The organism is Streptomyces sp. NBC_00075 (genome assembly GCF_045041225.1).
GTDB classification, from domain to species: domain Bacteria; phylum Actinomycetota; class Actinomycetes; order Streptomycetales; family Streptomycetaceae; genus Streptomyces; species Streptomyces adonidis.
In genome coordinates, this window is sequence record NZ_CP108243.1 from 9702818 (window position 1) to 9760488 (window position 57671).

The window sequence follows — 57671 nt, forward strand, 5'->3', positions numbered from 1 at the left end:
AAGGACTTCGACGGCGAAGGACTTCCACCACGAAGAGGAGAGGTGCGCCGGATGACCATCTCGGGACGCATATCGCAGTCAGCGTTCGACGGCTCCAGGCTGCGGGTGATCCTGCTGCTCGACCTGTACGAAGGAGCCCAGCAGCAGTTCCTGGACGCGTACGAACACATGCGCAACCAGGTCGCCTCCGTCCCCGGTCACCTCAGTGACCAGCTCTGCCAGTCGATCGAGAACCCCTCGCAGTGGCTCATCACCAGCGAGTGGGAGAGCGCCCCGCCCTTCCTCGCCTGGGTGAACAGCGAGGAGCACGTCGAGACCGTACGGCCGATGCACAGCTGCGTCCGGGACACCCGGTCGATGCGCTACAGCATCCTCCGCGAGACGACCCCCAACGCCCCGCTCACCCCGGAACAGGCGTCCGCGGCGATGCAGGTGACGGCTCGCGTCGGCGACGGTGTCGCACGCCACGCCCTCACCTTCACCGTCAAGCCGGGCTCCGAGTCCAAGGTCGCCGAGATCCTGGCCGGCTACACCTCGCCCGAGGCGCAGGTCGACGACACCACGCGGCTGCGCCGCACCTCCCTCTTCATGCACGGCAACCGGGTCGTGCGGGCCGTCGAGGTGGAGGGCGACCTCCTCGCCGCCCTGCGGCACGTCGCCCGCCAGCCCGAGGTGCGGGCGGTCGAGGAGGCCATCAACCCGTACCTGGAGCAGGACCGGGACCTGTCCGACCCCGACTCCGCGCGGGTCTTCTTCACCCGGGCGGCGCTCCCCGCCGTCCACCACGTGGTCTCCGGCGACAAGGCACCCGCCGGACTGCGCCGGCACGCGCTGTACTACCCGGCGAAGGAAGGCCGGGGCATGGACCTGGCCCGGCTGCTCGCCCACCAGGACGAGGCAGCGGCCGACGACCCGGCGAGCCCGGTGTACGGCAGCACCGTCTTCCAGCGCGATGACATCGTTGTCCGACTCGTCGACCTCACCGGTGAACTCGACGCCGACCCCATCGCCTCCCTCGGCCTCAAGGGGCCCGGAAAAGCGGCGGAACTGGAGCGTCTCCTCGACGGTCCCGCGATCGGCGTCGAGGGCTCCCTGGAGACGGACCGCAACATCAACCGCCTCCTGTCGCACGCCGACATGATGCCCGTCACCGACCGCAGCTCCGCGCGGTCCTGACGGACCGCTTCCTCCCCGCCCGGACGACGACGTCCCTGCCCCACCCGGAGGTGTCAACCATGAACAAGCAGCACCCATGCATCGTGGACCTGAGCGAGACGGAACCCAACCGCAGACGCGGCGGCGACCTGCGGGCCATGCTCACGCCCGCCACGGTGGGTTCCACCAGCGGCTTCATGGGCCTGGCGATCGTCCAGCCCGGCGAGCGCATCGGCGAGCACTACCACCCGTACTCCGAGGAGTTCGTGTACGTCGTCGCCGGTGCCCTCGAAGTCGACCTGGACGGCGAGACGCACGCCCTCCGGCCCGACCAGGGGCTCCTGATCCCGATCGACGTCCGCCACCGCTTCCGCAACGTCGGTGACGTGGAGGCCCGCATGGTCTTCCACCTCGGTCCGCTCGCCCCGCGTCCCAGCCTCGGTCACGTCGACACGGAGGTGACCGAAACCGCCTCGCCCGGCACGGAGTTCGCCGTCGGCGGGCCGGACCGGCTCGCTCCGGACCACGGACAGCGGTCCGAGCGGAGCGGGGCCATACGGTGACCCGGCGGGTGGCTGTCACCGGTATCGGTGTGGTCGCTCCCGGCGGTACCGGGACGACGGCGTTCTGGGACCTCCTCTCCGGCGGCCGTACCGCGACCCGCGGCATCACGCTGTTCGACCCGGCGGGCCTGCGTTCGCGCATCGCCGCCGAGTGCGACTTCGACCCCTTCGCACACGGACTGGACCCGGCACTGAGCCAACACGCCGACCGCTACATCCAGTTCGCGATGGTCGCCGCCGACGAGGCCGTACGCGACTCCGGATTCGCCACCGGCGCCCAGGACCCCTGGCGCGTCGCGGTCTCCCTGGGCAGCGCCGTCGGCGGCACCACCCGCCTGGAACACGACTACGTCCAGGTCAGCTCGGGCGGACAGCGGTGGGACGTGGACCACCGCGGCGCCGACCCGGAACTCCACCGGGCCTTCTCGCCGAGCACCCTCGCCTCGGTCGTCGCCGAGCAGTTCGGCGCCCAGGGCCCGGTGCAGACCGTCTCCACGGGCTGCACCTCCGGGATCGACGCGGTCGGCTACGCCTTCCACACGATCGAGGAGGGCCGGGCCGACATCTGCATCGCCGGGGCGTCGGACTCGCCGATCTCGCCGATCACGATGGCGTGCTTCGACGCCATCAAGGCGACCTCGGACAACAACGACGACCCCGAACACGCCTCCAAGCCCTTCGACGCCCACCGCAACGGCTTCGTGATGGGCGAGGGCGCGGCGGTGCTCGTCCTGGAGGACTACGAACACGCCCGGGCCCGTGGCGCGCACATCTACTGCGAGATCGGCGGCTACGCCACCTACGGCAACGCCTACCACATGACCGGTCTGACCTGCGACGGACTGGAGATGGCCCGGGCGATCGACTCCACGCTCGACCAGGCCCGTCTCGACCCGACACAGATCGACTACGTCAACGCGCACGGCTCGGGCACCAAACAGAACGACCGGCACGAGACCGCCGCCGTGAAGCGGTCCCTGGGCGCGCACGCCTACGACATCCCGATGAGTTCCATCAAGTCCATGGTGGGCCACTCGCTCGGCGCGATCGGCGCGATCGAGGTCGTCGCCTGCGTCCTCGCCCTGAAGCACCAGGTCGTGCCACCGACGGCGAACTACGAGACACCCGACCCCGAGTGCGACCTGGACTACGTACCGCGCACCGCGCGTGAACGGAAGCTCAGGAACGTGCTTTCCGTCGGCAGCGGATTCGGCGGCTTCCAGTCGGCCGTACTGCTGACGGGGCCGGGCGGGAGGAACCGATGAAGAGTCAGTCCATCAAGGGCACTCGGCGCACTCAGCGCGCGGCCATCACCGGGATCGGGGTGATCGCGCCCAACGGTCTGCGGGCCGACTCGTACTGGAAGGCCGTCGGCGAGGGCCTCTTCGTCCTGGACGGGATCACCCGCGAGGGCTGCGGGCATCTGCCGCTGCGGGTCGCGGGCGAGGTCCGGGGCTTCGACGCGGCCGGTCTCATCGAGGAGCGGTTCCTCGTCCAGACCGACCGGTTCAGCCACTTCGCCATGGCCGCCGCCGCACTCGCCCTCGACGACGCCGGCATCGGCCGGGGCGAACCGGAGGACCCGTACGACATCGGTGTCGTCACGGCCGCCGGGTCGGGCGGTGGCGAGTTCGGGCAGCGGGAGCTCCAGAAGCTGTGGGGCCAGGGCTCGCGGTACGTGGGCCCGTACCAGTCCATCGCCTGGTTCTACGCCGCCAGCACCGGCCAGATCTCCATCCGCAGCGGCTTCAAGGGGCCCTGCGGAGTCGTCGCCAGCGACGAGGCGGGCGGTCTGGACGCCGTCGCGCACGCCGCACGGGCCGTACGGCGTGGCACCGGCGCGGTCGTCGTCGGCGGCGCGGAGGCGCCGCTGGCTCCGTACTCGATGGTCTGCCAGCTCGGTTACGGCGAACTGAGCACCGTCGAGGACCCGTCCCGCGCCTACCGCCCCTTCACCGAGGCCGCCTGCGGCTTCGTGCCCGCGGAGGGCGGCGCGATGCTCGTCGTCGAGGACGAGAACCGCGCCCGTGACCGGGGGGCGCCCGTCCGGGCCGTCGTCGCCGGCCACGCCGCCACCTTCACCGGTGCCTCCCGCTGGGACCGGTCCAGGGACGGGCTCGCCCAGGCGATCAGGGGCGCCCTCGACGAGGCCGGGTGCGCTCCCGAGGAGATCGACGTCGTGTTCGCCGACGCGATGGGCGTACCGGAGGCCGACCGCGCCGAGGCCGGGGCCATCGCCGACGCCCTCGGGGAGTACGGCACCAAGGTCCCCGTCACGGCGCCCAAGACCGGCATCGGGCGCGCCTACTGCGGGGCGCCCGTGCTGGACATCGCGGCGGCGGTGCTCGCCATGGAGCACCGGCTGATCCCGCCCACCCCCAACGTGTTCGACATCTGCCACGACCTCGACCTGGTGATGTCCCGCGCTCGCCCCGCCGAGCCGCGCACGGCCCTGGTCCTCAGCCGGGGACTGATGGGTTCCAACGCGGCGCTGGTAGTGCGCCGTGGAGACGACTCCGCCCGATAGCACGGGCGGGAAAGAGAGCACCCGCATGATCACCACCGAAGTGACCTACGACGAGCTGGCCGCCCTCATGAAGAGGGGAGCCGGAGTCACCGTCGACCCCCGCGAACTGGAGCGCGCCTCGGACACCCCCTTCGGGATCCTCGGCCTCGACTCGCTCGGCCTGCTCGGCATCGTCGGCGAGCTGGAGAACCAGTACGGCAAGTCCCTTCCCCCCGACTCCGAGCGGTGCAGGACGCCCCAGGAGTTCCTCGACCTCGTCAACAGCACCCTCAAGGCTGGAGCCTGACCGTGGCCGGACACACCGAGAACAGCATCACCGTCGACGCCCCTCTCGACCTGGTCTGGGACATGACCAACGACATCGAGAACTGGCCGAACCTCTTCACCGAGTACTCGTCGCTCGAAGTGCTCGCCCGCGAGGGCGCCACGACGACCTTCCGGCTGACCATGTTCCCGGACGACAACGGCAAGGTCTGGAGCTGGGTCTCGGAACGGACCGTGGACCGCGCCTCGCGGACCGTCCGGGCCCGCCGCGTCGAGACGGGCCCCTTCGCCCACATGAACATCCTGTGGGAGTACAGCGAGCTGCCGGGCGGCACCCAGATGCGCTGGACGCAGGACTTCGCGATGAAGCCCGACGCCCCGGTCGACGACGACTGGATGACGGACAACATCAACCGCAACTCCCGTACGCAGATGGCGCTCATCCGGGACAAGATCGAGCAGGCCGCCCGCGAACGCCAGAACGCGCCCCTGCCCCGCTGAGCCATCCGCCCAGGAAGGACGACACCCGATGCATCACGCCCTGATCGTCGCCCGTATGGCACCCGGTTCGGCGCCGGCGATCGCCGACCTGTTCGCCACCTCCGACAGTGGTGAACTCCCGCACCTCGTCGGGGTCACCCGCCGCAGCCTCTTCCAGTACGGCGACGTGTACCTGCACTTCATCGAGGCCGACCAGGACCCGGCGCCGGCCATCGCGAAGGTGGCCGGGCACCCCGAGTTCCGGGGCATCAGCGACAAGCTGTCGGCGTACGTCTCCGCGTACGACCCGCAGACCTGGCGCAGCCCGAAGGACGCCATGGCGCACTGCTTCTACCAGTGGGAGCGCGACGCAGCCCGCTCCTGAGCAGCGAAAACCCCGAGGCCGGTACCGCGACATTCGCGGTACCGGCCTCGGGGTTTCTGCCGGGGCGGGTCAGCCAGGGATCGTGCACTCGAAGGCGTGCAGATACGCGTTGACCGGGCGGATCTCACCGATGACCAGACCCGCTTCCGTGAGCCGGTCGACCATGCTCTGCCGGGTGTGCTTCGCACCGCCGACGTTGAGGAGGAGGAGCAGGTCCATGGCCGTCGTGAACTTCATCGACGGGGTGTCGTCCACGAGGTTCTCGATCACGACGACCCGCGCGCCGGGCCGCGCCGCCTTGCGGACGTTCGCCAGCGCCCTGCGGGTGCTGTCGTCGTCCCACTCCAGGATGTTCTTGATGATGTACACATCCGCCTGTACGGGGATGTCCTCACGGCAGTCCCCGGCCACGATGCTCACCCGCGCGGCCAGGGAACCCCCGTCGCGCAGGCGGGGGTCGGCGTTGCCCACGACTCCGGGCAGGTCGAGGAGCGTGCCGTGCATCCCGGGGTGCTTCTCCAGGAGGCTCGCCACGACCTGGCCCTGGCCTCCGCCGATGTCCGCTACCGAGGACACTCCGCTCAGGTCCAGCAGGTTCGCGACGTCCCGCGCCGACTGCTCGCTGGACGTCGTCATCGCGCGGTTGAACACGTACGCCGACTCGGGGGCCTCCTCGTTGAGGTACGAGAAGAACTCCCGGTCGTACATGTCCTCGAAGACGTTCCGGCCGGTGCGCACCGCCTCGTCCAGCTGGGGCCAGACGTTCCACGTCCACGGTTCGGTGCACCACAGCGCGATGTAGCGGAGGCTGTTCGGGTCGTCCTCGCGCAGCAGCCGGGACATCTCCGTGTGGACGAAGGTGCCGTCGGGGCGCTCCTCGAAGACGCCCTGGCAGGACAGCGCGCGCAGCAGCCGGCGCAGGGTCCGGGGCTGGGTCTTCACGGCCGCCGCGAGGTCCTCGACGGTCGTGGGCGTGTCCTGGAGTGCGTCGGCGACGCCCAGCCGGGCGGCGGCGCGTACGGCGGCGGCGCAGGCCGCGCCGAAGACGAGTTCCCGCAGCCGCATGGGCGGTGGGGGAGCGTGGGGAGCTGGGGAGGAAGCCGGCGGAGCCGGATCAACGGTCGTCATGTCTTGCCTCGCCTCTGTCGTTGTGCCGTGCGGGGGAGTCGGGGAGCGGGTCGGTCAGCACATTCCGGCGGGTTCGGAGACCCCGCAGGTGTTGTCGCGGAAGGTGTTGTTCTTGCCGGTGTCCCGGTCGGCGAGATCGGCCGTGCTGTTGCGCAGCACCACGTTGTCGCGGATCTCGTTGCTCTCGTTGGGGGCGCCCACGAAGCTCTTGAACAGCACGATGCCGCCCGACAGCGGGGAGGCGCCCACGTTGTCCTCGACCCGGTTCTTCGTCACCAGCGTCTTCTCGGTGCCGGTGAGGACGATGCCCGAGCCCTGGAGGAAGGGCAGCCGGGGGGTCTTCGGACACAGTTTGTTGTTGGCGTGGATGTGGTTGCGGCTCACGGTCATCGCCCCGGCGCGCGGGGTGCCCTCGTCGCCGACGACGAACACGGCGGCGCAGTTGCCGGTCGCCTCGTTGCGTTCGACGGTGAGGTTCCGCAGCCGCCGTACCGTGACGCCGATCCGGTTGCCGACCAGCCGGTTGCGGCTGATCACGGCGCCCTTGGAGTCCTGGGCGCCGTCCTCCCGGTCGACGGTGTTGGCGACGAAGAGCCCGGCGTCGCCGTTGTTCCTGGCGAGGTTGCGGCTGAACACACCGCGTACGGACCTCTCCTGGGCGATGCCCCACTGGCCGTTCTTCTCGGCGGTCACGTTCTGGACCTTCAGCCGGTCGGTCCACTGCGCCCACAGCCCGTTCTTGGCGAAGCCCCGGATCGTCAGCGAGCGCAGGGTGACCCCCTTGACGGGGGCGGCCTTGGTGCCGGTCACACAGATGCCGTTGCCCGCTGTGGCACAGGTGCTGTCGGCGGCGGGGCCGGGCACGATGACGGCCGGCCCGGCGATGGATCCCCGGAGGGTCAGGTCCGGCACGGTGATGCGGACGCTCTCGCGGTAGGTGCCGGGGGAGAGGACAACGGTGTCCCCCGGCCGCGCGGCGTCCACGGCCTTCTGGATCGATTCGCCGGGTTGTACCCGGTGTATGCGGAGTACCTGATGCACCGTGCGGTGGTCCGCCGGTGCGGCGGCACCCAGCCCCGAGGTCACGACTGCTGCGGTGCACACGAGGTGGGTGATCTGTCGTCTGGTCATATGCCGAAGCTAGGAGCGGGTGTTCCGGGCCGCCACCGCTGATCACCCAGGTGGGCTTGTGGCAGGCCCTAGGGGTCAGACGAGGTGGGCGAAGACGACCAGGTTCTCGGTGTAGTCCTTCGCCTTGTGGTCGTAGTCGCCGGCGCAGGTGATCAGCCGGACCTGGGCCTGCGGGGTGTCGGCGTACACGCGCCGGTCGGGGAAGTCGTCCTTCTCGAACGTCTCGGCGCTGTCGACCAGGAAGACGGCCCTACGCCCGTCGGAGCGCTCGACGGCGAACCGGTCGCCCCTGTCCAGCTCGCTCAGCTCGGCGAACACGGCCGGAGCGGTCGCCGTGTCGACATGCCCGGCGATGATCGCGGTGCCCCGCTCACCGGGGGACACACCGTCGGCCTGCCAGCCGACCAGGTTCACGTCGTCGGCGGGCGGCGCCTCGAGCTGGCCCGACTTGGTGATGTCGAGGCCGACGAAGGGGGCGTCCACATCGATGGCCGGGATGAGCAGCCGCGTCGGCCGGGCCCGCGGCAGATGCTTCCCGGTGGCCCGAGGCGCGGTCGAGGCCTTCGGCGAGGCGGACGAGGACGGCGAACTCGACGCGGACGGTGCGTGCGCCGCCGTGGCGCGGGGTGCGCGGTCGTCGTCGGACGATTCGTCGTTTCCGGAGAAGAGGATCAGCACCGGGAGCAGGAGTACGACGGACCACGCGCTCAGACGCACAAGGAAGCGCCGCTTGGACGACAGGGACGCGGCTTCGAGAAAGGAGGGCAACCGGGTTGCCATCGGGAACCACCTAACTGGAACACGGGCACAAGTACGTGGGGGGACCGAACGGGCCGGGCCGCCGCAGTGCGCACAGGCGGATGTGCGCACGCGACGGCCCCGGCTGCTATGTCAGGCATCGGTCAGGACGCCTGGTCGGCCGCGTTCCTGCGGCGCATCGTGTACGCACCCGCGCCGACGACCGCCAGGGCCGCCAGCCCGCCGGCCGTGACACCCGGGTTCGCGAGGGCGCCGCCACCGGTGTGCATGCCACCGCTGGGCTTCTCGTGCTTGGAGCCCCAGTCGCCCTTGCCGCTCTCCTCTTCCTTGTCGCTGGAGTCCCAGGAGCTGGAGTCCTTGGCGGTCTCGTCACTGGCGGCCGCGTCCTCCTTGTCGGCCTCCCAGTCCTTCTTGGTGTCGTCGGCGGCGGTGTCGTCGCCCTTGCTCCAGTCGCCCTCGTTCACCGCGGTGAGCGCGCCGCCACCCGTGTGCATTCCACCGTTCGGCTTGTCGTGCTTGCTGTCCTTGTCGTGCTCCTTGCTGTAGGAAGAGTCACCGTTGTCCCAGTCGCCGTCGGCGGCGAGGGCGCCGGGGGCCGCGATCGCGAGAGCGGCCGTGGCCGTCGCGGTAGCGAGGAGCAGGCGGGCAGAGCGCATGGTCGAAGTCCTTCCGCCGCTGCCGGGACGCTGACGTGATGTCAGCTGATGGAACCCGGCCTCGACGTGATCCACCGTCAGCCAGTCTCGGCCGCCGCACCACTCGGGACGCCCACCCGACTGACCCGCACGGCGGCACCCGACCCACCGTCAGGTCATGCCTCCAGATCCGACGACACACCCCTGACCAGGCATTTGATCGTCTGATCGGCAGTCACTTCCCGGCCTGCGCGCCGCCGTACGCACAACCCGATCGGCGGAGACACGACTGCCGCATCCCCGGTCGGTTCACTCCGCCCGGAGCGCCTCGATCACCTGCCCGAACGGCTCCATGTTCGGCTCCAGGACGGTGAAGTAGGTGAACCCGTACCGCTCCCGAGCCGCCCGCACCTGCCCGACGATCTCCTCCAGGGAGCCGGCCAGGACGAGCGGCAGCTCAAGGGCCTGATCCACGGTCAGCTGCGGCTGACGGGTCAGCAGGGGCTGGAGTGCGGCAGCGGGGTCGTCGGTGATGGCGACCACCTGAACGAGCAGGTTCAGCTCGGCGGGCCCGGGCCGCCCGGCGGCCAGCCGGTGATAGGCCGCCACCCGCTCGTCCAGTTCCTCCGGCGTCAGCGGCTCCAGCGTTCCCGTCGTACTGCCCGGCACCGGCCGCGCCCCCGTGAACGCCGCGATGTCGGCGTGCTCGGCGGTGAGCCGCAGCATCCGGTCACCGTTGGCACCGATCAGCAGCGGCACCCGAGGCCCATCGGCGAGCAGTCGGCTCAACTCCTCGACGGTGCGCAGCAGATGGTCCACGCGTTCACGCGGCGAACCGTAGGGCAGGCCCGCCGTGTCGTGCTCCGCCTGTACGTATCCGGTGCCCAGGCCGAGTTCGAGGCGCCCGCCGGTCAGGGCGTCCGTGGTGGCGACCTCACGGGCCAGCAGAGCGGGATTCCAGAAACCGGCGTTGAGCACGAACGTGCCCAGACGGGGCCGCTCGGTCGCCCCGGCCGCCGCGACCAGCGCCGGAAAGGGCGCGACCATACCGAGATGATCGGGCACCAGAATCACGTCGTACCCGAGCTCCTCGGCCCGACGACACTTGGCCCGCCACTCCTCGGCAGGCCCGGCCACCAACAGATTGACCCCAAAACGAAAGGGCAACGCCATGAACTCTCCTCAGGGGAAGGGTGGATTGGGGGGAGGGGGGAAGTGGCCGCAGGCCCTTCCCCCCTCAGGGGCGCGGGGAACTGCGCGACCAGCCACAGCGAACCCGCACGGGCAACACCACCTGAGCCACCCCCGAGCGCCCGAGCCCCCCAAGGTCCCGCCGCGCGCTACTCGTGCGCGATCGCCGCCAACACGTTCATCCGAGACGCCCGCAGCGCAGGCAGCAGCGCCGCCACGATCCCGACGACCGCCGAGCCGACCACCACCGCGACGATCGTGCCCCACGGAATCGCCAGCGCCTCCATGCCCTGCAAGGCCAGCACCCGCTGGATGCACACACCCCACACCAGCCCCAGCCCGAGTCCGAGCACCGCGCCGAACACGGCGATCACCACCGACTCCAGCCGGATCATCCGGCGCAGCTGCCGCCGGGACAGTCCGATGGCCCGCAGCAGCCCGATCTCACGCGTCCGCTCCACGACCGACAGGGCGAGGGTGTTGACCACGCCGAGCACCGCGATGACGATCGCCAGCCCGAGGAGCGCGTACACGAGGTAGAGCAGGACCGCGATCTGGTTGCGGATCAGTTCCTTGTAGTCGGCCTGGTCACGCACCTTGACCTGCGGATACGGTTCGAGGGTCCGCTCCAGCGCCGGGCGCAGCTCGTCCGCGCTCGTGCCGTTCACGGCGTTGACGTACAGCGCGGACTCCTGGCCGCCGGGCACGTACTTCTCGGCGACGGCGATCCCGAAGTAGATCCCGCCCTGGGTGCCGAAGCCCTCGGCGTTCTCCTGGTCGGTGAGGGCGGCGACCTTCAGTTCGGTCCGTTCGCCGTCCGGGAACTCCACCGGCAGGACGGTGCCGAGGCTGACGTCGTGGTCCTTGGCGTAGTCGGCGGACATCGCCAGGTTGCCGTCCGCGAGCGCGGCGGCCGTGTCGCCCTGCACGTACGTGACCTTGGCGACGTCGTCCAGCTGTGCGTCGTACCCGGCGGCCGTGGTTTCCAGGCGCTTGCCGTCCGGCGTCCGTACCGCGACCGGCACGAACCGCTGCCGCACGACGAGTCCGACACCGTCCGTGGCCCGCACCTTGTCGGCGACCTCCTGCGGGAACGGCACGAAGTTGTCGTTCTGCACGACGAAGTCGGCACCCAGCGTCTTGTCGATCTGCTGGTCGAAGGACTTGGTCATCGAGGCGCTGGCCACCGACATCCCGCCGACCAGGGCGAGGCCCACCATCAGCGCGGCGGCCGTGGCCCCCGTACGGCGGGGATTGCGCAGGGCGTTGCGCTGGCTCATCCGGCCGACCGGGCCGTAGATCACCGGGAACGCCCCGCCGAGCACCCGGATGACCGGCCGGACCAGCAGCGGGCCCGCGATGACCGTGGCGATGAGGGTGAGGACGACTCCAAGTCCCAGCAGGGAAGCCGATGTTGAAGTCTCCTCGGCCGTGGCGCAGCCAACGAGTGCGGCTGCCCCGAGGGCGCCGACGATCGCGCCGACCACCGCCCGTACCCGCAACGGCCGCCCCACGCCCGCGATTTCGGCATCCGAGAGGGCTGCCATGGGGGAGACGACGGCTGCTCGCCGGGCCGGCAGATACGCCGCGACGAAGGTGACCCCGAGTCCTACGGCGTACGCCGACACCGGAGTTGCCCAACTCACCACCATGTCGGCCGACTTGAGGTTCATGCCGAAGGCGCTCATCAGCCTGATCAGCCCCGCCGCGAGGCCGATCCCGGCGGCGAGGCCCAGTGTCGAGCCGATCAGGCCGAGCAGGACCGCCTCCGTCAGCACGGACCGGCGCACCTGCCGTCGGTCGGCGCCGAGCGCCCGCAACAGGCCCAGTTCGCGGGTGCGTTGGGCGATCAGCATCGAGAAGGTGTTGACGATCAGGAAGACCCCGACGAGCACGGCGATCCCGGCAAATCCCAACATCACGTACTTGATCACGTCGAGGAATCCGCCGAGTTGCTCCGCGGCGGACTCGGCCTGCTCGGCGGCCGTCTCCAACTCGTAGTCGGTGGTACCGATCTGCTTCGCGATACGGGCCTTCAGCTCCGCGTCGCTCACCCCGCTAGCGGCGGTCACCGAGATGCTCGTGGCCCGGTCCGGCGAGCCGAGCAGCATGGTCGGCGCGGTCCTGCTGTCCAGGAAGATCAGCGCCGCGCCCGGGTTGGTGGTGGTGAAGGTGGCGATGCCGACGATCTTCACCTTGAACGACCCGGGCTGCGCCTGGACGGTGAGCGTGTCGCCGATGCCCACGTCCTTGCTGTCGGCGGTGTCCGCGTCCAGCAGGGCCTCGCCGTCGCCCTCGGGGGCGTGGCCTGAGGTGAGTTCGACGGGGCTGCGGTCGGTGAGGTGCCAGTCGGTGGCGATGGTGGGGGCGCCCGAGGTCGGGGAGACGGACTCGTTGCGGTCGTCGACGACGGTGATGTTCTCGACGGACGCGTCCGCGTGGGCGTCCTCGACCCCGGCTACGCCCGCGACCCGCTGGGCCAGCGAGGCGGGCACGGTCAGGGCCTCGCCGGACGGCACCTGTGACGAGAAGTCCTCGCGCGGGTTCACCGTGACATCGGCGGAGGTGGAGGCGAAGAGCCGGTCGAAGGTACGGGTGACCGTGTCGGAGAAGATCAGGCTGCCCGCGACGAACGCCACGGACAGGACGATGGCCAGCGCGGAGAGCAGCAGTCTGCCCTTGTGCGCGAGGAAACTCCTGAGCGTTGCCTTCAGCACGGGGTGTCAGTCCTCGTCGGTGGGCTTGGTGAGGGACGTCTCGCCGGGTGCCGGTTCCTGGGCCTGGCCGCCGGAGAACAGGCGCATGCGCTCCAGAACCGCCTCCGCCGTGGGCTGGGCCATCTCGTCCACGATCCGCCCGTCCGCGAGGAAGAGCACCAGGTCGGAGTGGGCGGCGGCGCCCGGATCATGGGTCACCATGACGACCGTCTGGCCGAGGTCGTCGACGGCCTCGCGCAGAAAGCCGAGGACCTCCAGACCGGCGCGCGAGTCGAGGTTGCCGGTCGGCTCGTCCGCGAAGATCAGCTCGGGCCGGGAGGCGAGCGCCCGGGCGCAGGCCACGCGCTGCTGCTGCCCGCCGGACAGCTGGGCCGGCCGGTGTTTGAGCCGGTCCCGCAGCCCCAGCGTGTCGATGACCTGGTCCAGCCACTTCTGGTCGGGTTTCTGGCCCGCGATGTCCATCGGCAGGGTGATGTTCTCGACGGCGTTCAGCGTCGGGATCAGATTGAACGACTGGAACATGAACCCGATCCGGTCCCGCCGCAGCCGGGTCAGATCGCGCTCCTTCAGCCCGGTGATCTCCGTGTCGCCGAGCCAGACCTGCCCCGCCGAGACGGTGTCGAGCCCCGCCAGACAGTGCATCAACGTGGATTTTCCCGAACCTGACGGTCCCATGACGGCGGTGAAGCGCCCGCGCGCGATGTCCACGTCGACCGAGTCGAGGGCGAGCACGGTCGTCTCGCCCGAGCCGTACGCCTTGGTCAGGGCGCGGGCCCGGGCCGCGGTCCCGTCCGCCTCCGCGTGCTCGGGGGCGTGCTCCGCAGCAGGTGTGGACAAGGCTGCCTCCTTAGGTGGCTCTCCCGTGTTCCTTGTCCCCGCCGAGCGTAGTGTGACGAGGCGCACACCCGGTATCCCTTTTCACTCTTGGGCGGCCTTGCCGGTGCTAGCACTCTCGCGCTAGCTTCGAGGTATGGCGAAGACTCAGCTGAACGTCCGGGTCGACGAGGGCACCGCCCGGGCGGCACGCGAACAGGCCCTGGCCCGCGGGATGAGTGTCAACCGCTACATCGAGGAACTGGTCAAACAGGACACCGGCGAGGCAGGCCACACCTTCGTGGAGGCCGCCGCCGACTTCATGAAGCAGTACGAGTCGGTCTTCGCCGAGGAGTTCGGCACGGACCGCGAGGGCAAGCGCGAAGGTCGTCACTGAACTCTTGGAAAACTTCGGCAACCTCAGGATCGACCTCGCCTGGCTCCTCATGATCGCGGAACGGAAGACGCCCGGAGACCCCCAGGTCTCCGACTGGGGCGCTCTGGTCGCCGCCCTCGCCCGCCACGAGGCCCAGATATTCGACGTCCCCGTCTACGACAACCCGCACGCCCGGGCCGCCGCCCTCCTCCAACTGCTGCTGCATGTGCCCGCGTTGGAGCGCTCCAACGCGCTGTACGCCTCCGCGGTCGCCTACGCCTACCTCATCGCCAGCGGGGTCAAGGTCGTCACCTCGCCCGAGCAGGTGCGCGATCTGGCCCGCCTGGTGAAGAGCGGCAACGCCTCGGTGCACGACATCGCGCGCGAACTGCGCCAGTGGAGCCTATGAAGCCTTCGTCCCCGGCTGTGCCTCCTGCTGTACAGGACGCCAGGCGCTGCCCAGCACGCAGTACGAGGCGGGCAGCCGGGGCCCCTTCTCGGGCACCAACAGCTGCCGGTACGGGCCGAGTTCGAACCCGGCGTCCCGCAGCGCGGCCACCGGGTCCCGGGACACATGGCATCCGCCGGCGAGCGCGGGCCACACCGTGCGGTCCAGGGCGCGCTGGGCGAACCGCATCGCGGGCCCACCGCCGACGCCGTGCTCGAAGAACCGCACCTCGCCGCCGGGCCGCAGCACCCGCCGTACCTCACCGAGCGCCCGGGACACGTCCCGGACACCGCACAGCACCAGCGAGAGCACCACGGCGTCGAAGGCCTCGCCCTTCACCGGCAGCGCCTCCGCGACACCCGGTACGACATCCACGGGTACCTCGGAGCGCAGAGCGGCCTCCACGGCCAACTTCCGGAGCAGGCGTTCGGGTTCGATCGCGACGACCTCCGAGACGGTGCCCGGATAGTGCGCGAAGTTCAGCCCGTTGCCCGCGCCGATCTCGATCACCCGCCCGGACAGTCCGGCGAGCAGCCGCTCCCGTACACCGCCCAGGCCCATACGGGTCTCGGCGGTCACACTGAACCGGGCGTAGTAACGGGCGAACAGCGGATGGTGCACGGGATCCCGCGGCACCTTGCCGGAGCCGGAGATGGTGGACCGTAGCGGCATGGGGACCTCCCGGGGAGGACTGGCCTTACCGCGATTGTCCCCCTAACGGGACCCGCGCACCCCTGCTGTCGCCGTCGACCGGCGGGATCAGGCGATGAAGTCGCGCACCTGCCCGTAGACGCCGTAGTCGTTGTTCATCTCGTCGTGCGAGATGCAGCCGACCTCGACGTTCGTGGCGCCGCTCAGGATGGCGGTGGTGTCCGGGGTGAGCGCGTCGTCGCAGTTGGACCAGTAACTGGCGTAGGCCACGCTGCCCGGCGTCTCGTCGCCCGAGTTCAGCGCCGTCAGGAAAGAACTTCCGGTGTACATCTCGGAACACGAGGTGTACAGCCAGGCACACCACGAGGCGACCGTCGTCCCGTGGTTGACGCCGGCGGTGGAGACGAAGTCGTCGACGTACGCCGTTCCGCCGAGGTTCTTGAGGTAGTAGCGAGCGCTGAGCGCGCCCATCGAGTGGACGACCAGGTCGACCTTCGACGCACCCGTCGCGGCCAGAACTCTCTTGACCTCGGTGGCCAGTTGCTGGGCCGTCGTGACGTTCGACTGGGACCACGAGTACGACCAGGCGTCCAGCTCGGAGGCCGTGTAGCCGTCGGCCTTGAAGTCGGCGACCCAGTCGTTCCAACTGCTCGACGAACTGCTGAGACCGTGTACGAAAACGACCGGATTGTGGGTTGCGGCCTGGGCGGGCGTCGCGGTGAGCGAGAGGGACAGAAGCATCGAGGACACGACAGCCGAGACGGCTGCCGTGATGCGTCGCGTGCGGCGCTGCATGGTGCCTCCAGATTCGGGCGGGGTTGGCTGGAGTGTCGGGCCGGGTCTACGCGCGCCGCATCGGTGAAATCGCCGGTCTTTACGCACCTTGTAACTCGCCAGTAACGTGAGTTGTGTGGTGACCTCGGTGAATCCCCCGCCTCTGCCGCACATTTCGCCACCGCAGCTCACGGACGCGTGGCAGCAGCTCGGCCCCCCGCTCCCCGAAGGCGTCCGCGTGCGCGTCCTCTGTGCCGCGTACGGCGATCCGCGCGCCGCCGCCGAACTCGTACCGCTCCTCACCGAACGGCAGGCGGCCGGCCTCGACCCGCTGCCGGCGGAACCCGCCGCACTCGCCCCCGAACTCCTGCGGGCGCACCGCCGGGAGATCCGCGCCCTGCCCGACGACACCCGGCTGCTGCTCCTGCTCGCGGCGGCCGACCAGCACCCGGTGCAGACACACGCCTTCCTGCGCGCGATCGCCGCGGGCGGCCTCGACACCCGCGCCCTCGAAGCCGCCGAGACGGCCGGGATCGCGCACGCGGGGGTGAGCGGCGTCGTCTTCCGCGACGCGTGGACACGCATCGCGGCGTACGAGTCCGGGTCCTCGGCCGACCGACGGGACGCGCACCGACTGCTGGCCCGCGTCCTGCACGGCGCCGGTGAGACACCCCGCCGGTCCTGGCACCGGGGCGCCGGCGCCCTCGGCCCCAGCGGGCGCCTCGCCGCCGAACTCGGCGCCGCCGCAGGCGAGGCCCGTGAGCTGGGCGACCACGCCCTGGCCGGCGCCCTCGGCGAACGCGCCGCCGCCCTCTCGCCCGACCCACGCGAACGCTCCCGGCTGCTCTCCCGGGCCGCCGCCGACGCCTGGCACCGCGGCGCCGGCGACCGGGCCCGCGGTCTGGTGGCCGCCTCGGACGAGAGCGCCCTGAACGGCATGCTCGCCCTGCGCTCGGGCAACGCGACGGAGGCGTTCGACGCTCTGCTGACGGCTGCGGTCCGGCATGCGCGGGCCGCGCTGGAGCAGGGGAGCGGGAACGGGAACGTGCTGAATCGTTCCGCCGAGGAGCGCTGGGATCGCGGGGAGCATGGGGATCGCGGTGATCACGGGCCTCGTGGTGGCCTGCCGGAACGATTCGGGGCATCGGACGGCCCCTTCTCGTACCCGTACGCGCCCCAGGACTCACAGTCCTCGCACAGCGTCCCGAACCCCGACCTCGACATCGCCGTGCACCTGCTGGCACGTGCCACCGAGGCCGCCGTCTACACCGGCGACCTCCGCCGCTGCCGCGAGGCCGCCACCGTGGCCGCACGGCTCGGCATCATCCCGCCCGGCACCCTCGCGGGACTCGCCGCCGCCGTCGAGGGGCGGTACGAGGACGCCCGTAACCTCCTCAAGGCCGCCGCGGGCCGGTGCGGTCCCGGTGGCGACCCCACCCTGCTCATCCACTCCGGCATCGCCTCGCTGCTCCTCGGCGACCACTCCGGCGCCGAACGCGCCACCGTACGGGCCGCCGCCTCCGCCCGCGCCCGGGGCGAGACGGTCACCGTCCCGCAGGCCATGGAGTTCCGGGCCTACGCCGACTTCTGGACCGGACGCCCACGCGCCGCCGAGGCGGCAGCGGCCGACGCCCTCTGGCAGGCGTACGCCACCGGCCAGGACAACGGCGCCTGCCATCTCCAGGCCGCGCTCGCCATGTTCGCGGCGGTGACCGGCGACGGTGAGGTGTGCCGGGAGCGCGCCTCGGCGGCCCGTGGTCACGCCCGCGCCCACGGCCTGGGGCTGCCCGCCGCGCTCGCCCTGTGGGCGCTCGCCTTCCTCGACCTCTCCACCGGCCGCTTCGAGAGCGCCGCCGCCCGGCTGCGCGCCCTCGCCGGATTCGGCCCCGGGCACGGGCACCGGGCCATCCGGCACCTGGCCACCCCGCACTACGTCGAGGCCGCCGTCCGCACCGGTGACACGCGTGTCGCGCGGGCCGCTCATGCCGACTACGACCGGTGGGCTGTCGCTGTGCGCAGCGCGGACGACCTGGCGCTGAGCGCCAGATGCCGGGCGTTGCTGGCGCCGGGGGCGGAGGCGGTCGATCACTACCGGACGGCTCTTGATCTGCATGCTCATGGGACGCGGGACTTCGAACGGGCCCGTACGGAGCTGTTGTTCGGGAGTGCGTTGCGGCGGTTGCGGCAGCGGACCGAGGCGCGGGACCGGTTGCACAGCGCGTTGGAGGCGTTCGAGACGTTTGGGGCGCCGCACTGTGCGACGCAGGCGCGGGCGGAGTTGCGGGCGCTGGGGGCGCCGGTGACTGTTGCGGCGGGGGCGGTGGATTTCGCCGCGCGGCTTACGGCGCAGCAGTTGATGGTGGCGCGGATGGCCGCCGAGGGGGCGACCAATCGCGAGATTGCCGTGCGGCTGGCGTTGAGTCCGCGCACGATTGATCACCATCTGCGGGGTGTGTTCTCGCGGTTGGGGATTCGGTCGCGGATTGAGCTGGTGCGGTTGTTGGGGGAGGAAGGGTTGTGAGTTGGGTTTCCGTCGGTGGGGGCCGGTCGCGCAGTTCCCCGCGCCCCTAAAAGACCTGTGCCCGGAATTGCGACGCGTCCCAGGTTCCGCCCAGGGGTGGGGCCAGCCAACTTGCTGCCAGTGTGCGGAAGTTGGCCGGGGGGAGCGTGCCGATCCCCGCCGGTAGCGCCCCTAGCAGGGGCGCCCCGGCTACCACCGGCAGGTCCGCCAGGTTGCAACGGGACGCCAGGTCAGGGGAGTTGGGCCAGTTGCCGATCACGCAGCCCATGAGGTCCAGTCCCCTGTGGGAGAGTTCACGGGCCGTCAGTTCTGTTGTGTTGAGGGTGCCCAGGCCTGCCGAGGTGACCACCAGGACCGGTGCCGCCAGGAGTTGGGCCGCGTCCGCCAGCGTGCCGCCCTCCTCGTCGAAGCGGACGAGTAGGCCGCCCGCGCCCTCCACGAGGACCAGGTCGTACTCGGTGGCCAGTTTCGCGGCGGCCTCCGCCACTTCCGCCGGGCGTACCGGGGGGAGCGAGGCGCGGCGGGCTGCCGTCGCCGGGGCCAACGGGTCGGGGTAGCGGGCGAGTTCGAGGGTTCGTACGGCGCCTGCGAGGCGCGCCACCTCGTCGGCGTCGCCGCGCTCGTCCGGACGTACTCCCGTCTGCGCGGGCTTGAGGACGGCCACCGTGCGGCCCGCGGCCAGGGCTGTCGCGGCGACGGCGGCTGTCGTCACCGTCTTGCCCACCTCTGTGCCCGTTCCCGTGATCACCAGGATCGGCATGTTCATCCCTCCTGTGCCGCCGCGCACACCGCGCGCGTGATGCGGGCCAGGTCCTCGTCGCCGGTGACGTACGGCGGCATGGTGTAGACGAGGTCGCGGAACGGGCGCAGCCACACGCCCTCGCGTACTGCCGCCGCCGTGGCCGCCGCCATGTCCACCTCGTGGTCGAGCTGGACCACGCCGATCGCGCCGAGGACACGTACGTCCTGGACGCCGGGGAGTTCCGCGGCCCCCGCCAGGCCGTCCCGCAGGCCGGCCTCGATCCGTTTGACCTCCGCCCGCCAGTCCTGGTCGAGGAGCAGGCCGATCGAGGCGCAGGCCACGGCCGCCGCCAGGGGGTTGGCCATGAAGGTCGGGCCGTGGGCGAGTACCGGGACCTCGCCGCGCGAGATGCCCTCGGCCACCCGGGACGTGCACAGCGTCGCCGCCATCGTCAGATAGCCGCCGGTCAGCGCCTTGCCCACACACATCACGTCCGGCGTCACCGCCGCGTGCTCCGCCGCGAACAGCGCGCCCGTGCGCCCGAACCCGGTCGCGATCTCGTCGAACACGAGCAGGACGTCGTGCGCGTCGCACGCCTCACGCAGCACCCGCAGATAGGTGGGGGAGTGGAAGCGCATCCCGCCCGCGCCCTGCACCACCGGTTCGACGATCACGGCGGCCAGTTCGTCCGCGTGCCGTTCGATCGTCGAGCGGAGGTGGTCGGCGTACGACTCGTCGAAGTCCGTCGGTGGGGCGTCCGCGAAGACCTGGCGGGGCAGGATTCCCTGCCACAGCTCGTGCATGCCGCCCTCGGGGTCGCAGACGGACATCGGCTGCCAGGTGTCGCCGTGATAGCCGCCGCGCCAGGTGAGGAGGCGTTGCTTCGACGGGCGGCCGGTCGAGCGCCAGTACTGGAGGCACATCTTGACCGCGACCTCGACCGACACCGATCCCGAGTCGGCCAGGAAGACGTGCTCCAGGCCTTCCGGTGACAAGTCGACAAGGAGCTTCGCCAGGCGTACGGCGGGCTCGTGGGTGAGGCCGCCGAACATGACGTGGCTCATCCGTGAGAGCTGGTCGCTCGCCGCCTCGTTGAGTACCGGGTGGTTGTAGCCGTGGATCGCCGACCACCAGGACGACATCCCGTCGACCAGCTCGCCCGACCCGTCCGCCAGCCGCAGCCGCACCCCGCTCGCCGACTCCACGACGAGCGGCTCGACCCGGCCCGGCATCGGCCCGTACGGATGCCAGACATGCCGCCGGTCCAGGTCGAGCAGCTCGGACAGGGGCAGGTCAGGCATTGGGCGCGAGGTCCGTTCCGGCACCTCGGCGGCGTACGGCGACCAGGTCCGTACGGGGCTCGTTGACCGTCGGCGTGGCGGGGGCGGCCGTACCGCAGACACCGCCGCCGCCCTCGTGCGAGCCGCAGCCGCCGCCCGCGGATTCGTGGGACCCGCAGCCGCCGCCCACCGTCGCCCGGTGTTCCGGCAGCGTCACCTGGTCGGTGCCCTCGATCTCGAAACCGGCGTCGGCGATCATGTCGAGGTCGGCCTGGCCGGCCTGGCCCTCGGTGGTGAGGTAGTCGCCGAGGAAGATCGAGTTGGCCAGATGCAGCGCGAGCGGCTGCATCGTGCGCAGATGGACCTCACGGCCGCCCGCGATCCGCACCTCCACGTCCGGGCAGACGAACCGGACCATCGCCAGGATGCGCAGACAGCGCTGCGGGGTGAGGTTCCACTCCTTGGCCAGCGGGGTGCCCTCGACCGGGATGAGGAAGTTGACCGGAACCGAGTCCGGGTCCAGGTCGCGGAGCGAGAAGACGACGTCCACGAGGTCTTCGTCGGTCTCGCCCATGCCCGCGATCAGGCCCGAGCAGGCGGACAGCCCGGCCGCGTGCGCCTTCTGGACGGTATCGACCCGGTCCTCGTAGGTGTGGGTGGTGGTGATCTCGCCGTAGGTGGCCTCGGACGTGTTGAGGTTGTGGTTGTAGGCATCCGCCCCGGCCTCGCGGAGGCGCTCCGCCTGGCCGTCGGAGAGCAGGCCCAGGCAGGCGCACACCTCCACGCCCTCGTTCTGGTCCTTGATCGCCTTGATCGTGCCGGCGACCCGGTCCACGTCCCGGTCCGTCGGACCGCGCCCGGACGCCACCAGACAGACCCGCTTGGCGCCCCCGGCCAGCCCGGCCGCCGCCGCCTTCGAGGCCTCGTCCGGCTTGAGCCAGGTGTACTTCAGGATGCCGGTGGTGGAGCCGAGGCGCTGGGAGCAGTACGAGCAGTCCTCGGGGCACAGGCCCGACTTCAGGTTGACCAGGTAGTTCAGCTTCACACGCCGGCCGAACCAGTGCCGGCGCACCTTCCCGGCCGCGGTCACCACATCGAGCAGATCGTCGTCGGAGGTGGCCAGCACGGCCAGCGCCTCTTCGCGGGTCGGCAACTCGCGCCGCAGCCCCTTGTCCACCAGCGTCGTCAGCAGGTCCATGGAAGCCGATCCTGACGTATTCGACGGTCTGAGGGAAAGGAGAGTTCGTACAAGAGAGGTGCTTCGACGTGTGGGGTATGTAACACGACCACCCGAGTGCGTAGGGTCCACAGAGAGCATGGAAGACCAGGTCAGAGGCCCAAAGTCCGCATCCCGCCGCCGATTTGGTGAGAGACATGAGTGAGACGCAAGGGCCAGTGGATCAGTATGGAGGGTTCCTACAACACCCCCGAAGGGGCTGTTCCCTCAAGCGCCGTGCGTAACTTGGTGCGGGCTGTTCTGGAAGCTCTCGACATCCCCCACCCAGCGGCCGGGGGCCGCGAGGCGCACGACCGGATCTTGAGCGAACGGGCCATGCACGCGGCAATCGCGCTCCGCAACACGCTGGACGGGTGGACCAAGACAGCCGAAGAGATCCTCGACTCACTCGCCCGCTTCTGCCGACGGATCTCTGGCGCATCACACTAGAGGGCGTCTGAAAAGCCTGTCAGCGGGCTGGTCTTGCGAGGCGGCGCACGAGGAGCATGGCCATGGAGAGGTAGATGGCGTTCTCCGAGCAGACGCGCAGATATTCGTAGTCCTTCGACAGGCGACGGCATCGTCCCAGCCAGGCAAAGGTCCGCTCCACCACCCAACGCCGAGGGACCACCGCGAACTCGGGCACGGCCGGTGGCGGTGCCCCCACCCGAGCCCAGGTTGAGCGGAATCCACCGTCACGGCGCTGCACGACCTCCACAGTGATACCGGTGGATTCCAGGGCCCAAGCGTGGAAGTCGGCACCGCGGTAGCCCTGGTCCGCCCACACGTGCCGCAGACGGGGAAAGGCATCGGCAGCGCGGGAGAACAGCACCACAGCACCATCGCGGTCGCCGACGTTGGCCGGGCTCACGCAGGTGACCAAGACGGTGCCGCGGGTGTCGACGAGCAGGTGGCGCTTGATGCCACTGACCTTCTTGCCGCCGTCGTAACCGTGCAGGCCACCGCGCTCACTGGCCCGAACACTCTGGCTGTCCACAATGGCGGCACTGGGAGTGGGATCACGGCCGAGCTGCACCCGCTCGCGTTCGCGCAGTGCCGTCAACATCCGCTCCCACACGCCGTCCTTCTGCCAGCGCCGCCAGTAATGGTAGACCGTCTGCCACGGCGGTAAATCATGCGGCAAGAGTCTCCAGGCGCAGCCGACCCGCAGCCAGTAGACCAGCGCGTTGAGGATCTCCCACTCTGCATCAGAAAGATCCGTCGAGTAACGGGTACGCAGCCCGCACACCCCAGCCCCCGAAAGTGCGTCACCGCCCCGCTACCAGGCAACTTGCCCGCTGACAGGCTTTTCAGACGCCCTCTAGCCCGTGAGGCTTGCCCGAGCCGTGTGCGGTGATAAGTCGCTTGCACGGTTCCGAGGGGGTGGGGACGTAGTAATACGTTCCCGCTACCCGACCGGGAGGTGAGATCCGAGGTCAGTGCCGGAAGCGGACGGGATGCCCGATCTCGGCAAGGAGACGCTCAACGATCAGAACCATCTGCATCGATGTATGAGCGATGTCCAGGGGATGGGCCCGCGGGACATCGTTTTTCGCGACCGAACGACTATAGCTCGGCGTCGGTCCAGCGGCGGCCGGAGCCACTGACGCTGCGACGCACCGCGCCCGAAAGTATCGACGCCGGGTGCGCGGGGGTCACGTCTTCTGCGGCGCCGGAGCCCGCGCGGTCGTCGTGGCCCTGGGACGGCTCCGCGCGGAGCGGCTCTCGCTCCACGAGACCCTCTCGAGCGGGCTGCGAGGAGTCGCACGGAAGTATGGGCGTACTGATCGTTCCCGAGCCGAAGGTGCCGAATTGGCCTCCGCCGAAAACATCGACAAGACCGCTGTCCTCGGAATTCTCCGACCGGGTTTCGGATGTGCCCCGGCCGCTTTCGCTCTCGTCGGGAAAGACGTCGTCACATAGCAGCGATCCGCGTGATCGCCATGTTCCCCGGCAGCACCGTCAGGGGAAACCGACGACCAAATCCGAGCGCGGCAGACCATTCGCGACGCCTCCAGGAACCGTTTTCGTCCGTAGCGACATCTGAGGGAACTCCATGATTCGGGATATGCGGGAAGGCCCCATCGCGGTCATCGGCCTGGCATGCCGGTTGCCGGGCGCACCGGGACCGGAGCAGTTCTGGCGGCTGCTCAGCGAAGGCCGCGACGCCATCTCCATGGCCCCACCCGAACGCTTCGCCCCGCCGCACGACGAAGGGGTGCCCACTCATGGTGGGTTCCTCGACCAGGTGGAGTACTTCGACGCCGAGTTCTTCGGCATCTCGCCGCGCGAGGCAGCCGTGATGGACCCGCAGCAGCGCCTGGTTCTCGAACTGGCCTGGGAAGCACTGGAGGATGCCGGCATCGTGCCGGACACCCTGCGCGGCTCCCGCACGGCTGTGTTCGTCGGCGCGCAACGCGACGACTACGCCAACCTGCTCTACCGACAGGGCACCGAGGCGATCACCCAGCACACCATGACCGGCCTGAACCGCGGGATCATCGCCAACCGGCTCTCGTACTTCCTCGACCTGCGCGGTCCGAGCCTCACTGTCGACACCGCCCAGTCCTCGTCCCTGGTGGCCGTGCACCTCGCCTGCGAGAGCCTGCGCACCGGGGAGTCCGACACGGCGATCGCGGCCGGCGTCAACCTCAACGTGCTGGCCGAGCACACCGTCACCGAGGACCGGTTCGGGGCACTCTCGCCGGACGGGGCGAGCTACGCCTTCGACGCCCGCGCCAACGGCTTCGTGCCCGGCGAGGGCGGCGGCGTGGTGGTCCTCAAGCCCCTGGAACTCGCTCTGGCCGACGGCGACCGCGTCCACGGCGTCATCCTCGGCAGCGCGGTCAACAACGACGGCGCCACCCCGGGCCTGAGCGTGCCGAGCGGAGCCGCCCAGGAGCGGGTGATCCGCCAGGCCTACGAGCGTGCCGGTGTGGACCCGCGCACGGTGCAGTACGTGGAGGCCCACGGGACCGGCACACCGGTCGGTGACCCGATCGAGGCGGGGGCGCTCGGCGCGGTACTCGGCGCCGGACGCGACAGCGACGACCCGCTGCGGATCGGCTCGGCCAAGACCAACGTGGGGCATCTGGAGGGCGCGGCCGGCCTGACGGGACTGCTGAAGGTGCTGCTCGGACTGGAACGGCGCCTGCTGCCGCCCAGCCGCAACTTCACCACCCCCAACCCCGGCATCCCGTTCGCCGAACTGGGCCTCGCGGTCCAGACCGAGCTGAGCCCGTGGCCCCACTCCGACCGGCCGCTGATCTCGGGCGTCAGTTCCTTCGGCATGGGCGGCACGAACTGCCACATCGTGGTCACCGAGGCACCCCGGACCGTTCCCGCCGCCCGGGCATCCGAGACCAGGACGTCCCCCGCCGTGCTGCCGTGGGTGGTCTCGGGGCGCGGCGGGAACGCCCTCCGCGCACAGGCCGAACGGCTGCACGACTTCGCGGCCGGCGAGAGCGCGCCGAGGTCCGTGGACATCGGGTGGACGCTCGCCTCGACCCGGACGGCCTTCGCCGACCGGGCGATCGTCTCGGCGGAGAACCGGGCGGGGCTGCTGCTGGGCCTGCGCGCGCTGGCCGACGGGCGGCCGTCCCCGTACGTGGTCTCGGGCACCGCGCGTTCGGGCCGCCTCGGCATCGTCTTCGCCGGGCAGGGCAGTCAGCGCGTCGGCATGGGGAGCGAGCTGTACGCGGCGTTCCCGAGGTTCGCGGACGCGTTCGACGAGGTGTGCGCCCAGCTCGATCCGCTGCTGCCACGCCCGCTCCGCGAGGTGATCGCCTCCGGCGAGGGACTGGACGAGACCCGCTTCGCCCAGCCCGCCCTGTTCTCCGTCGAGGTCGCTCTGTACCGGCTGACCGAGTCGTGGGGGCTTCGGCCCGACCGCCTCGCCGGGCATTCCGTCGGGGAGATTGCGGCCGCGCACGTGGCCGGAGTGCTGTCGCTGGCCGACGCCGCACGGCTGGTCGCGGTGCGCGGCCGGCTGATGCAGGCCCTGCCCGCGGGCGGCGCGATGGTCGCTGTGGAAGCCACCGAGGAGGAGGTCGCCCTGCTGCTGGCCGGGCGCGAGGCGGAGGTCGGCCTCGCCGCCGTCAACGGCCCCACCGCCCTGGTGCTCTCCGGCACCGGGCGAGCCGTCACGGACCTCGCCGCCGAACTGGCCGCCCGGGGACGCAGGACCAAGCGGCTGAAGGTCTCGCACGCCTTCCACTCCCCGCTGATGGCACCGATGCTGGCGCGCTTCCGTGAGGAGACGCGGACGCTGGAGTTCCACGAGCCGTCCATCCCGGTCGTCTCCACCGTGACGGGCCGGACCACGACGGCCGGTGAACTGTGCTCCCCCGACCACTGGGTGGACCAGGTGAGCAGCCCGGTGCGCTTCCTGGACGCCGTCCGCACCCTGGAGGCCGAGGGCGTCACCACGTACCTCGAACTCGGCCCCGACGGCACCTGCTCGGCGATGGTGGACGCGGCGGTCCGCGACCCCGAGGCGGCCGTGTCGGTACCGTCCCTCAGGGCAGGACGCCCCGAACCGCAGAGCCTGACGACCGCGCTCGCCACGACATTCGTACACGGCGGCCGGGTGGACCTGGCGAGCGTGTACGAGGGCACCGGCGCCCGCCGCACCGACCTGCCCACGTACGCGTTCCAGCGCAGGCGGTACTGGATCGACGGGGGCACCAGGGCCGCGGTACCACCGAAGGACTCCTTCGCCACCGACGGACTCGCTGAGCGGCCGGTCGCCCTGTCCGAGGCCGAGCGTCGCCGGACCCTGACCGACCTGGTCCACGCGCACATCGCCGCCGTCCTCGGCCACGAGGCGGACCAAAGGATCGCACCGGACACCACGTTCAGGGACCTGGGCTTCGACTCGCTCATGGCGGTCGAACTCCGGGACGCCCTGGCCGGGGCCACCGGACTCCGGCTGCCCAGCGGCCTGCTCTTCCAGTGGCCCACCCCCGGCGCCCTCGTCGACCACCTGCTGGCAAGACTGCTGGGCACCGGTGAGGACGCGACGGACACCGTCGCCCCCGGGACCGACGACGGTGAGCCGATCGCGATCATCGGCATGGCCTGCCGCTACCCCGGCGGTGTCACCTCGCCGGAAGAGCTGTGGCAGCTGGTCGCCGACGGCGTGGACGCCATCTCGGCGTTCCCCACGGACCGCGGTTGGGACCCGGATCTGTACGACCCGGACTCCGAGCGCCCGGGAACGAGCTACGTCGGCCACGGCGGATTCCTGCACGGTGCGGGCGAGTTCGACGCCGCCTTCTTCGGCATCTCGCCGCGGGAGGCGCTCGGCATGGACCCCCAGCAGCGGCTGCTGCTGGAGACGGCGTGGGAAGCGGTCGAGCGCGCGGGCCTCGACGCGCGTTCGCTGCACGGCACCCGCACCGGCGTGTTCGTCGGCGGTACGGCGCCCGACTACGGGCCCCGTATGCACGACGCGGGCCACGGCGTGGAAGGCCACGTCCTGACCGGCAGCACCGCCAGCGTCATGTCCGGCCGCATCGCCTACCAGCTCGGCCTGATCGGCCCGGCCGTCACCGTGGACACCGCCTGCTCGTCGTCACTCGTGGCGCTGCACATGGCGGTGCGCTCGCTGCGCTCCAAGGAGTCCTCGCTCGCTCTCGCGGGCGGCGTGGCGGTGATGTCGGGGCCCGGGATGTTCGTGGAGTTCTCCCGCCAGCGCGGCCTCGCCGCCGACGGCCGCAGCAAGCCCTTCGCGGCGTCCGCCGACGGCACCTCCTGGGCCGAGGGCGTCGGGCTGCTGCTCGTCGAACGGCTGTCGGACGCACGCCGCCACGGCCACCGGGTCCTGGGGATCATCCGCGGTACGGCGGTCAACCAGGACGGCGCGTCCAACGGCCTGACCGCCCCGAACGGCGTGTCGCAGGAACGCGTGATCCGCCAGGCGCTGGCCGACGCCCGCCTGCGCGCCGGGGACGTCGACGCCGTCGAGGCGCACGGGACTGGCACCACCCTCGGCGACCCGATCGAGGCCGAGGCCCTCCTGGCCACGTACGGGCAGGGACGGGACGGCGGCGAGCCGGTGTTCCTGGGCTCGCTGAAGTCGAACATCGGTCACGCACAGGCCGCGGCGGGTATCGGCGGGATCATCAAGATGGTCGAGGCCCTACGTCGTGCGCAGTTGCCCGCGACCCTGCATGTCGACCGGCCCACTCCGCACATCGACTGGGACGGCAGCGGCCTGCACCTGCTCACCGAGTCCCGGCCCTGGCCGGACACCCCGCGTCCGCGCCGGGCAGCCGTCTCCTCGTTCGGCATCAGCGGAACCAACGCCCACGTCATCCTCGAACAAGCTCCTCCCACGCAGACACCCGCCACGGACACCACTGCCGACGGCGACAACGGTGCTGGTGTCGGTGTGAACGGTGCGGGTGTGCCATGGGTGCTTTCCGCCAAGACCTCCGACGCCCTTCACGATCAGGCTCTCCGGCTCCACGACCATCTCGACGCGCATCCCGAGCTGGCCCCCGCCGAGGTCGCTCACGCACTGCTGAGTACGCGCAGCAGCTTCTCCCACCGCGCGGTCGTCCTCGGCGAGGGCATCACAGAGCTGCGTTCCGCTCTGCACGCTCTCGGTACCGGCCGGCCTCATCCCCACGTCATCACCGGCAGCAGCAGCGGCACGGCGGCCGGGACTGTCTTCGTCTTTCCCGGGCAGGGCACCCAGCGGCCCGGTATGGCGCGGCAACTCCTGGACACCCATCCCGTCTTCGCCGAGCACATCCAGGCATGCCAGGAAGCCCTCTCGCCGTACACCACGCTCTCCCTGGCCGACCTGCTGCACGAGCGACCCGGCGGTCCGGCGCTCGACCGCATCGACGTGGTGCAGCCGGCCCTGTTCGCCGTGATGACGGGTCTGGCCCAACTGTGGCGGGCCCACGGTGTGGAACCGGACGCCGTTGTCGGACACTCCCAGGGCGAGATCGCCGCCGCCTACATCGCCGGCGCGCTCACTCTTGAGGACGCCATGCGTCTTGTCGTGCTGCGTGCCCGAACCCTGGTCGCCATCACGGGTCAGGGCGGCATGCTGTGGACGGCGCTGCCCGCTCACGAGGCCGCGGCCCACGGGGTGGGTGAAGGCGAACGACTCCAGGTCGCCGCCGTCAACGCCCCCGGCAGCACCGTCATCGCCGGAGACAACACGGCCATCGAAGAACTCACCCGGAATCTGGCCGAGGACGGGGTACGGACTCGCCGGATCGCGGTGGACTACGCCTCGCATTCAGCGCATATCGACAGGGTCGAGCCGCAGATGCGTGAAGAACTCGCGGGCATCACCCCTGTCGCCTCGCGCGTCGCCTTCTACTCCACCGTCACAGGTGACCGTCTGGACACCGCCGAACTCACCGCGGACTACTGGTTCGAGAACATGCGCCGCACCGTCCGGTTCCAGTCGGCCGTCCAGGCACTCCACCGCGACGGACACGGCCTCTACATCGAGACCAGCCCCCACCCCGCCCTCGTCACGAGCGTCCAGGAAACCCTCGACATCGACGACACCGACGGCCCTGCGGTCACCGCCACCGGCACCCTGCGCCGCGACACCGACGACCCGACCCAGTTCACCAAGGCCCTGGCCGGCGCCCACACCGCCGGCAAACACATCCACTGGCCACAACACCCCACCCCCACCCCCGCCGTCGACCTGCCCACCTATGCCTTCCAACGCACCCGTCACTGGCTCGTCGCGGAGCCGGCGAACGACCCGTCAGGGTTGGGCCTGGCAGCTGTGGACCACCCGCTGCTCGGCGCCGTGATGGACCTCGCGGACGAGGACGGGCGGGTCTTCACCGGCGCCCTCTCCCTGGGCAGGCAGCCGTGGCTCGCCGACCACATCGTCGCCACGGCGGTTCTCGTGCCGGGTGCCGCCCTGGTCGAGATGGCGCTGGAGATGGGCGCCGAGGTCGGGTGCGACACCGTCGTGGAACTCACCAACGAGGTGCCCCTCGTGCTCCCCGGGAACGGCACGGTGGAACTGCAGGGGCGGGTCGGCCCCGACCGCGACGGACACCGGGAGATCTCCGTGTACGGGAGGACCGAGTCCGAGGCGCCGTGGGTACGGCACGCCACGGGCGTCCTCGCCGTGCCGTCGCCGGCCTCCGGGGCCGGCTCCGGAGCCGCGTCGGACGCCGCCGGCCCCCTGTCGGCGTGGCCGCCGCCGGGAGCGGTGCCCGTGGACCCCGCGAAGATGTACGAGCGGATGGCCGGGATCGGCGTGGCGTACGGGCCGGCCTTCCGCGGCATCCAGCGCGCCTGGCGGCTCGGCGACGAGGTGTTGACCGAGGTCCGGCTGGAGCACGAGGACGCGGGACGATTCGGGTTGCATCCGGCCGTGTTCGACGCCGCCGTGCACGGTCTACGGCTGCGTGAGGAACCGGCGGCGGACCCGACCGGTGGGACCGGGACACCCGTGGACCCGGGAACGGCGGACTACCGGAGGATCCTGGTGCCCTTCTCCTGGCGTGACGTACGCCTGGAGGCTCAGGGAGCCCGCTTGCTCCGGGTGCGGATCGCGCCCGCGGGAGCGGACACCGTCTCGGTGGAGGCGACCGACGGCACCGGCCGGTCCGTGCTCTCGGTCGGCTCACTGACCTTCCGGCCCCTCACGGAGGCACAGCTCCGGGCGTCCACCACCGTCCCCCGCGACTGGCTGCTCAGGCTGGACTGGGTGCCGCTGTCGGCGTCGCACCCGACCCCCGACCCCGGGGCTGCCTGGGCAGTCGTGTGCGGGGCCGGTACGTCGGCCGAGGCGTTCGCGGAGTTCACCGCCGAACTGTCCGCCGCCGGTGTCAACGTGACCCGCTACGACGATCTCGACGCACTGGCGCTCTCGATGGGAACGGGCACCGCCCCGCAGGTCGTCGCCGTAGCGGTGACCCGCCCCGCCGGAACCCCGGACGAGGCGTTCGCGGCGCGGGCGACCGTGGCTGCCGCCCACGAGACGGTCCGCCAATGGCTGACCGACGACCGGTTCGAGGGACATCGGCTGGTGATGGCGACCCGGGGCGCGGTCGCGGCGGGCGGCGTTGTGCCCGATCTGGCGTCGGCTCCCGTATGGGGGCTGGTGCGGTCGGCCCAGGAGGAGAATCCCGGGCGGTTCGCACTCGTCGACCTCGACCACGACGCATCCGCGGGGGCGTTGCCGGCCGCGGTCGCCACCGGTGAGACACAGGCCGCGATCCGGGCGGGCGAAATCCTGCTGCCGCGGCTGGCCCCGGCCGACAGCGACGGCCTGGCCGTCCCGTCCGATCCCACCTGGCGGTTGGGCATTCCCGCGCGCGGCACCTTCGAGAACCTCGAACTCGGCCCGGCGCCCGATGCGCTGGATTTGCTGGGCCCCGGGCAGATCCGCATCGCGGTGCGGGCGGGCGGCATCAACTTCAAGGACGCGCTGTACGCCCTGGAGATGATCTCCGCCGAACAGCGGCCCGGCCTTGAGGGGGCCGGGGTGGTGCTGGAGGTGGCTCCCGATGTCACCGACCTCGCTCCCGGCGACCGGGTGCTGGGGCTCATCCCCGATGCTCTGGGTCCGGTCGCCGTCACCGATCGCCGGCTCGTCGCTCCCATGCCGGACGGCTGGTCGTTCGCCGAGGCCGCGTCGGTCCCCGTGGTGTTCCTGACCGCATACCACGGGCTGGTGGAGCTGGCCGCTCTCTCCGAAGGCGAGTCCGTGCTGGTGCATGCCGCCGCCGGCGGTGTCGGCCTCGCCGCCGTGCAACTGGCCCGGCATCTGGGAGCCGAGGTCCTCGGCACGGCCAGCGACGCCAAGCACGACGTGCTCCGTGCGTGGGGGCTCGACGACGCGCACATCGCCTCGTCCCGCACGCTCGACTTCGCGCGGCGCTTCGACTCGGTGGACGTCGTGCTGAACTCCCTCGCCGGTGAGTTCGTCGACTCCTCCGCCGGCCTCCTGCGTCCGGGCGGGCGCTTCCTGGAGATGGGCAAGACCGACCTCCGGGACCCGGTGGACATGGCCGGCAAGTGGCCCGGCACCAGCTACCAGGCGTTCGACATCACACAGCTGAGCCCCGACCACATCCAGGACATGCTGATCCGCATCCTCGCCCTGTTCCGGTCCGGGGCCCTGCGGCATCTGCCGCTGACGGTCCTGGACGTACGCAGGGCCAGGACCGCGTTCCAGGAACTGGCCCAGGCCCGGTACGTGGGGAAAGTCGTGCTGACGATCCCGCGTGGCCCAGAGCCGGGGGGAACCGTGCTGATCACCGGCGGTCTCGGGGCGCTGGGCCGGAACACGGCCCGGCGACTGGTCACGGCCCACGGAGTGCGCCACCTACTGCTCACCGGACGCAGGGGCAGGGCCTCGGAGGGAGTGGCCGACCTGGAGGCCGAACTGTCCCGGCTCGGGGCGGAGGTGACGGTGGCCGCCTGCGACGTCTCCGACAGAGAGGCGCTGTCGGCACTGCTCGCCTCGGTGCCGCCCGAGCATCCACTGACCGGGGTGATCCACACGGCCGGCGCGCTGGCCGACGGAGTGGTGACGGCGCTGACACCGGAGAACTTCGATGCCGCCATGACGCCCAAGATCGATGCCTCCTGGCATCTGCACGAGCTGACCCGCGACCTGGACCTGTCCCTGTTCGTGCTGTACTCCTCCGCCATCGGGACGCTCGGCGGCGCCGGACAGGCCAACTACGCGGCGGCGAACGCCTTCCTGGACGCGCTGGCCCACCGCCGAAGGGCGTGCGGCGATCCCGCTGTGTCCCTGGCCTGGGGTCTGTGGGCCGAGGACAGCGGCATGACCGGTGGGCTCAGCGAGAACGACGTGGTGCGGCTCGCCCGCAGCGGCATCTCCGCGATGTCCTCCGAGGAGGGACTGGCGCTGTTCGACGCCGCGCTCGCCTGCGACGACCCGCTGCTCGTGGCCATGAAGCCCGACAGGCAGGCACTGCGTTCCGGCAGGCCGCTGTCACCCCTGCTGAAGGGGCTGGCCCACGGGCCGGTACGGCGTGCGGTGGACGAGGCGGAGCAGGAGGGCCCACAACTGGTCCGACGGCTGGCGGAGTTGTCCCCCGCCGAGCGTGAACGGGCTCTGCTCGATGTGGTCCGCACCCACGCCGCCGCAGTACTGGGACACACCACGCAGGAGCGTGTTCCGGCCACGGCGGAGTTCAAGAGCGCCGGGTTCGACTCCCTGACCGGGGTGGAACTGCGCAACCAGCTCAGTGCGGCCACCGGCCTGCGGCTGCCCGCCACCCTGATCTTCGACTTCCCGACCCCACGTGAGCTGGCGGCGCACCTGGCGAACGAGTACTTCGCCAAGGCGACGGAGCCCGCGCCACCCGTGCCCGGTGCCGAGCCCGAGGCCGGCCGGGACGCGGCGTCCGAAGGCGAAGAAGGACACCTCCGCCGGATGCTGGCCTCCATCCCGTTGGCCCGTCTGCGGTCGGCCGGCCTCGTCGACGTACTCCGCGGCCTGGCCGAGAAGGGTCCCGACGAAGAGGCAGGACAGAGCCCGGACACCGGGATCGACGGGCTGGACGCCGGCGAGCTGGTCCGCCTGGCAACCCACGGAACGGATGCGTGAGGACATGACGACGACCGACCCCACCAGCGAGGACCTCGTCCGCGCACTGCGCGCCTCCCTCAAGGAGACCGAACGCCTGCGCGGGCGGAACCGGGAACTCACCGATACCGCCACGGAACCGATCGCCATCGTCGGAATGGGGTGCCGCCTGCCCGGCGGAGTGACCTCCCCCGAGGACCTGTGGGCCCTGCTCACCGCCGGGCGCGACGCCATCGGCGAGTTCCCCCGCGACCGCGGCTGGGACCTCGACGGACGGCACGATCCCCACGCCGACGACGACGGGACGACCTACAGCCGACAGGGCGGATTCCTCGAAGGCGCCGCCGACTTCGACGCCGAGTTCTTCGGGATCTCGCCCCGCGAGGCGCTGGCCATGGACCCCCAGCAGCGGGTGCTCCTGGAGACAGCCTGGGAGGCACTCGAACGGGCGGCCATCGGCCCCCACTCGCTGAAGGGCAGCGACACCGGCGTCTTCGTCGGCGGATTCCACCAGCCGTACGGTCCCGCCCTGCACGAGTCACCCCTGGGCATCGTGGGACACCGGGTGACAGGCGGCTCCGCCAGTGTCATGTCCGGACGGCTCGCCTACACCCTGGGCCTGGAGGGGCCCACCCTCACCGTCGACACCGCCTGCTCGTCGTCGCTGGTCGCCCTCCACCTGGCGGTGCGGTCACTGCGGCAGGAGGAGTGCTCACTGGCACTGGTCGGCGGGGTCTGCGTCATGCCCACGCCCTGGTTGTTCATGGAGTTCAGCAAACAGCGCGGAATGTCCCAGGACGGCCGCTGCCGGGCGTTCTCCGCCGAGGCGGACGGCGCGGGCTGGTCCGAGGGCGTGGGCATGCTCGTGGTGGAGCGACTGTCCGCCGCCCGCACGGCGGGGCACCGCGTACTCGCCGTGATCCGCGGCAGCGCGGTGAACCAGGACGGGGCCAGCAACGGCTTGACCGCCCCGAGCGGCCCGGCCCAGCAGCGCGTCATCCGGGCGGCCCTGGACAACGCCGGGCTCACCGCCGCCGACGTGGACGTCGTCGAGGCGCACGGCACCGGAACCCGGCTCGGCGACCCGATCGAGGCCCAGGCCCTGCTGGCGACGTACGGGCGGGAGCACACACCGAACGACCCACTGCGCCTCGGATCGGTGAAGTCCAACCTCGGTCACACGCAGGCGGCCTCCGGCATCACCGGCGTGATCAAGATGGTGCTGGCGCTGCGCCACGGCGTTCTGCCGAAGACTCTGCACGCCGACACGCCCTCGCCACTCGTCGACTGGAGCGCGGGCACGGTGTCCCTGCTCACGGACCCGGTGCCGTGGCACGAGCGGGACCGGCCGCGCCGGGCGGGCGTCTCCTCCTTCGGCATCAGCGGCACGAACGCCCACGTCATCGTCGAGGAAGCGCCCGAACCGCCTGCCGCGCCGCCCCCCGAACCGGTTCACCCCGACACCGTCCCGGTCGTGCTCTCGGCACGGACCGCGTCCGCGCTGGGCGAGCAGGCGACACGGCTTCGGGAGCGGCTGGAGGCCGACGCAGGGCTCGGTCCGTGCGAAGTCGGACACACGCTGGCCGTCGGCAGGTCGGCGCTGGAGCACAGGGCCGTGCTGTTCCCCGGCGACAGGGACGGCCTCGTCAAGGACCTCGAACACCTCAGCGCGCGCAGGCCCGCGCGACGGCTGGCGCGAGGCAGCGCGGACGGCGGCGCGCTCGCCTTCGTCTTCGCCGGGCAGGGCAGCCAGCGGGCCGGGATGGGAAGCGACCTGTACGCGCGATTCCCCGTCTACCGGGCGACCTTCGACGAGACGGCACAGCACTTCGATCCGGCGCTGGGGCGGTCGCTGCGTGAGGTGGTCCTCGACGCCGGATCGCGAGTGCTGGACCGCACGGAGTTCACCCAGCCCGCCCTGTTCGCGACCGAGGTGTCGCTCTACCGCCTCCTGGAATCGTTCGGTCTGCGCCCCGACCTGGTCGCCGGGCACTCCATCGGCGAGATCGCCGCCGCGCACGTGGCCGGCGTGTTCTCGCTCCAGGACGCGTGCACCCTGGTCGCGGCGCGTGGCCGGCTGATGCAGGGGCTGGTGACAGCCGGAGCGATGGTCTCCGTACGCGCCTCGGAGAGCGAAGTGCTGCAAGCCCTCCGGAGTGTGGGGGACAAGGCCGCCGTCGCCGCCGTCAACGGGCCCCGGTCGGTGGTGGTCTCCGGCGCGGAGGGCGCCGTGGGCGAGGTGACCGACAGGCTGGAGGCGAGGGGCCTCAGGACGAAGCGGCTGCGGGTGAGTCACGCCTTCCACTCGCCGTTGATGGATCCCATGCTGGCGGACTTCCGGCGGGTGGCACAGAGCCTCTCGTACGCGGCCCCGGTGATCCCGCTGGTGTCGACCCTGACGGGCGACCTCGCCGGCCCCGGTGAACTCCGCACAGCCGACTACTGGGTTCGGCATGTGCGGGAACCGGTCCGGTTCCTCGACGGGGTGCGCCGGTTGTGGGCGGAGGGCGCGACGACGTTCGTCGACATCGGCCCCGACGGAGCCCTGTCCGAAATGGTGCGCGACTGCCTCGCCGCCCGCGACGGGTCGGCACCGGACGACGGGCGGGGCGCAGAGGACCGTGCGGAGGACAGCGAGGAGCGTGCGGCCCGCCGCCGTGAGCCGGTCGTGGTACCGACGCTGCGCCGCCGACGCGACGAGGTCCGTGCGGTCACCGACGCTCTGGCGTCCGCGTTCGTGAGCGGCGCCGACGTCGACTGGTCCGCGGCGTTCGCGGCGTCGACGGCGCCCGGCGTCGAGTTGCCGACCTATCCCTTCCAGCACCGGAGGTACTGGCTTCCCGCGTCCGGCCCCCGGAACGACGGCGTCACCGCAACGGGCCATGCCGCGTCCGGGCACCCGCTGCTGGGTGCCGTCCTCTCCGTCGCCGGCGACGGAAGCACCCTGTTCACCGCACGGATCGGGCTCGACACCCACCCGTGGCTCGCCGACCACGTCGTCCTCGGCAGCGTCCTGTTCCCGGGAGCCGCGCAGGTGGAACTCGCCGTCCGGGCAGCGGAACTGGCGGGCGGGGACGGACTGGAGGAGCTGACACTGGAGGCACCGATGGTGCTTCCCCGCAGCGGTGCCCTCCAGGTGCAGGTCGCCGTCGGCCCCGCCACCGAGGAGGGGCACCGCACCGTCACCGTCCATTCGATGCCCGAGCACGCACCGGCCGAGCGCGGGTGGACGCGTCACGCGGTGGGTACGCTCGCCCGCCCCGGGGCCATGCCCTCGTGGCAGCCGGCGTCCCCGGAACAGTCACAGCCGGCTCGCACACCCTGGGCCGGCGCGTGGCCGCCGCCGGGAGCGAAGCCCGTCGACCTGGCCGACACCTACCGGACGCTGGCTGAGCGGGGCCTGGACCACGGTCCCTCCTTCCAGGGGCTGCGAGCCGCCTGGAAGCTGGACGGGGAGGTCTTCGCCGAGGTGGCGCTGGCGGAGGAACTCCGCGAGGACGCCGCCCTGTTCGGACTTCATCCCGTACTGCTCGACTCCGCGCTGCACGCCATGGACCCGGGGGGATCCGACGGCCCGCTCAGGCTGCCCTTCGCCTGGTCGGACCTTCGGCTGCACGCGACAGGCGCGAGCGCGCTGCGGGTCAGGCTCCGCACGAACGCGCCGGACCGCGTGTCGGTCACGCTCTTCGACGAGACGGGCCTTCTCGTGGCCGAGATCGGCTCGCTGGTGTTGCGGCCGGTCACCGCCGATCAGTTGCGGCAGGACACCGAGCCGGACGCGCTCTACGGGGTGGACTGGGTGCCCGTCCCGGCGGGCGACGGGACGGACGACGAACCTGCCGTGTGCACCGTGCTGGGAGACGCCCCCGACGGGCTGCGGGATGCCCCGGTCCACCCGGATCTCGCCGCGCTGGGGGCGGCCGCCGCCGTACCGTCGAACGTCGTGGTCGCCCTCGCACCCGAACCGGGCGACGCCCCGGCCGTGCGCGCCGAGGCGCTGACCGGCCGTGTCCTGCGGCTGCTCCAGGAGTGGCTGGCCGACGCGCGGTTCACCGGATCCCGGCTGAACGTGGTGACCACGAGGGCCGTCGCGACGAACGACGACGACCACGTCCTCGCGCTCGCCCAGTCCCCGCTGTGGGGTCTGCTGCGCACGGCCCAGACCGAGCACCCGGGCCGGTTCCGAGTCATCGACGTGGACGACAGCGCGGAGAGCGCCCGCGCCCTTCGGGACGCCCTGCGCACCGCCGAGCCCCAACTGGCGCTGCGCGCAGGGAAGTTGCTGGCACCTCGCCTGGCGCCGCTCCCCGCCGAGGCTGCGCCGGAGCACAGGACCGGTCCCCAGCCTGCCTCCGGGCTCCAGGACCAGGAACCGGACGCCGGCGTGGTCCCCGTCCCGCCCCGCCCGGTGTCGTGGGATCCGGAGGGCACCGTCCTCGTCACCGGGGCTACGGGCGCCCTGGGCGGCGCGGTCGCCCGGCATCTGGTCTCCGTGCACGGGGTACGGCACCTGCTCCTGACCTCGCGACGCGGTCCCGGTGCCGAGAGCGCCGCAGGCCTGGTCGCCGACCTCCGCGAGTACGGCGCCGTGGCGCGGGTCGCCGCGTGCGACGTCGCCGACCGGGCGGCGCTCGGCGCACTGCTCGCCGAGGTCCCCGAGGACCATCCGCTCACCGCTGTCGTGCATACCGCAGGCGTCCTCGACGACGGCGTGCTCGGCGCACAGACCGAGGACCGCCTCGCCGAAGTGTTCGCCCCGAAGGTGACGGGCGCCTGGAATCTGCACGAGCTGACACGCGATCTGAGCCTTTCCGCCTTCGTGCTCTTCTCCTCCGCCGCCGGTGTCCTGGGCACCGCGGGCCAGGCGGGCTACGCGGCGGCCAACACCTTCCTCGACGCGCTGGCCCACCGACGCCGGCAGGAAGGGTTTACGGCCTCCGCGCTGGCCTGGGGCCCCTGGGAGGGGAACGGCATGCTCGCCGGCCTGGACCCCGCCGGCCTGTCCCGGCTGGAGCGCTCCGGTGCGAGGGCGTTCGCGGCGCAGGACGCGCTGCGTCTGTTCGACACGGCGCTCGTCCTCGGCCGTCCGGTGACGGTTCCGCTCCGGCTCGCCCCCGGCGCGGGCGGCGGAAGCACGCCCGGGGCGGACGACGGGCCCGGGCCCCTGCTCCGGGGCCTCCTGCCCGCACCCGGGCGACGCGCCCCCGGGACTTCCGGCTCGGGCGGATCGGTACACGGCACGGCCCGCGCCCGGCTGGACGGTCTCAGAGGAGAGGAGCGCGAGGAGGCCGTGCTCGACCTGGTGCGTACGACGGCGGCCGAGATCCTCGACTACGGGAGCGGCGACGAGGTCGGGGCCGGCCGCAGCTTCAAGGACCTCGGCGTGGACTCGCTGACGGCTCTTGAACTGCGCAACGGCCTCAACACCGCGACCGGCCTGCGGCTGTCCCCGACCCTCGTCTTCGACCACCCCACTCCGTCGGACGTCGCGGCTCACGTCCTGGACCAACTCGCCGGAGACGAGCCGCGGGTCCCGGGCGGCGACCGGGATGCCAGGACTCTCGCAGGCAGCGGTGCCACCGGCGCCCCGGACCTGTCCACCGACGACGATCCTGTCGTGATCGTGGGCATGGCCTGCCGCTTCCCGGGCGGTGTCGCGACCCCTGACGACCTCTGGACGCTGGTGACCTCGGGCTCGGACGCCGTCGGCGCGTTCCCTGCCGACCGCGGCTGGGACCTGGAGCGGCTCTACGACCCGGACCCCGACGCGCCGGGGACCTCGTACACGCGGCACGGCGGCTTCATCGACGGTGCCGCCGACTTCGACGCCGACTTCTTCGGGATATCCCCCAAGGAGGCTCTGGCCATGGACCCCCAACAGCGGCTCCTCCTGGAAACCTCGTGGGAGGCCGTCGAACGTGCGGGGATCGATCCGGCAACCCTCAAGGGCAGCCGCACCGCGGTCTTCGCGGGGGTGATGTACCACGAGTACGCGCAGCGGCTGCCCGAGATGCCGGGCGCGCTCGAAGGCCATCTCGCCATCGGCAACAGCGGCGGTGTCGATTCGGGCAGGGTCGCGCACTACTTGGGTATCGAGGGCCCCGCGGTGACCCTCGACACGGCCTGCTCGTCGTCCCTGGTCGCCCTGCACCTGGCCTGCCAGTCGCTGAGACTCGGCGAGAGCAGCATGGCCCTGGCCGGTGGCGTGACCGTGCTGTCGACCCCTTTCTGCTTCACCGAGTTCAGCCGCCAGCGCGGTCTGGCGCCGGACGGCCGGATCAAGTCCTTCGGTGCCGGTGCCGACGGCACGGGCTGGGCGGAGGGCGCGGGGATGCTGCTCCTGGAGCGGCTCTCCGACGCCCGTCGCCAAGGGCACCCCGTCCTCGCGGTGATCCGGGGTTCCGCCGTCAACCAGGACGGGGCGAGCAACGGCCTGACCGCACCGAACGGGCCCGCCCAACGCCGTGTCATCGAGGCCGCGCTGTCCCAGGCCGGCCTCACCGCCGCCGATGTCGACGCGGTGGAGGCACACGGAACCGGGACCGTGCTGGGCGACCCCATCGAGGCCCGGGCCCTCCAAGAGGCGTACGGGCACTCCCACCTGGGGGACCATCCGCTGTGGCTGGGCTCGGTCAAGTCGAACATCGGTCACACGCAGGCCGCCGCCGGAGCGGCCGGAGTGATCAAGATGGTGCAGGCCATGCGCCACGCCGTTCTGCCGAAGACCCTCCACGCGCAGGAACCGTCCCCGAAGGTCGACTGGGCGGACGGTGGCGTCGAGTTGCTGTCCGAGGCCCGGCCCTGGCCGGACAGCGGCCGCCCGCGTCGAGCCGGTGTGTCCTCCTTCGGCATCGGCGGCACGAACGCCCACGTGATCCTCGAACAGCCGCAGGCGCTCGAAACGACAGACCCGGACCATGCGGACCCGACGGGCCCGGTGCCCCTGCTCCTCAGCGCCAGAAGCGAAACCGCCCTCCCCGGCCAGGCCGCACGCCTGCTGGACCATCTTCAGGCCCGTCCCGAGGCCCGCCTCGCCGATGTCGCCCTGTCACTGGCGACCACGCGCTCGTCGCTGGACCACAAGGCGGTACTGGTGGGCGCGGGGCGCGCGGACATCCTGCGCGGGCTGGAGGAGTTGGCCGAGGGCGGCTCTCCGGCGAACGCCGTCCGGGGGCGGGCGACGCGACGCGGCAAGCTCGCCTTCCTCTTCTCGGGACAGGGTTTCCAGCGGGTCGGTATGGGCCGGGAACTGGCCGCCTCGTACGTGACGTTCCGCGAGAGTCTGGACGAGGTGTGCGGGATGCTGGACAGCCACCTCGACAAGCCCTTGCAGACGGTGCTCTTCGCGGCGGCCGGCAGTGACCGGGCGGCGCTGCTGGACCGGACGGACTACACCCAGCCGGCGGTGTTCGCGCTGGAGGTCGCCGCCTTCCGGCTGCTGGAGAGCTGGGGGCTGCGGCCCGATCTCGTCGCGGGACACTCCGTGGGAGAGCTGGCGGCGGCGCATGTCAGTGGCGTGCTGTCGCTCCCCGACGCGGCACGGCTCGTGGCCGCGCGCGGCCGCCTGATGGCCGACCTGCCCACAGGCGGGGCGATGGTCGCGGTCCAGGCCGCCGAGCCGCCGATGAGGCAATGGCTGGACGCCAACGAGCCGGCCGTGAGCATCGCCGCGGTGAACTCGCCGGACTCGCTGGTCCTCTCGGGCGACGAGGACGCGGTGCTCAGGGCCGAGGCCGCGTGGCGCTCGCGCGGGGCACGCACCAAGCGACTGCGGGTCTCGCACGCCTTCCACTCGGCACGTATGGATCCCATGCTGGCCCCGTTCACGGATCTCACCGAATCCGTCTTGTCCCAAGATCCGCGCGACCCGCATGAGCCCCACGAGCCCCACGAGCCCCACGAGAGGAGCGAGAGCGGCCGCCCGCCGATCGGCTGGGTCTCCACGGTGACTGGCGAGAGGATCGACCGCTCACAGGTGGACCACCACTACTGGTCCAGGCAGGTGCGCGCGACCGTACGGTTCGACGACGCCCTCACGACCCTTCGGGCAGCCGGTGCGACCCGGTTCCTGGAGGTGGGTTCCGATCAGCTCGTCGGCACCGCCGGCGGCCACGGCGACGGACAGCTGTTCGTGCCGCTGCTGCGATCGGGACGGGAGGAACCCCGGTCCGCGCTGACCGCCCTGGCCCAGCTGCACGTGGACGGAGCGGAGGTGAAGTGGGCGTCCGTGCTTGAGGGCGACCGCGTCGAACTGCCGACGTACGCCTTCCAGCGACAGCGTTACTGGATCGACGCCCGCCCGGGCCGGCACCGGCCCGCCCTGCTGGGACTGGACGCCTCCGAGCACCCCCTGCTCGGTGCGACGACCGAACTGCCCGGATCGGGCGGGCTGGTGATGAGCGGGGTCCTCACCCGCGAGGGTCACCCGTGGCTGGCCGACCACGCCATCGGTGAGGTGGCGCTGCTTCCGGGGGCGGCCTTCGCCGAACTCGCCTGCTCGGCGGGGAGCGCCGTGGGCCGTCCGCTCGTACGGGAACTCACCCTGCACGCACCCCTGCCGGTCCCCGACGGCGAAGGGACACGGCTGCGGCTGGTCGTCGAGGGCGACGGAACCGTGGGCATCCACGCCCAGGCCGCACCGGAGGAACCATGGACACTCCACGCGTCGGGCCTGCTCGGCGAGGGACATCCCGAGGACGCCGCCACCGGGTTCGACTTCGCCGCCGAGGCATGGCCGCCGGATGCCGCAGCCGTGGACATCTCCTCGCTCTACGAGGACCTGGCGGAGCGGGGCTACGTGTACGGGCCCGCCTTCACGGGCGTACGGGCCGTATGGCGCCGCGGCGACGAGGTGTTCGCCGAGGTCGAGCTGGGCGCCGACGAGCCGGTCGACGGCTTCGGCCTCCACCCGGCTCTCTGGGACAGCGCACTGCACGCCCTGTTCCTCACGGAAGCGGCCGGACAGCCTGGTGAACCCCGGGTGCCCCACGAGTGGAGAGGCGTCACGGTGCACTCCACGGGCGCTCGCGAACTCCGTGTCCGGCTGCGGGTGTCCGACAAGGACACCCTGTCGCTGCACGCCGTCGACCCCGGCGGCCGCGCGGTGCTCTCCGCGGACGCATTGAGCCTCCGAGCGATGTCTCCGGAACTCCTGCCCCGCGCTGGGCAGTTCCTCTACCGGGTGGCCTGGTCGGATCTGCCCGACGAGACACGGGCCGCCCGGCCGGACTCCGACTCCAGGGATGTCGTGACCACATGCCCCGAGGGGGACATCGAAGAGGTCACGCGGTGGGCACTGTCCGAGGTCCAGAAGTGGCTGGCGGACGAAGGAACGGATCAGGACGAACGAACGGATCAGGACGGGCGGCCGGACGCGGGGAACGGTCCGCGGCCCGCGGGCGCACGGCTGGTGATCGTCACCCACCGGGCCGTCGCCGCCCGGCCCGGCGAGGACGTCGACCCGGCGGGTGCGGCCGTGTGGGGGCTGGTGCGCTCCGCCCAGGCGGAACACCCCGGCACGTTCGTACTGCTGGACGGCGAGGGCCCGCGGTCCGCGGCGCGGCCCCTCCCGGCGGACCTGCTCGACACCGACGAGCCGCAGCTGGCGCTGCGCGACGGACGGCTGCTGGCACCCCGCCTGGTACCAGCCGCCCGGCAGGGGACCGCCGTACGGCCCAGGCCGACCCTGTCACCGCACAGCACGGTCCTCATCACCGGCGGCACAGGGACGCTGGGCGCGGCCTTCGCCCGGCACCTCGTGGCTCACTACGGTGCCCGGCACCTCCTGCTGGTGAACCGTCGCGGCCCCGACCGCCCCGGAGTGCCCGAGCTGATCGCAGAGTTGGCCGAACTGGGCGCCCGGACCACGGTGGTCGGCTGTGACATCGCCGACCGGGACGCGCTGCGGCGCCTGCTCGCCGGGATCCCGGCGGAGCATCCGTTGGGCGCGGTGATCCACGGGGCGGGGACCGTCGACGACGGCGTCGTCACACGGCTCACCCCGGAGCGTTTCCCCGGGGTCCTCGGGCCCAAGGCGCTGGCCGCCCGGCATCTGCACGAGTTGACCCGCGACATGGATCTGACGATGTTCGCGATGTTCTCGTCGGCGGCCGCGACCCTCGGAAGCCCGGGGCAGGCGAACTATTCGGCGGCGAACGCCGTCCTCGACGCCCTGGCCCAGCACCGCACGGCCGGCGGTCTGCCGGCGCTGTCGCTCGCCTGGGGCCTCTGGGAGCCCGCCGACGGCATCACCGGCAAACTCACCGGCACCGACCTGGAACGCATCAACAGGTCCGGAGTCGGCGAGCTGTCGACGCGGGAGGGCCTGGCGCTGTTCGACCTCGCGGTCGTCGGCGACGATGCCGTGGCCGTACCCGTCAAGCTGAACGTCGCCGTCCTGCGCCGGAGTCCCCGTGACCGCGGCTCCCTGTCACCGCTCCTGCGGTCCCGGACACCGGCCCGCCCCAATGGCACCGCCGCCCCGGCCGCCGGGCGCGCCGGCCCGCTGCTCGGCGAACGGCTGGCCGCCGTACCACCCGCAGATCGCCTCGCGGTGGCGGCCGATGCCGTACAGGGACATGTGGCGACCGTCCTCGGGCACACCACGCCGGCGTCTCTCGACACCGAACGCGGCTTCCTCGACCTGGGCGTGGACTCCCTCGCGGCCGTCGAACTCCGCAACCGGCTCCACGCGGAGACGGGCCTGGCCCTGCCCGCGACGCTGGTCTTCGACCACCCGAACGTCACCGACCTGGCGAGCTACCTGCTGGACCGGCTCGCCGATCAGCACACCCCGGACTCCGAGGCACGTGTGCGCGCCGCGCTCACCGCGATCCCGGTGGCACGGCTGCGGGAGGCCGGCCTGCTGGAAGCCCTGCTGCGGCTGGCCGGCCAGCCGCACACTCCGGCACCACCCGGCACCGAACTCCTCGGCGCCCAGGGCGCGGCACCGGAGCCGGACGACGGGGGAATCGGGGCGATGAATGACGAACAGCTCATCCAATTGGCGCTCAGCGCCGACCCGCAGTGAAGCCGACCCGCAGTGAAGCGGCACCGCTTGGAGGTTTTCCGATGACCCCGACCACCCCTGGCGCCGACGAGGGCGCCACCGAGACCAGGCCCGACGCGGGCACCACCGCCTCCTCGCTCTCGGCCAACAAACGTGCCATCGCGGCGCTGCGCACCTCCCTCCTGGAAAGTGAGCGTCTGCGCCGCGAGAACGAGCGCCTGAAGGCGGCGGCCGACGAACCCCTGGCGATCGTCGGAATGGCCTGCCGGTACCCCGGGGGCATCACCGGCCCCGAGGAACTCTGGCGGCTCGTCGCCGACGCCGGTGACGCGATCACGCCGTTCCCCGACGACCGCGGTTGGGACGTCGGCGACCGCTCCATGACGACAGAAGGCGGATTCCTCCACGACTGCGCCGACTTCGACGCCCCCTTCTTCGGGATCTCTCCGCGCGAGGCGCTGGCGATGGACCCCCAGCAGCGCCTGCTGCTGGAGTGCTCCTGGGAGGCGGTGGAACGCGCCGGCATCGACCCGCTCTCCCTGCGGGGCAGCCAGACCGGAGTGTTCGTCGGACTGATGTACGGCGACTACGGTTCGCGGTGGCCCACCGGGCCGGCGGAACTGTCCGGTTTCCTCGGCAACGGCAGTGCGGGCAGCGTGGCTTCGGGCCGCATCTCCTACACCCTCGGCCTCGAAGGCCCGGCGGTGACCGTGGACACGGCGTGTTCCTCCTCGCTGGTGGCCGTGCACCTGGCGGGCCAGGCGCTGCGCCAAGGGGACTGCTCGCTGGCGCTGGTGGGCGGCGCGACCGTGCTGGCGAGGCCCGAGGTCTTCGTCGAACTCACCCAGCAGGGCGCGCTCGCCCCGGACGGCCGCTGCAAGTCCTTCGCCGCCGCCGCCGACGGGGTCGCCTGGGCGGAGGGTGTCGGCATGCTGCTCGTGGAGCGGCTGTCGGACGCCAGGAGTGCGGGCCATCCGGTGCTGGCCGTGATCCGCGGCACCGCTGTCAACCAGGACGGGGCCAGCAGCGGGCTCACAGCGCCGAACGGGCCCTCGCAGCAGCGCGTGATCCGAACGGCCCTCCGCAACGCCGGTCTCGCTCCCGAGGACATCGACGTCATCGAGGCCCACGGCACGGGCACGGTGCTCGGTGACCCCATCGAGGCACAGGCCGTCCTGGCCGTCTACGGGCAGGGGCGAACGTCCGAACGGGCCGTGCTGCTCGGCTCGGTGAAGTCGAACATCGGACACACCCAGGCCGCTGCCGGAGTGGCCGGAGTGATCAAGATGGTGGAGGCGATGCGGCACGGCATCGCCCCGAAGACACTGCACGTGGACGCACCTTCCCCGAAGGTGGACTGGACCGCGGGAGACGTCGAACTGCTGACCGAGCACAGGCCCTGGCCGGTGACAGGGCACCCATTCAGGTCGGCGGTGTCGTCGTTCGGCGTCAGCGGGACCAACGCGCACGTGATCCTGGAACAGGCGCCGGAGGAGACCGGCGAGGGACGGAGCGGTCCGGAGCCCGCCGAGCCCGGTGCCGCGGCCGAGCCGTCCGCCACCGGCTCCGGGACCGCCTCCGTCGTCCCGTGGGTCCTGTCGGGCCGTTCCGAGGAAGCGCTGCGTGCCCAGGCCCGCAGCCTGCTGTCGTTCGTCGAGGACAGGCCCCGAGCGGCGCCCGGCGACGTGGCCCACTCACTGCTGACGTCGCGCAGCACCTTCCCGCATCGCGCGGTGGTGCTGGGACAGAGCCATGCGGAGTTCCTGCCGAGACTGGCGGCTCTGGCGAAGGGGGAGCCGGCCTCGGGCGTGGTGTCGGCACTGGCCACGGGCCGGCCCAGGACAGTGTTCGTGTTTCCCGGCCAGGGCTCCCAATGGGCGGGCATGGCCAAGGAGTTGCTGGAGTCGTCGGAGGTGTTCGCCACCTCCATGCGGCGCTGCGCCGAGGCACTGGCGCCCCACGTGGACTGGTCCGTGCTGGACGACGACCTCGACCTCGACCGGAGCGACGTCGTCCAGCCGGTGCTGTTCGCGGTGATGGTGTCGCTGGCGGAGCTGTGGCGTTCACTGGGCGTCGAGCCGGCGGCGGTGGTGGGGCACTCGCAGGGCGAGATCGCCGCCGCGTACGTCGCCGGCGCGCTGACCCTTGAGGACGCCGCACGCGTCGTCGCGGTACGCAGCCGCATCATGGCGCGGGAACTCGGCGGAAAGGGCGGCCTGGCCGTCGTCGAGCACGACGGACTGATCGGTGCGGACGTCGCGTTGGCGGCGGTGAACGGCCCGTCCTCCTTCGTGGTGTCCGCGGACAACGAGGCGCTGGACGCGCTGGTGAAGCGGTACGAGGCGGCGGGAGCACGAGTGCGCCGTCTGTCGGCGAGCTACGCCTCGCACTCGGCGCACGTCGAACCGGTTCGCGCACCACTCGTCGAAGCCCTCGCCGGCATTTCCCCCAGCTCCTCGCGGATCCCGTTCTTCTCCACCGTCACCGGCGACTGGCTGGACACGTCCGCACTCGACGCCGAGTACTGGTACAGCAACGCACGCGAAACCGTGAAGTTCGGCCCCGCGATCGAAAGCCTCAGGGAACAGGGCCACACCCTCTTCATCGAGTCGAGCCCGCACCCCGTGCTCCTCCCCGCCATACCCGACGAGGTTCGCACGGTCGGCACACTGCGCCGGGACGAGGGAGGCCTGGCCCGGATGCTGACGTCCGCGGCCGAGGCGTACGCGCAGGGCGTGCCGGTGGACTGGCAACTGGCCGGAGGGCGACTGGTCGACCTGCCGACCTACGCCTTCCAACGCCGACGGTACTGGCTGGACGGGCCCGACCAGGGGCAGTCGCCGGACAGCGGGTCGTCGGCGAGTCTCACCCGTACCCTGGCCGTCCTGGGAACGCCGCAGGCGAAGGCGGAACCACAACCGGGCGACCCGCTCAAGGACGCGGACCCGCTCGATGTCGCACGTGCCGCCGCCGCGGCCGTCCTCGGGTACGACAGGGCCCTGGACGTCGCCCCGGACGACAACCTGGTCCAGCTCGGCATCAGCTCCATGAGCGCGCTCGAACTCCGTAACCACCTCACGAAGGCGACCGGGCTGAGCCTGCCCACCACCATCGTCTTCGATCACCCCACACCCGCCTCGATCGCGGCCGTGCTCCGCGAACTGTCCCGGTCCGACGACGCCCTCGAACTGGAACTGCTGCCACGGTCCGACGAAGGCCGCGTCCCACTCTCCTTCCAGCAGCAACGCCTCTGGTCCCTGGACCAGATGGTGCCCGGCAGCCCTGCCTACAACGCGACCTTCGAGTTCACCCTCGAAGGAGAACTGGACCCGCGCGCCCTGACGCAGGCCCTGGAGATGATCGTCCAGCGGCATGAGGTGTTGCGCACCAACTTCCCCAGCGTCGGGGGCGAACCCTGGCAGCAGGTGCACGACCGACTGCCGGTGGAGCTGCCCTTGACGGACCTGGGCGACCTGCCCGAGGACGAACTGCCGGAGGAGTACGCCCGGCTCGCACACAGCCAGGCCCGGCACCTGTTCGACCTCGCGGACGGGCCGCTGTTCACCGCCCGCCTCGTCCGGTTCGCCCCCCGCACCCACCGGTTCCTGTTCACCCTGCACCACATCGTCACCGACGGACATTCGGGCTACCTCCTCCTCAAGGAGTTGCAGACCGCGTACGAGGCGATCACCCACGACGAGCCGGTACGCCTGCCGGAACTGCCCGTGCAGTACCGCGACTTCACCCAGTGGGAACGGGAACGGCTCAGCGGCCCCGTCCTGGAGCGGAAACTCTCCTTCTGGCGTGAGCAACTCGGAACGGGCAACTCCGGGCTCGAACTCCCCATGGACCGGCCACGGCCGGCCGTCCAGTCCTTCGAGGGCGGCAGCCTGAGTTTCCGGGTGGACCAGGACCAGGTCGACTCGCTGGAGGCGATCGCCCGGGAGAACGGCGTCACCCTGTTCATGACGGTGGTGTCCGCTCTCAACGTCCTCCTGCACCGCTTCAGCGGTTCCGACGACATCGTCATCGGCACACCGGTCGCCAGCCGGCACCACTCGGACATCGAGAATCTCCTCGGGTTCTTCGCCAACACGGTGGTGCTCCGGACGGACATGGCAGGCGACCCGACCTTCCCCGAAGTCCTCTCCCGGGTGAGCGACGTGGCGAAGAGCGCCTACGCCCACCAGGACGTCCCCTTCGAACTGCTGGTCTCCGAGCTGCTCCCCGAGCGGGGCATGAGCATGAACCCGCTCTTCCAGGTCTGCTTCGTACTCCAGCCCCGCCTTCCGGACGACTTCAGGCGGGACACGGTCTTCACCGGCGGGCGCGAACTCCGCAACGACACCAGCAAGTTCGACCTGTGGATCTCACTGGCGGAGGAGGAGAACGGCCTGCGTGGCGAAGTCGAGTACAACTCCGACATCTTCGACCACGCCACGATCGAACGGATCGTCGCCGCCTACCGGCTGCTGCTCGACGCCGTCGTCGACAGCCCGGGGGACCGCGTCTCCGAACTGCCCGTCCTCTCCCTTGAGGAACGCGCTGAACAACTGGAGTGGAACCGCACCGAACGGGACTACTCCGACCGGCCGGGCGAAACCCTGCACCACCTCTTCGAGGAGATGGCGGACCGGTTCCCCGAGGCGACCGCCCTCTGGAGCGAGGACACCACCGGCCCCGGGGAGACGGCGGCCGACGGCGACGCCGAGCCCGGCCCGGAACAGGGCCACACCCTCACCTACGCCGAACTCGACAGCCGGGCCAACCAGTTGGCCCACCGGCTGGTGCGGATGGGGGTGCGCCGGGACGAACCCGTCGCGATCTCCGTCGAGCGGTCGCCCGAGCTGGTGATCGGGCTCCTCGGCATCCTCAAGGCCGGTGGCGCCTACCTCCCCGTCGACCCCGACTACCCGGCCGGCAGGCGGGCGTTCATGCTCGACGACGCGGCGCCGCGGATCCTGCTCACCCAGCGGGCGCTCCTGGACTCCCTGCCGCCGCACGAGGCCGACGTACTGTGCCTCGACGCCCCCGACAGCGGACTGGAGAAGGAACCCACCTCCCGCCCCGACCTGCCGACAGGCCCCGACGACCTGGCGTACCTCATCTACACCTCCGGCTCCACGGGGCAGCCGAAGGCCGCGATGATCAGCCATCGGGCCGTTCGCAACCGGATCCTGTGGATGCAGGAGAAATACGGTCTGACCCCGGAAGACCGCGTACTGCAGAAGACACCCTTCAGCTTCGACGTGTCCGTCTGGGAGTTCTTCTGGCCGCTCCTGACCGGGGCCCGACTGCTGCTGGCCCGCCCCGGGGGACACCGGGACGCCCGGTACCTGGCCGAGCTGATCAGCCGCCAGCACGTCAGCGTCCTCCACTTCGTCCCCTCCATGCTCCAGGTCTTCCTGGAGGAACCCGGCGTGACGGGCTGCGAGTCCGTGCGGCGCGTGTTCACCAGCGGCGAGGCACTGTCCTACTCGCTGACACGGCGGTTCTTCGACCGGCTGCCCGACAGCCACCTGCACAACCTGTACGGGCCCACCGAAGCGGCGATCGACGTCACCCACTGGACGGTGCCCCGCGAACCGTCGTCCACCACGGTTCCCATCGGCAGGCCCGTCGCCAACACCGCCGTCCACATCCTCGACCCGGCCATGAACCCGGTCCCGATCGGGGTCACCGGCGAGCTGTTCATCGGCGGCGTCCAGGTCGCCCGCGGTTACCTCAACCGGCCCGCACTCACCGAGGAGCGGTTCGTGCCCGACCCGTTCTCGGCCGGCGGCAGGCTCTACCGGACGGGAGACCTCGCCTGCTACCAGCCGGACGGAAACATCGTCTACCTGGGGCGCACCGACTTCCAGGTCAAGATACGCGGGCTCCGCATCGAGCCCGGCGAGATCGAGCGCGCCCTCGAAGAGCACCCCGCGGTCCGCGAAGCCGTGGTGGTCCCGCGCCGGCTTCACGGCGAGGACAGTCACGAGCAGCTCGTGGGATACGTCGTACCCCACACGGACGACACCTGGGGCCGGGAACCCGAGCTGGTCACGGCCCAGGTCGACGAATGGAGCCAGGTCTTCGACCGCACGTACGGCACCGACGAGGAGGGGACGAGCGACGCCGACTTCAACATCGTCGGCTGGAACAGCAGTTACACGGGCGAACCGCTGCCCGCCGAGGAAATGCGGCTGTGGGTCGACAGCACGGTGGAGCGTGTACTGGAGTGCACCCCGGAAAGGGTGCTGGAGATCGGCTGCGGTACGGGCCTGCTCCTCTCCCGGATCGCCCCGCACACCAAGCTCTACTGGGGCACCGACGTGTCGCCGACGGCCGTCGACTACATCGGGACGCACCTGCTCCCCACCCTGCCGTCCCAGTCGCGGGTACGGCTGTTCCCGGCCGCCGCCCACGACATCGGCGCCCTGGAGGAGCAGGAGTTCGACCTCGTCCTGCTCAACTCCGTCGTGCAGTACTTCCCCGACCCGTCCTACCTGCGCGGCGTACTCACCGCCGCGGCCGCCCGACTGCGCCCCGGCGGCGCGATCTATCTGGGCGACCTGCGCAGTCTGAGCCTGCTGGAGGCCTTTCACACCGAGGTGGAACTGGCCCGGGCGGAACCGGGGCTCTCGGTGGAACGGCTGCGGGCCCGGGCGGAGCAGCGCGTCGCGCAGGAACAGGAACTCGCTCTCGACCCCGAGTTCTTCCTGGCGATCTCCCGCGAGATTCCGGGCATCTCACGCGTGGACGTCCTGCTCAAGCGAGGAGACTTCCACAATGAGCTGACCCGGTACCGCTACGACGTCGTCCTGCGCGTGGGCGAGGCCCCGGCGCCGGAGACAGGCCCGGCCACCGCGGACGACGCCCGCGTCGAGCCGCGGCGGCTGTCCGGTGCCACCTCTCCCGCCGACACGGCCGAGGTTCTTCGCACCGAGCGCCCCGACGTGCTGATCGTCGACGACGTGCCCAACGCCCGCGTCGCCTCGATCAACGCCTTCCGGGCGGCCGCCGACGCCGCCGACGGCACGACCCCCGTCGACGCCCTGTCACCGGAGCCCGAGCACGACGCCACGGAGCCCGAGGAATGGTGGCGGCTCGCCGACGCCCACGGCTACCACGCCACCATCGGCTGGCGCCCGGGCACGACGACCGGCCGCTATCGCGTCGTGCTGCACCGTCCCGGAGCCGCCCCGGCCGAAGGCTGGGCGGATCCGGACGCGTCCCTGCGCTCGCCATGGCAGTACATCAGCAACCCGTTGCTCAACGAGATCAGCCGTCGGCTGACCGAGGAGGCCGACGGCTTCCTGCGGGACCGGCTCCCGGAGTTCATGATCCCGTCAGCGATCGTGGCGCTCCCGGACCTGCCGACGGATGCCAACGGCAAGCTGGACCGGCGCGCCCTGCCCCTGCCCCGGCGCACGGCCCTGCCCGCGGACGGGCTCACCGCACCTCGTACGCCCGAAGAGGCGATACTCACCGAGATCTGGGCGGACGTGCTCGGCACGAACGAGGTCGGCACGACCAGCAGCTTCTTCGCCATGGGCGGCGACTCCCTGCTCGCCATCCGCGTCGTGAGCAGGGCCGCGGCCCGCGGCCTCTCGCTCACCCCGCAGGACGTCTTCCGAAGCAAGACCATCGGGGCCCTGGCGGAACTCGCCGCCTCCCGGGAGAGCACCCTCGGCGACGCCGCGGACCCAACCCGGTCGTACGAACGGACCGAGCCGGACCTGGTACGGCGCGTACGGGAACGGTTCCCGGACGCCTCGGACGTCTACCCGGCGACGGGCACCCAGGCACACATCCACCGCCGCATCCGCGAGACCCGGGAGTCCGGCGGCAACGTCATCCACCACCGCTTCCGCGTCACCGGCGAGCACTTCAGCCCCGAAACGCTGCGGCGGAGCTGGCAGCACACCGTCGACCGGTTCCCCGCGCTGCGGACCAGCCATGTGACCGTGGACGGCCATCCGCTCCAGGCGGTACGCCCGGGCGTAACGGTGAGCGTCGACGAGCACGACTGGCGCGCGGTTCAGCCCGTCGAGCAGGAGAGGCGCGTACAGGCATACATCGCCGACCGGCGTCGCCGCGGGTTCGACCCCGAGGCCCCGCTCCAGATGAGCCTGGCACTCTTCCGACTGAGCGAGCACGTCTACGAGTACGTGTACCTGTTCAGCCTCGCCGAGCACGACGGCTGGAGCTACATGGTCGTGATGAAGGAACAGCTCGACGCGTACGAGGCGATCGCGGCCGGCGACACCCCCAAGGCCGGCACACCCGACACCGGGTTCGGCGCGTTCTGCGTGGCGCAGCGGCAACGGGACACCACGGAGGCCGAGGAGTTCTGGCGCTCGCAGCTCACCGGCGGCGACATGTCCTCGTGGCGGATCGCGCTGCCCGCGTCCGAGCGGCGGCCCGACCCCGGATGCCCCTACCTCCAGGAGAGCATCCCGCTGTCCGTCGCGCAGACGGCCGCTCTGACCGGGCTCGCCCGCCGCTTCGACCTCACGGTGCAGACCGTGGTGCAGGGCTGCTGGGCACTGCTGCTCGGCGCCGTCACCGGTGCACCGGAAGTCGTCTTCGGCGCCGTGTTCTCGGGCCGGGGCACCGCCCAGGTCGACGTCGAACGCTCGGTCGGACAGTTCTTCAACATCCTTCCGGTACGCGTCCCGATCGACCCCGCGATGCCCGTCTCCGGCTGGCTGGAGCTGCTCCAGCGAAAGATCCAGACGATCAGCCAGTACGAGTACCTGCCCCCGCAACGCCTGTACGAACTGGCCGGGCAGACACCGTCCTCCGACCTCTTCGACAGCTATGTGGTCCAGGAGAACTTCCCTGAGTTCGAGGAGAACTTCGAGCGATTCCAGCGGGTGCTCGGTGCGGAGCCGGTGGAATTCCTCAACCAGACAGAACACCCGCTACGGGTCGAGGTGGCCTTTTGGCGGGGGTCCCTGCTGGTCAACCTCAACCACTACGCGGGGTACTTCCGGGACGGCACCGTCCAACACCTCAGGGAGACGCTCGAAACCCTGCTGACCGCTGTCGCCACAGGCGAGGACCGGTCCGTCGGGGCGCTGCTCGAACAGCTTCCGCCCACCCCCCTGAAGGAGACATAGGAATGGACGCGTTGGCCGAGGTTCTGCTGGGCGGAGCCGATCGGGAGACGATAGAGGCAACGCCACTGCCCGAGAGTTATCCGGCGGCGTACATCCGGGTGGAGGACTCCGGAATGTTCGCAGGCGTCAAGGACAAGGATGTACGGAAATCGCTACACGTCGGTCGGGTCCCGATGCCGCAACTCGCGCCCGACGAAGTGGTGGTGGCCGTGATGGCCAGTTCCATCAACTACAACACGGTGTGGTCGGCGACCTTCGAACCCCTGCCGACCTTCGACTTCCTGAAACGACTGGGCAGGGAAGGCGGCTGGGCGTCCCGGCACGATCTGCCGTACCACGTGGTGGGCTCGGACGCCGCCGGAGTCATAGTCAGGGTCGGTTCCGCCGTGCGTCGCTGGCAGCCCGGCGACCACGTGGTCGTGACCTGCATCCAGGTGGACGACCAGGAACCGGCGACGCACGCCGACGGGATGATGGGGGCCGGCCAGCGCGCATGGGGCTACGAGACGAACTTCGGGGGCCTGGCCCACTACGCCGTCGTCCGAGCCAGTCAGCTGCTCTCCAAGCCGGCCCATCTGACCTGGGAGGAAGCCGCCGGCGTGATGCTGTGCGCGGCCACTTCCTACCGGATGCTGGTGAGCGACAAGGGTGCCCGGATCAAGCAGGGCGACATCGTGCTGATCTGGGGAGCCACCGGTGGACTGGGTTCGTTCGCCGTACAGATGGTGAAGAACGCGGGCGGCATCCCGGTCGGGGTCGTCGGCTCGGAGCGCAAGGCGCGGCTGCTGCGCTCCCTCGGCTGCGATGTGGTGATCAACCGCGAGGAGATCGGTCTCGACAGTGACGAGCCGCCGAGTCCCGAGCGCACGACGGAACTCGGCAAACGGCTCGGCCGTGCCATTCGGTCCGCGCTCGGCGAAGACCCCCATGTGGTCTTCGACTTCGTGGGCAGGGCGACGTTCGGCATCTCCGTCTTCGTGGTGCGACGCGGCGGCGTGGTCGTCACCTGCGGTTCCAGTACGGGATATCAGCACGAGTTCGACAACCGCTATCTGTGGATGAACCTCAAGCGCATTGTCGGAAGTCACGCGGCGAATCTCCAGGAACAGTGGGAATGCAACCGCCTGGTCCGGCTCGGCCACATCTCCCCGGTGCTCTCCGCGCTGTATCCGCTGACCGAGGTCGGTGAGGCCGCTCGGCTCGTCCAACGGAACGGCCATGTCGGAAAGGTCGGGGTGCTGTGCCTGGCACCCGACGAAGGACTCGGTGTCACCGACCCGGAGAAGCGTGCCGCCATCGGCGCCGAGCGGCTCAACCCGCTGCGGTCCGGGGAAAGGGCTGTGTGAGACATGGCGGCGAACCGCATCGGAATACTCTCGACCGGGTCCTACCTGCCGAAGGAGGAGGTAGGTAACGAAGAGGTGGCGCGGAGGGTCGGTGTCACCGCGGAATGGATCGAGCGCAAGACACAGATCGTGTCGCGCCGTTACGCGTCCCCCGACGAAGCGACCTCCGACCTGGCCGCACACGCCGCGAACGAGGCGCTGCACCAGGCGGGTCTGACCGCGGACCGGATCGACTACCTGATCGTGTCGACGTCCACCGGCGACTTCCCGCAGCCGCCCACCTCGTACCTGGTGCAGGACATGGTCGGCGCCTTCAATGCCGCCTGCTTCGACATAAACGTGGTGTGCAGCGGCTTCGTCTACGCCCTGGAAGTGGCCCGCGGTCTGACGGAACGGCGCCCCGGCAGCCTGGCACTCGTCATCGGCGCGGATCTCTACTCGCGCATCCTCGACTTCGACGACCGTAGTACGGCCGTTCTGCTCGGCGACGGCGCCGGAGCCGTGGTCGTCGGCCGGGTCCCAGACCCGTACGGGATCACCGAGACCGACCTCGCCAGCCGTGGCGACGCCCATGAGCTGATCAGGGTGGAGGCGGGCGGCAGCAGGAACCCGGCCTCGGACCGCACCGTCGCCGAGGGCGGCCACTTCTTCCGGATGGACGGCCGCGGCGTACGCGACTTCGTCAACGAGTTCGTGCCGCCCGCCCTGACGGCGCTGGCGGAACGCGCCGGTGTCACCCTCGACCAGGTCGACCACTTCATACCGCACCAGGCCAACGGCGTGATGCTCGACGAGGTGGTCCAACGGGCGGGGCTCACCCGGGCCACCATCCATCGCACCCTGCGCAAGTACGGCAACGTGGGCAGCGCGTCGGTGCCTGTCGCCCTCGACGACGCGAACAGGTCGGGGGCGCTCGGGAAGGGCGATCTCGTCCTGCTCTGCGGGTTCGGCGGCGGCATGTCCATGGGTACGTCGCTGCTGCGCTGGTGGGTGACGGCATGACGGAGGAGATCACCCGGATCGGTGTGGTCGGCAGCGGCATCATGGGCGCCGGTGTCGCCGAGGTCTGCGGGAAGGCCGGCCGGGACGTGATCGTGGCCGTCTCCTCGGAAGCCTCGCTGGAGACGGGCCCCCGCAGGCTGGAGCGCTCCCTGGGCCGCGCGGTCGACAAGGGAAGGATCAGCAGGGAGCAGGGCGAGGAAGCGCTACGGCGGGTGTCCTTCACCACCGACAGGGGAGCGCTGTACGACCGTCAGCTGGTCATCGAGGCCGTGTCGGAGGACGAGCCGCTCAAGCTCCAGATCTTCGCGGAACTCGACAAGATCGTCGACGACCCGGAGACGATCCTCGCCTCCATCACCTCCTCCATCCCGATCGTCAGGCTCGCCCGGGCCACCACCCGGCCGGACCGGGTCGTCGGCGTCCACTTCTTCAATCCGGTGCCCGTGCTGCCGCTCGTCGAGATCGTCGACTCGGTGCTGACGGATTCCGCGGTCAGCGCCCGCGCCGAGTCCTTCGTGTCGGGGACCCTCGGCAAGACGGTGATCAAGGCGCCCGACCGGGCGGGTTTCGTCGTGAACGCCGTCCTCTTCCCGTATCTGCTCTCCGCGATCCGGATGGTCGACTCCGGGTTCGCCACCGCCGAGACGATCGACAAGGGCATGACGCTCGGCTGTTCGCATCCGATGGGGCCGCTCCGGCTCGCCGACCTGATCGGGCTCGACACCGTCCTCGCGGCCGCCCAGGCCATGTACGAGGAATCGAAGGAGCCCCACTACGCGCCGCCCACGCTGCTGCTGAGGCTGGTCGAAGGGGGCCTGCTCGGCAGGAAGTCCGGCCGCGGTTTCTACCCCTACGACGCGCCGCGGCAGCAGCAGTCGACATCGCACACGCCCGGCAGCTGACGCCTCCCCGGCCCGCTGCACGGAAGCCGTCGACCAGCCGATGGCGCCGGGCCGACCCACCGGCCGCCACCCGGTGATTCGGCCTCAACGGGGGACAAGGCGGAGGATCCCCGGTTCTGCCGACCGGGAATCCTCCGCCGCCATGAGCGGGGCTGCCGCCGGCACCGACGCTGCGCCGCCCGCCCGCCCCACCTCGAACCTCCGCACAGAAGGGAGCGCACCGTGGCACACACCGTCGTCATCGGAGCCGGACCCGTCGGGCTCGTCACCGCCATGCTGCTCGCCGCCGACGGACACCAGGTCACCGTGCTCGACCGGGACTCCATGGATCCGCGGGACCGTAAACGGCCGGGCGTACGGCAGTTCGCCCAGCCGCACGGCCTGCTGCCCGGGGGACTGCGGCTGCTGGAGCGTGAACTGCCCACCGGCGTGGCGGAGTTGGTCGCGGTCGGCGGCCGGCCGTACGACATCGTCGGCGGCGCCTGGGGCGTCGACGGGGTGGGTCCCCGGTAGCCGGGGGACGAACGCTTCGAGATATTCCCCATGCGCCGGCTGCTGCTGGAGACGGCGCTGCTCACCGCCGCCCTGCGGACCGACGGGGTCACCCTGCGCCAGGCGCGGGTCACCGGCCTGCTGAGCGGCGATGAGCGGACGTCCGGCTCCCCGCACGTCACAGGTGTCGTCATCGACGACGGCACGGAGATCGCGGCCGATCTCGTGGTGGACGCCACCGGGCGGGACAGTCGGCTGCCCACGCTGCTCGGGGCGCTCGGCGGGGAGTCGGTCGTGACGGAGGGGAGCGGCGGCTTCCTGTACTACACGCGTTTCTTCCGGTCGCCGTACGGGATGCTCCCGACGGCCCGCCCCTTCTTCCTGACCCACCACGAGAGCGTCTCCATCATCACCATCCCCGCGGAGTGGGGCACCTGGTCGGTGACGCTGTTCACCTCCGGCCGGGACCAGGAACTGCGCGTGCTGAGCGACAGCGAC

The 57671-nt window shown here is 71.2% G+C and carries 31 protein-coding genes (1 of these 31 cut by a window edge); 18 read left to right on the forward strand and 13 right to left on the reverse strand.

The features are described from left to right. The first annotated feature begins 51 nt into the window (after nucleotides 1-51). Genes OG787_RS42575 through OG787_RS42605 form a run of 7 tightly spaced genes read left to right on the forward strand, consistent with a single transcriptional unit; the run spans nucleotide 52 to nucleotide 5374 of the window. The gene (locus OG787_RS42575; protein WP_369033821.1) at nucleotides 52-1176 is read left to right on the forward strand and encodes a SchA/CurD-like domain-containing protein; all 1125 of its coding nucleotides are present in this window, start codon (nucleotides 52-54) and stop codon (nucleotides 1174-1176) included. A 59-nt stretch (nucleotides 1177-1235) separates the two neighbouring features. Beyond that, nucleotides 1236-1718 carry a cupin domain-containing protein gene (locus OG787_RS42580; protein ID WP_369033822.1) on the forward strand — a complete coding sequence of 161 codons (483 nt, stop codon included), beginning with the start codon at nucleotides 1236-1238 and terminating at the stop codon, nucleotides 1716-1718. Continuing rightward, nucleotides 1715-2983, forward strand: coding sequence for a beta-ketoacyl synthase (locus OG787_RS42585; RefSeq protein ID WP_369033823.1), 1269 nt, complete (start codon nucleotides 1715-1717; stop codon nucleotides 2981-2983). Before OG787_RS42580 ends, OG787_RS42585 begins: the two co-directional genes overlap by 4 nt. Beyond that, entirely contained in the window at nucleotides 2980-4245 is a 1266-nt protein-coding gene (locus OG787_RS42590; protein ID WP_405538890.1) for a ketosynthase chain-length factor, read from the forward strand. The genes OG787_RS42585 and OG787_RS42590 overlap by 4 nt, the downstream gene beginning before the upstream one ends. Before the next feature lie 25 nt (nucleotides 4246-4270). Next, a complete protein-coding gene (locus OG787_RS42595; RefSeq protein ID WP_369033825.1) occupies nucleotides 4271-4531 on the forward strand; it encodes a phosphopantetheine-binding protein in 261 nt (86 codons plus the stop codon). Nucleotides 4532-4533: 2 nt separating this feature from the next. Further along, complete coding sequence (locus OG787_RS42600; protein ID WP_369033826.1) at nucleotides 4534-5010, forward strand: SRPBCC family protein; 477 nt, start codon at nucleotides 4534-4536, stop codon at nucleotides 5008-5010. Nucleotides 5011-5038: 28 nt separating this feature from the next. After that, nucleotides 5039-5374, forward strand: a complete 336-nt coding sequence (locus tag OG787_RS42605; RefSeq protein ID WP_369033827.1) for a TcmI family type II polyketide cyclase — start codon at nucleotides 5039-5041, stop codon at nucleotides 5372-5374. 69 nt (nucleotides 5375-5443) lie between these two features. Here OG787_RS42605 and OG787_RS42610 read toward each other — a convergent pair whose 3' ends face one another. The 7 genes from OG787_RS42610 to OG787_RS42640 form a co-directional block, all read right to left on the reverse strand. Further along, nucleotides 5444-6502 carry a methyltransferase gene (locus OG787_RS42610; protein ID WP_405538891.1) on the reverse strand — a complete coding sequence of 353 codons (1059 nt, stop codon included), beginning with the start codon at nucleotides 6500-6502 and terminating at the stop codon, nucleotides 5444-5446. A 54-nt stretch (nucleotides 6503-6556) separates the two neighbouring features. After that, on the reverse strand, nucleotides 6557-7633 hold the full coding sequence (locus OG787_RS42615) for a nitrous oxide reductase family maturation protein NosD (protein WP_405538892.1): 1077 nt from the start codon (nucleotides 7631-7633) through the stop codon (nucleotides 6557-6559). Between the two features lie 75 nt (nucleotides 7634-7708). Next, entirely contained in the window at nucleotides 7709-8413 is a 705-nt protein-coding gene (locus OG787_RS42620) for a class F sortase (RefSeq protein ID WP_405538894.1), read from the reverse strand. A gap of 122 nt (nucleotides 8414-8535) precedes the next feature. Then, entirely contained in the window at nucleotides 8536-9048 is a 513-nt protein-coding gene (locus tag OG787_RS42625) for a hypothetical protein (RefSeq protein WP_405538895.1), read from the reverse strand. A gap of 288 nt (nucleotides 9049-9336) precedes the next feature. Further along, nucleotides 9337-10200, reverse strand: a complete 864-nt coding sequence (locus OG787_RS42630) for an LLM class F420-dependent oxidoreductase (RefSeq protein ID WP_405538896.1) — start codon at nucleotides 10198-10200, stop codon at nucleotides 9337-9339. Between the two features lie 167 nt (nucleotides 10201-10367). Further along, entirely contained in the window at nucleotides 10368-12935 is a 2568-nt protein-coding gene (locus tag OG787_RS42635; protein ID WP_405538898.1) for an ABC transporter permease, read from the reverse strand. Nucleotides 12936-12941: 6 nt separating this feature from the next. Continuing rightward, nucleotides 12942-13772 carry an ABC transporter ATP-binding protein gene (locus OG787_RS42640; protein ID WP_369033834.1) on the reverse strand — a complete coding sequence of 277 codons (831 nt, stop codon included), beginning with the start codon at nucleotides 13770-13772 and terminating at the stop codon, nucleotides 12942-12944. A gap of 133 nt (nucleotides 13773-13905) precedes the next feature. Here OG787_RS42640 and OG787_RS42645 point away from each other — a divergent pair, with 133 nt between their 5' ends. Together OG787_RS42645 and OG787_RS42650 are read left to right on the forward strand one after the other, a co-directional pair. Then, nucleotides 13906-14145, forward strand: coding sequence for a toxin-antitoxin system HicB family antitoxin (locus OG787_RS42645; protein WP_369033835.1), 240 nt, complete (start codon nucleotides 13906-13908; stop codon nucleotides 14143-14145). Between the two features lie 49 nt (nucleotides 14146-14194). Then, nucleotides 14195-14533, forward strand: a complete 339-nt coding sequence (locus OG787_RS42650; protein ID WP_405540749.1) for a fic family toxin-antitoxin system, toxin component — start codon at nucleotides 14195-14197, stop codon at nucleotides 14531-14533. Here OG787_RS42650 and OG787_RS42655 read toward each other — a convergent pair. Further along, the gene (locus OG787_RS42655) at nucleotides 14528-15244 is read right to left on the reverse strand and encodes a class I SAM-dependent methyltransferase (protein ID WP_369033836.1); all 717 of its coding nucleotides are present in this window, start codon (nucleotides 15242-15244) and stop codon (nucleotides 14528-14530) included. The genes OG787_RS42650 and OG787_RS42655 overlap by 6 nt on opposite strands. An 87-nt stretch (nucleotides 15245-15331) precedes the next feature. Next, complete coding sequence (locus tag OG787_RS42660; RefSeq protein WP_369033837.1) at nucleotides 15332-16018, reverse strand: esterase/lipase family protein; 687 nt, start codon at nucleotides 16016-16018, stop codon at nucleotides 15332-15334. 115 nt (nucleotides 16019-16133) lie between these two features. Here OG787_RS42660 and OG787_RS42665 point away from each other — a divergent pair, with 115 nt between their 5' ends. Further along, a complete protein-coding gene (locus tag OG787_RS42665) occupies nucleotides 16134-18518 on the forward strand; it encodes a LuxR C-terminal-related transcriptional regulator (protein ID WP_369033838.1) in 2385 nt (794 codons plus the stop codon). A 46-nt stretch (nucleotides 18519-18564) separates the two neighbouring features. Here OG787_RS42665 and bioD read toward each other — a convergent pair whose 3' ends face one another. From bioD to OG787_RS42685, 4 genes are all read right to left on the reverse strand, one after another. Continuing rightward, a complete protein-coding gene (gene bioD, locus OG787_RS42670; protein WP_369033839.1) occupies nucleotides 18565-19278 on the reverse strand; it encodes a dethiobiotin synthase in 714 nt (237 codons plus the stop codon). A 2-nt stretch (nucleotides 19279-19280) separates the two neighbouring features. Then, nucleotides 19281-20561 carry an adenosylmethionine--8-amino-7-oxononanoate transaminase gene (locus tag OG787_RS42675; protein WP_369033840.1) on the reverse strand — a complete coding sequence of 427 codons (1281 nt, stop codon included), beginning with the start codon at nucleotides 20559-20561 and terminating at the stop codon, nucleotides 19281-19283. After that, on the reverse strand, nucleotides 20554-21738 hold the full coding sequence (gene bioB, locus OG787_RS42680) for a biotin synthase BioB (RefSeq protein ID WP_369033841.1): 1185 nt from the start codon (nucleotides 21736-21738) through the stop codon (nucleotides 20554-20556). Before bioB ends, OG787_RS42675 begins: the two co-directional genes overlap by 8 nt. 487 nt (nucleotides 21739-22225) lie before the next feature. Beyond that, nucleotides 22226-23005: an IS5 family transposase gene (locus tag OG787_RS42685; protein ID WP_405538900.1), complete on the reverse strand. Its 780-nt coding sequence runs from the start codon at nucleotides 23003-23005 to the stop codon at nucleotides 22226-22228. An 819-nt stretch (nucleotides 23006-23824) separates the two neighbouring features. On the opposite strand from OG787_RS42685, the gene OG787_RS42690 reads away from it, so the two are divergent. The 8 genes from OG787_RS42690 to OG787_RS42725 form a co-directional block, all read left to right on the forward strand. After that, nucleotides 23825-33337, forward strand: a complete 9513-nt coding sequence (locus OG787_RS42690; protein ID WP_369033842.1) for a type I polyketide synthase — start codon at nucleotides 23825-23827, stop codon at nucleotides 33335-33337. A 4-nt stretch (nucleotides 33338-33341) separates the two neighbouring features. Continuing rightward, nucleotides 33342-44345: a type I polyketide synthase gene (locus tag OG787_RS42695; RefSeq protein ID WP_405538902.1), complete on the forward strand. Its 11004-nt coding sequence runs from the start codon at nucleotides 33342-33344 to the stop codon at nucleotides 44343-44345. A gap of 41 nt (nucleotides 44346-44386) precedes the next feature. Further along, nucleotides 44387-53431, forward strand: coding sequence for an amino acid adenylation domain-containing protein (locus OG787_RS42700; RefSeq protein ID WP_405538903.1), 9045 nt, complete (start codon nucleotides 44387-44389; stop codon nucleotides 53429-53431). Nucleotides 53432-53433: 2 nt separating this feature from the next. Beyond that, nucleotides 53434-54777 carry a crotonyl-CoA carboxylase/reductase gene (gene ccrA, locus OG787_RS42705; protein WP_369033845.1) on the forward strand — a complete coding sequence of 448 codons (1344 nt, stop codon included), beginning with the start codon at nucleotides 53434-53436 and terminating at the stop codon, nucleotides 54775-54777. Nucleotides 54778-54780: 3 nt separating this feature from the next. Beyond that, entirely contained in the window at nucleotides 54781-55779 is a 999-nt protein-coding gene (locus tag OG787_RS42710; RefSeq protein ID WP_369033846.1) for a 3-oxoacyl-ACP synthase III family protein, read from the forward strand. Further along, a complete protein-coding gene (locus tag OG787_RS42715) occupies nucleotides 55776-56681 on the forward strand; it encodes a 3-hydroxybutyryl-CoA dehydrogenase (RefSeq protein WP_369033847.1) in 906 nt (301 codons plus the stop codon). Before OG787_RS42710 ends, OG787_RS42715 begins: the two co-directional genes overlap by 4 nt. A gap of 222 nt (nucleotides 56682-56903) precedes the next feature. After that, nucleotides 56904-57194: an FAD-dependent oxidoreductase gene (locus tag OG787_RS42720; protein WP_369033848.1), complete on the forward strand. Its 291-nt coding sequence runs from the start codon at nucleotides 56904-56906 to the stop codon at nucleotides 57192-57194. Between the two features lie 30 nt (nucleotides 57195-57224). Beyond that, a protein-coding gene (locus tag OG787_RS42725) for an NAD(P)/FAD-dependent oxidoreductase (protein ID WP_369033849.1) crosses the window boundary here: on the forward strand, nucleotides 57225-57671 show its 5' end (the start). Its footprint extends 633 nt past the window's final position; 447 of the gene's 1080 nt are visible here — the first part of the coding sequence; its start codon is at nucleotides 57225-57227; its stop codon lies off the right edge, out of view.

Bases quoted from the DNA above. Each gene is read 5' to 3' on its own strand.
- OG787_RS42590 (WP_405538890.1), top strand. From the start codon at position 2,980: ATGAAGAGTCAGTCCATCAAGGGCACTCGGCGCACTCAGCGCGCGGCC.
- OG787_RS42700 (WP_405538903.1), top strand. From the start codon at position 44,387: ATGACCCCGACCACCCCTGGCGCCGACGAGGGCGCCACCGAGACCAGG.
- OG787_RS42660 (WP_369033837.1), bottom strand. From the start codon at position 16,018: ATGCAGCGCCGCACGCGACGCATCACGGCAGCCGTCTCGGCTGTCGTG.
- OG787_RS42620 (WP_405538894.1), bottom strand. From the start codon at position 8,413: ATGGCAACCCGGTTGCCCTCCTTTCTCGAAGCCGCGTCCCTGTCGTCC.
- OG787_RS42625 (WP_405538895.1), bottom strand. From the start codon at position 9,048: ATGCGCTCTGCCCGCCTGCTCCTCGCTACCGCGACGGCCACGGCCGCT.
- OG787_RS42610 (WP_405538891.1), bottom strand. From the start codon at position 6,502: ATGACGACCGTTGATCCGGCTCCGCCGGCTTCCTCCCCAGCTCCCCAC.
- OG787_RS42650 (WP_405540749.1), top strand. From the start codon at position 14,195: ATGATCGCGGAACGGAAGACGCCCGGAGACCCCCAGGTCTCCGACTGG.
- bioB (WP_369033841.1), bottom strand. From the start codon at position 21,738: ATGGACCTGCTGACGACGCTGGTGGACAAGGGGCTGCGGCGCGAGTTG.
- OG787_RS42675 (WP_369033840.1), bottom strand. From the start codon at position 20,561: ATGCCTGACCTGCCCCTGTCCGAGCTGCTCGACCTGGACCGGCGGCAT.
- ccrA (WP_369033845.1), top strand. From the start codon at position 53,434: ATGGACGCGTTGGCCGAGGTTCTGCTGGGCGGAGCCGATCGGGAGACG.
- OG787_RS42695 (WP_405538902.1), top strand. From the start codon at position 33,342: ATGACGACGACCGACCCCACCAGCGAGGACCTCGTCCGCGCACTGCGC.
- OG787_RS42605 (WP_369033827.1), top strand. From the start codon at position 5,039: ATGCATCACGCCCTGATCGTCGCCCGTATGGCACCCGGTTCGGCGCCG.
- OG787_RS42655 (WP_369033836.1), bottom strand. From the start codon at position 15,244: ATGCCGCTACGGTCCACCATCTCCGGCTCCGGCAAGGTGCCGCGGGAT.
- OG787_RS42580 (WP_369033822.1), top strand. From the start codon at position 1,236: ATGAACAAGCAGCACCCATGCATCGTGGACCTGAGCGAGACGGAACCC.
- OG787_RS42645 (WP_369033835.1), top strand. From the start codon at position 13,906: ATGGCGAAGACTCAGCTGAACGTCCGGGTCGACGAGGGCACCGCCCGG.
- OG787_RS42630 (WP_405538896.1), bottom strand. From the start codon at position 10,200: ATGGCGTTGCCCTTTCGTTTTGGGGTCAATCTGTTGGTGGCCGGGCCT.
- OG787_RS42710 (WP_369033846.1), top strand. From the start codon at position 54,781: ATGGCGGCGAACCGCATCGGAATACTCTCGACCGGGTCCTACCTGCCG.
- OG787_RS42715 (WP_369033847.1), top strand. From the start codon at position 55,776: ATGACGGAGGAGATCACCCGGATCGGTGTGGTCGGCAGCGGCATCATG.
- bioD (WP_369033839.1), bottom strand. From the start codon at position 19,278: ATGCCGATCCTGGTGATCACGGGAACGGGCACAGAGGTGGGCAAGACG.
- OG787_RS42690 (WP_369033842.1), top strand. From the start codon at position 23,825: ATGCGGGAAGGCCCCATCGCGGTCATCGGCCTGGCATGCCGGTTGCCG.
- OG787_RS42595 (WP_369033825.1), top strand. From the start codon at position 4,271: ATGATCACCACCGAAGTGACCTACGACGAGCTGGCCGCCCTCATGAAG.
- OG787_RS42615 (WP_405538892.1), bottom strand. From the start codon at position 7,633: ATGACCAGACGACAGATCACCCACCTCGTGTGCACCGCAGCAGTCGTG.
- OG787_RS42575 (WP_369033821.1), top strand. From the start codon at position 52: ATGACCATCTCGGGACGCATATCGCAGTCAGCGTTCGACGGCTCCAGG.